General features: G+C 71.6%; 33 protein-coding genes (1 of these 33 cut by a window edge). 15 read left to right on the top strand and 18 right to left on the bottom strand.

The genetic code is table 11. From position 1 onward, the window contains the following. Nucleotides 1-92 precede the first annotated feature (92 nt). The 5 genes from ABZU76_RS41915 to ABZU76_RS41895 all read right to left on the bottom strand — a co-directional run bounded on the left by ABZU76_RS41915 (nt 93) and on the right by ABZU76_RS41895 (nt 6313). Nucleotides 93-1097, bottom strand: a complete 1005-nt coding sequence (locus ABZU76_RS41915; protein ID WP_354880959.1) for an ABC transporter substrate-binding protein — start codon at nt 1095-1097, stop codon at nt 93-95. A 40-nt stretch (nt 1098-1137) separates the two neighbouring features. After that, the gene (locus ABZU76_RS41910; protein WP_354880956.1) at nt 1138-1563 is read right to left on the bottom strand and encodes a hypothetical protein; all 426 of its coding nucleotides are present in this window, start codon (nt 1561-1563) and stop codon (nt 1138-1140) included. A gap of 117 nt (nt 1564-1680) precedes the next feature. Further along, nucleotides 1681-3225: a GMC oxidoreductase gene (locus tag ABZU76_RS41905; RefSeq protein WP_354880953.1), complete on the bottom strand. Its 1545-nt coding sequence runs from the start codon at nt 3223-3225 to the stop codon at nt 1681-1683. After that, complete coding sequence (locus ABZU76_RS41900) at nt 3222-4775, bottom strand: amino acid permease (protein ID WP_354880950.1); 1554 nt, start codon at nt 4773-4775, stop codon at nt 3222-3224. Before ABZU76_RS41900 ends, ABZU76_RS41905 begins: the two co-directional genes overlap by 4 nt. 68 nt (nt 4776-4843) lie before the next feature. Next, entirely contained in the window at nt 4844-6313 is a 1470-nt protein-coding gene (locus ABZU76_RS41895) for an aldehyde dehydrogenase family protein (protein ID WP_354880947.1), read from the bottom strand. A 209-nt stretch (nt 6314-6522) separates the two neighbouring features. Between ABZU76_RS41895 and dxs the strand changes: the two genes are divergently transcribed. The 4 genes from dxs (at nt 6523) to ABZU76_RS41875 (ending at nt 11731) form a co-directional block, all read left to right on the top strand. Continuing rightward, complete coding sequence (dxs, locus tag ABZU76_RS41890; protein ID WP_354880944.1) at nt 6523-8442, top strand: 1-deoxy-D-xylulose-5-phosphate synthase; 1920 nt, start codon at nt 6523-6525, stop codon at nt 8440-8442. A 278-nt stretch (nt 8443-8720) separates the two neighbouring features. After that, on the top strand, nt 8721-9668 hold the full coding sequence (locus ABZU76_RS41885; protein WP_354880941.1) for an AAA family ATPase: 948 nt from the start codon (nt 8721-8723) through the stop codon (nt 9666-9668). Further along, nucleotides 9665-10336, top strand: coding sequence for a hypothetical protein (locus ABZU76_RS41880; RefSeq protein WP_354880938.1), 672 nt, complete (start codon nt 9665-9667; stop codon nt 10334-10336). Before ABZU76_RS41885 ends, ABZU76_RS41880 begins: the two co-directional genes overlap by 4 nt. Nucleotides 10337-10342: 6 nt before the next feature. Then, complete coding sequence (locus ABZU76_RS41875) at nt 10343-11731, top strand: CBS domain-containing protein (protein WP_354880936.1); 1389 nt, start codon at nt 10343-10345, stop codon at nt 11729-11731. A gap of 78 nt (nt 11732-11809) precedes the next feature. Here ABZU76_RS41875 and ABZU76_RS41870 read toward each other — a convergent pair whose 3' ends face one another. From ABZU76_RS41870 to ABZU76_RS41860, 3 genes are read right to left on the bottom strand one after another with little or no spacing between them, the layout of a single operon-like run. After that, nucleotides 11810-13447 carry a thiamine pyrophosphate-binding protein gene (locus ABZU76_RS41870; RefSeq protein ID WP_354880933.1) on the bottom strand — a complete coding sequence of 546 codons (1638 nt, stop codon included), beginning with the start codon at nt 13445-13447 and terminating at the stop codon, nt 11810-11812. Further along, nucleotides 13444-14397: an agmatinase gene (gene speB, locus ABZU76_RS41865; protein WP_354880930.1), complete on the bottom strand. Its 954-nt coding sequence runs from the start codon at nt 14395-14397 to the stop codon at nt 13444-13446. Before speB ends, ABZU76_RS41870 begins: the two co-directional genes overlap by 4 nt. Before the next feature lie 28 nt (nt 14398-14425). Beyond that, the gene (locus tag ABZU76_RS41860) at nt 14426-15877 is read right to left on the bottom strand and encodes a sodium:solute symporter (protein ID WP_354880927.1); all 1452 of its coding nucleotides are present in this window, start codon (nt 15875-15877) and stop codon (nt 14426-14428) included. A 107-nt stretch (nt 15878-15984) separates the two neighbouring features. Here ABZU76_RS41860 and ABZU76_RS41855 point away from each other — a divergent pair, with 107 nt between their 5' ends. From ABZU76_RS41855 to ABZU76_RS41830, 6 genes are all read left to right on the top strand, one after another. Next, the gene (locus ABZU76_RS41855) at nt 15985-17466 is read left to right on the top strand and encodes a PucR family transcriptional regulator ligand-binding domain-containing protein (RefSeq protein WP_354880924.1); all 1482 of its coding nucleotides are present in this window, start codon (nt 15985-15987) and stop codon (nt 17464-17466) included. A gap of 98 nt (nt 17467-17564) precedes the next feature. Beyond that, the gene (locus ABZU76_RS41850) at nt 17565-18239 is read left to right on the top strand and encodes a response regulator transcription factor (protein WP_220238356.1); all 675 of its coding nucleotides are present in this window, start codon (nt 17565-17567) and stop codon (nt 18237-18239) included. Next, nucleotides 18239-19384 carry a HAMP domain-containing sensor histidine kinase gene (locus ABZU76_RS41845; protein ID WP_354880921.1) on the top strand — a complete coding sequence of 382 codons (1146 nt, stop codon included), beginning with the start codon at nt 18239-18241 and terminating at the stop codon, nt 19382-19384. The genes ABZU76_RS41850 and ABZU76_RS41845 overlap by 1 nt, the downstream gene beginning before the upstream one ends. Nucleotides 19385-19414: 30 nt before the next feature. Further along, entirely contained in the window at nt 19415-19927 is a 513-nt protein-coding gene (locus ABZU76_RS41840; RefSeq protein WP_354880918.1) for a hypothetical protein, read from the top strand. A 44-nt stretch (nt 19928-19971) separates the two neighbouring features. Then, the gene (locus ABZU76_RS41835) at nt 19972-20496 is read left to right on the top strand and encodes a permease-like cell division protein FtsX (RefSeq protein WP_354880915.1); all 525 of its coding nucleotides are present in this window, start codon (nt 19972-19974) and stop codon (nt 20494-20496) included. 174 nt (nt 20497-20670) lie between these two features. Beyond that, nucleotides 20671-21012, top strand: coding sequence for a hypothetical protein (locus ABZU76_RS41830; RefSeq protein WP_354880912.1), 342 nt, complete (start codon nt 20671-20673; stop codon nt 21010-21012). A gap of 48 nt (nt 21013-21060) precedes the next feature. Here the strand turns inward: ABZU76_RS41830 and ABZU76_RS41825 are convergent, their stop codons facing one another. From ABZU76_RS41825 to ABZU76_RS41795, 7 genes are all read right to left on the bottom strand, one after another. Beyond that, a complete protein-coding gene (locus ABZU76_RS41825) occupies nt 21061-23172 on the bottom strand; it encodes a 3-hydroxyacyl-CoA dehydrogenase NAD-binding domain-containing protein (protein WP_354880909.1) in 2112 nt (703 codons plus the stop codon). After that, on the bottom strand, nt 23173-24408 hold the full coding sequence (locus tag ABZU76_RS41820) for a thiolase family protein (protein WP_354880906.1): 1236 nt from the start codon (nt 24406-24408) through the stop codon (nt 23173-23175). A 117-nt stretch (nt 24409-24525) separates the two neighbouring features. Then, nucleotides 24526-26115 carry an allophanate hydrolase gene (locus ABZU76_RS41815; protein WP_354880903.1) on the bottom strand — a complete coding sequence of 530 codons (1590 nt, stop codon included), beginning with the start codon at nt 26113-26115 and terminating at the stop codon, nt 24526-24528. Further along, on the bottom strand, nt 26112-29675 hold the full coding sequence (gene uca, locus ABZU76_RS41810) for an urea carboxylase (protein WP_354880900.1): 3564 nt from the start codon (nt 29673-29675) through the stop codon (nt 26112-26114). Before uca ends, ABZU76_RS41815 begins: the two co-directional genes overlap by 4 nt. Further along, nucleotides 29672-30292, bottom strand: coding sequence for an urea amidolyase associated protein UAAP2 (locus ABZU76_RS41805; protein WP_220238365.1), 621 nt, complete (start codon nt 30290-30292; stop codon nt 29672-29674). Before ABZU76_RS41805 ends, uca begins: the two co-directional genes overlap by 4 nt. After that, nucleotides 30289-31119 (bottom strand): urea amidolyase associated protein UAAP1, encoded by an 831-nt coding sequence (locus tag ABZU76_RS41800; protein ID WP_354880895.1) that lies wholly within the window; start codon nt 31117-31119, stop codon nt 30289-30291. The genes ABZU76_RS41805 and ABZU76_RS41800 overlap by 4 nt, the downstream gene beginning before the upstream one ends. Before the next feature lie 10 nt (nt 31120-31129). After that, nucleotides 31130-32629 carry an amino acid permease gene (locus ABZU76_RS41795; protein ID WP_220238367.1) on the bottom strand — a complete coding sequence of 500 codons (1500 nt, stop codon included), beginning with the start codon at nt 32627-32629 and terminating at the stop codon, nt 31130-31132. 159 nt (nt 32630-32788) lie between these two features. Here ABZU76_RS41795 and ABZU76_RS41790 point away from each other — a divergent pair, with 159 nt between their 5' ends. The 3 genes from ABZU76_RS41790 (at nt 32789) to ABZU76_RS41780 (ending at nt 35646) form a co-directional block, all read left to right on the top strand. Continuing rightward, the gene (locus ABZU76_RS41790; protein ID WP_354880892.1) at nt 32789-33454 is read left to right on the top strand and encodes a helix-turn-helix domain-containing protein; all 666 of its coding nucleotides are present in this window, start codon (nt 32789-32791) and stop codon (nt 33452-33454) included. Nucleotides 33455-33488: 34 nt separating this feature from the next. Beyond that, on the top strand, nt 33489-34430 hold the full coding sequence (locus tag ABZU76_RS41785) for a tetratricopeptide repeat protein (RefSeq protein WP_354880889.1): 942 nt from the start codon (nt 33489-33491) through the stop codon (nt 34428-34430). A gap of 166 nt (nt 34431-34596) precedes the next feature. Further along, nucleotides 34597-35646 (top strand): tetratricopeptide repeat protein, encoded by a 1050-nt coding sequence (locus ABZU76_RS41780; RefSeq protein ID WP_354880886.1) that lies wholly within the window; start codon nt 34597-34599, stop codon nt 35644-35646. A 209-nt stretch (nt 35647-35855) separates the two neighbouring features. Here ABZU76_RS41780 and ABZU76_RS41775 read toward each other — a convergent pair whose 3' ends face one another. The 3 genes from ABZU76_RS41775 to ABZU76_RS41765 all read right to left on the bottom strand — a co-directional run bounded on the left by ABZU76_RS41775 (nt 35856) and on the right by ABZU76_RS41765 (nt 39160). Next, a complete protein-coding gene (locus tag ABZU76_RS41775; protein ID WP_354880883.1) occupies nt 35856-37121 on the bottom strand; it encodes a ribonuclease D in 1266 nt (421 codons plus the stop codon). 71 nt (nt 37122-37192) lie between these two features. Then, a complete protein-coding gene (locus ABZU76_RS41770; protein WP_033261886.1) occupies nt 37193-37909 on the bottom strand; it encodes a response regulator transcription factor in 717 nt (238 codons plus the stop codon). A 687-nt stretch (nt 37910-38596) separates the two neighbouring features. Beyond that, entirely contained in the window at nt 38597-39160 is a 564-nt protein-coding gene (locus ABZU76_RS41765; protein WP_220238372.1) for a DUF3000 domain-containing protein, read from the bottom strand. A 363-nt stretch (nt 39161-39523) separates the two neighbouring features. On the opposite strand from ABZU76_RS41765, the gene hemE reads away from it, so the two are divergent. Together hemE and hemG are read left to right on the top strand one after the other, a co-directional pair. Then, entirely contained in the window at nt 39524-40621 is a 1098-nt protein-coding gene (hemE, locus tag ABZU76_RS41760) for a uroporphyrinogen decarboxylase (protein WP_354880879.1), read from the top strand. After that, nucleotides 40618-40756, top strand: the 5' end (the start) of a protein-coding gene (gene hemG / locus ABZU76_RS41755) for a protoporphyrinogen oxidase (protein WP_354880876.1). It continues 1271 nt past the right edge of the window; 139 of the gene's 1410 nt are visible here — the first part of the coding sequence; its start codon is at nt 40618-40620; the stop codon falls past the right edge of the window. The genes hemE and hemG overlap by 4 nt, the downstream gene beginning before the upstream one ends.

Here is a 40756-nt window from a genome sequence, read left to right as displayed (position 1 = left end):
GGCGGTGCGATCGGCCCCCGGCCGATCCGACCGCCCGATTCAGAAGCCGGCTCAAAGGCGATCTCGCACGCCCCGCCGGAGGCGGGGCCAAATCACAGCGCACCGGCGATCTTGGGCACGACCTCCTTCAGCCCGTACGGCACCGATAGCGCCGAGGGGAACGCCAGCGCGATCGCCGTAGTCAGGTCGAGTGCGACGTACGAGCCGCGGCGCACGGCGGGGAGCTGCTGGAACAGCGGCAGTGCCTCGGTCTGCGCGCGGCTGCCTGGCGTGGTGTAGGTGAGCACGAGGACGTCGGCGTCGATGAGGTCCAGGCGTTCCGGGCTGATCTGCGAGCGGCCCGGGATCGAGGTCTGGGGCAGCGACGTCACCTTCGGCGAGAGCACCAGGCCCAGCTGCGCGAAGAACAGGGCGGACGCGTCCTGGGCGCTGCTGATCGTGGTGATCGTGCCGTCGCCGGTGACCGGGCCGATGGTGAACGTGCGCCCGGCGAAGCTCGGGTTGGCGTCCTTCGCGGCCTTGATCTGGGCCTCGACGTCGGTCACGAGATTGTCGGCCGCGTCGACCCGGCCCAGCGCCGTGGCGACGCGGCGCGTGGTGACCTGCCAGGTGTCCTTGTTGTACCCCGAGGCGGACGACAGCGTCGGGGCGATCGCGCTGAGCGTCTTGTAGTCCTGGGCCAGTGTGGACCGGTCGGTGCCGAGGACCAGGTCGGGCTTGAGCGCGGCGATGCGCTCGAAGGGCAGCTGAGTGTCGACGAACAGCTCCGGCGGGTGGGCGCCCGCCTTCGCCTTGAGCCACGGAGACATGCCGCCCGGCAGGAACTTGCCCAGGTCAGGGGTGATGAGCGGCACGACGCCGAGCGCGACGGCCGCGTCGGAATCGCGGTACTGGCCGACCGATACCACGCGCTGCGGCGGCCTCGGGATCGTGGTGGTGCCCTCGACGCCCTTCACGTCGACCGGGAAACCCGGCGCGGACGGGCCGCTCGGCGAAGCCGCCTCTCCGGTGCTCGAACAGGCCGCCAGTGCCAGTCCCGCCGACACCCCCGCTGCGGCTTTGAGCACCCGACGCCGCCCCACCAGGCCAGAAGTCATGCGGGGATATTAGGTAAGCATTGCCTACTCTGGCAATGCGTCAGCGGCGCTTCGCGGCGAATCCGGCTGCGAGCCCCATCACGGTCAGCAGCACGCCCACGCCGAGCAGCAGCCACGCGCCCAGCGCCGGCCGGATTTCGGCGGAGGGGAACACCTCGGCTGCCGCCGGCAGCGTCCGCACGAGGTAGCGCACGGCGATGCCGCACACGATGAGCCCCGGCAGCGCCGCGAACGCCAGCGGCTCGTCGCTGTGCCGCCGCAGCGTGACCCACGCCAGCGCGAACGCCGCGGCCATCGCCACCGCGCACACGAGCCGCAGCGCCAGGCCGAGCTCCGGGCCGGGGGCGATGTCGGTCAGCCGGTCGGACAGGGCGTGGGCTGTCGGCATCACGAGGGCCACCACGCCCGCCACCGCGGTGGCGGCCACGACGACCGCCCGCGTCCTGCGCAGCGACCCACCGCTCACGACACCTCCACCAGGCCCGGGGACCCGAGTCTACGGGCGTCGGCACCGGTTCCACTGCCTCCGGACGGACGCTTGTGGACGGTGCCGCTCACCGGAAACCCGGCCCGTCCGGTCAGGTCAGCGGCCGGCCTTCACGAGGTCCGCGCACTTCTCGCCGATGGCCATCGTGGTGATGCACGGGTTCACGGTCACCAGGAACGGCATCACCGACGCGTCTGCCACGCGCAGGCCCTCGACGCCGCGCACGCGCAGTTGGGCGTCGAGCACCGCGTCCGGGTCGCCGTCCGGGCCCATCCGGGCGGTGCACGCGGGGTGGTAGACGGTGTTGTGGGTCTTGCGCAGGTAGTCGGCGATCTCGTCGTCGCGCACGCAGTCGCGGCCCGGTGAGAGCTCGACGCCGGCCCACTCGTCCAGCGCCGGCTGCGCGGCGATCTCACGGGCCAGCTTCACGCCGTGGGTCATCACGCGCATGTCGTGCTCGTCGGTGAAGTAGCGCGGGTCCACGCGGGGCTTGTCGCGGAAGTCGCGCGTGCGCAGGCGGACGGTGCCGCGCGAACGGCTGCGCGTGACGTTCGGCGTCAGGCAGAAGCCGTTCTCCGTGGTCGGGTAGCCGTGGCGCAGAGTGTTCATGTCGAAGGGCACCGAGCCGTAGTGGAACATCAGGTCCGGCCGGTCCAAACCTTCCTCGGTGCACGTGAAGATGCCGATCTCCCACCACTGCGTGGATTCGGTGACCATCGGCTGCAGCGCGTCCCACTGGACCAGGCCCTCGGGGTGGTCCTCCAGGTTCGAGCCGACGCCGGGGGCGTCCACGAGCACGTCCACGCCCACCTCGCGCAGGTGCCCGGCGGGCCCGATGCCCGAGAGCATCAGCAGCTTCGGCGTGTCGATCGCGCCGGAGCTCACGATCACCTCGCGCCGCGCCGTCACGGTCGTGTGGTGGATCAGGTCGGGGTGCTGCAGCTCGACGCCGGTGCAGCGGCGGCCGTCGAACAGCAGCCGCTTGGCCCGCGCGCCGGTGCGCACCTCGAGGTTCTCGCGGGTGCCCAGGATCGGGTGCAGGTATGACACCGAAGCCGAAGATCGCACGCCGTCCTCGCGCGCGTTGATCTGGAACCAGTTCGCGCCGTGGGTCACCGTCTTGCCGGAGTTGAACTCCGTGGTCGGGATGCCCGCCTGCGCGCACGCCGCGAGCATCGCGACACCCGCCGGGTCGTGCGGCGGCACGGACCGGATCGTCACGGGTCCGGAGCGGCCGTGGTGCTCGCCGGGGCCGTCGTTGGTCTCGAGTCGTTGGTACAGCGGGAAGATGTCGGCGGCCGACCAGCCCGGCAGGCCCAGCGCGGCCCACTCGTCGAGGTCCTCGGCCGGCGCCCAGAACGCGATGCACGAGTTGTGCGAAGAGCACCCGCCGAGCACTCGGGCGCGGGCCTGGCGGAGGTAGGAGTTGCCGGCTTCCTGCGGCTCCACCAGGTAGTCCCAGTCGTAGCCGGATTCCAGCAGCGCCATCCAGTTCGTCAGCTCGAGCACGGCGGCGTCGTCCACATCGGACGGTCCGGCTTCCAGCAGGCAGACGGTGACGTCCGGGTCCTCCGAAAGTCTCGCCGCCACCACCGAACCCGCCGTGCCACCGCCGACCACCACGTAGTCGAACTCGTTCACCGGGACTCCTCCTTCTGAGACGACGGCACCGAGGCGTGGCCGGCCAGCACCCCGATGCGGTGGCGCTGCACGAACCAGTAGTAGGCGAACCCGCCGGCCGCGAACACGCCGACGAACAGCACCGAGCTCCAGCGCAGGTACCAGTGGAACGGCGGGGCCGCGTTGTAGATCTCCGTGCGCGGCCACGCGAGGTTCACGGTCATCCCGATGCCCCACAGCACCGCGAGCACGTTCACCGGCAGGCCCCAGCGCCCGAGCGAGAACCGGCCCGCCGCGCTGTCCTTGCGCGGCCAGCCGCCGCGCAGGCGCTTGATCAGCATCGGGACCGTCACCAGCAGGTAGGCCAGGTAGATCAGGATGATCGCGAGGCTCGTGACCGCCGAGAAGATCTGCGACGAGTTGATGTTCACCAGCAGCAGCGCGATCGCGATCACGCCGATCACGATCGCGGGCAGCACCGGCGTGCCGGTCTTCTTGCTCACGCGCGCGAGGCGCGAGCCGCCTGGCAGCGCGTTGTCGCGCGCCATCGCGAACGCGATGCGGATCGCTGCCGTGTGCACGGCCAGCACGCACACGGTGATCGCGATGAACACCACGAACAGGAAGATCCGCCCGATCGCCGGACCGAGCGCGTCGGTGAGCACGAACTGCAGGCCGACCGTGCCGAGCTCCGGCGCGTGGATGTTGCCGACGGCCATGAGCGCGAACAGGATGATCAGCCCGCCGAGCAGGAACGACGCCACGAGCGCCCGCATGATCGCCTTCGGCGCGTTGCGGTGCGGGTCCACCGACTCCTCGCCGAGCGAGGCCGCCGTGTCGAACCCGTACATCACGTAGGACGACGCGATGGCCGCGATGAGGAACGCGCCGAGGTAGCCGCCTGCGTGCCCGGCGCCGGTGCCGTTCGTCTCCGTGACCACGCCGGGACCGCGCACGAAGTGGAACGCCAGGAACACCACCAGCAGCACCGCGAACAGCAGCTCGATGAACACGCCCGCGCTGTTGATCCGCGCCATCAGCTTCACGCCGAACGCGTTGACCAGCGTGGTGAACACGATCAGGAAGGTGGCCAGCAGCACGCCGTTGGCCGCGTCGCTGGAGCCCGACCCGTCGCCGATGAACTGGAAGAACGAGGTGATCTGCGGCAGCGTGCGCTGGTACGCCAGCGCCGTCGCGGAGATGGACACGATCGAGGCCAGCAGCATCATCCAGCCCGCCAGCCACGCCACGTGCCCGTTGCCGAGCTTCTTCGCCCAGTTGTAGACCGACCCGGCCACCGGGTACTGCGCGGCCAGCTCCGCGAAGCTCAGCGCCACCATGAGCTGGCCGGCGAACACCATCGGCCACGACCACCAGTACGCTGGGCCGCCTTGCGAGAGCCCCAGGTAGGAGAGCTGGAAGACGCCCGTGAGCACCGAGATGTAGCTGATGCCGGCGGCGAAGGTGTGGAAGCTGCCCAGCGTTCTCTTGAGCTGGTTGGTGTAGCCGAACTCGCCGAGTTCCTGATCGCTGGTGTCCGTGTTGCCACGGCCGCCGGTGTCGGTGCTCACGGGCGCTGGTCCTTTCGGTGGTTCTCGATCGGACTAGGGCTTCAGGGCGCTTCTTCAGCGCGCGGGTGTCAGCCGGCGAACCACTTCTGCGGGCCGGGACGCAGGTTCTGGTAGATGTGCTTGGCCTCCGTGTACTCGGCCAGGCCCGTCGGGCCGAGCTCGCGGCCGAAGCCGGACTGCTTGTAGCCGCCCCACTCCGCCTGCGGCAGGTACGGGTGGTAGTCGTTGATCCAGACCGTGCCGTGGCGCAAGCGGTTCGCCACGCGCTGTGCCTTGGCCGCGTCGTTGGTGAACACGCCGCCGGCCAGCCCGTAGTGGGTGTCGTTGGCGATGCGCACGGCGTCGTCCTCGTCGGTGAAGGTCTCGACAGTGAGCACCGGTCCGAACGACTCCTCGACCACGGCGTGGCTGCCCTGTGCGACGTTGTCGAGGATCGTCGGCAGGTAGTAGAAACCGTTCTGCAGCTCGGGGTCGTCGGGCCGCTTGCCGCCGGTCCGCAGCACCGCGCCCTCAGCCAGGGCCGTGGCGACGTAGCGCTCGACCTTTTCACGGTGGGCGGCCGAGATCAGCGGTCCGGTCTCGGCGTGCTCGTCGAACGGCCCGCCGAGGCGGATCCGCTCGGCGCGGCGCACCAGCTCGTCGACGAACTCGTCGTGCCACTCGCGCTGCACGATCAGGCGCGCGCCCGCGGAGCAGACCTGGCCGGAGTGCAGGAACACGGCGGTGAGGGCGTAGTCCACGGCGGTCTCGAAGTCGGCGTCGGCGAACACCACGTTGGGGTTCTTGCCGCCGAGCTCCAGGGCCACCTTTTTCACCGTCGCGGCGGCGTTGGCGGCGATCACGCGGCCGGTGGCCAGGCCACCGGTGAACGAGACCAGGTCCACGTCCGGGTGCTCCGAAAGCGGCGCGCCGGCTTCCGGGCCCGCGCCGAGCACCAGGTTGGCGACGCCGCCGGGCAGGCCGGCCTCGGTGAGCAGCTTCATGAGCAGGATCGACGTGTGCGGCGTCAGTTCGCTCGGCTTGAGCACGAACGTATTGCCCGCGGCCAGCGCGGGCGCGACCTTCCAGATGGTCTGGAGCAGCGGATAGTTCCACGGCGTGATGAGCCCGCACACACCCACCGGTTCGTGCACGATCCGGCTGAACGCGTCGGCGCTGCCGGTGTCGACCACGCGGCCCGCGTCGTTGGCCGCGAGCTTGCCGAAGTACCGCAGGCAGGCGGCGATGTCGGCCATGTCGTAGCGGCTCTCCACCAGGCGCTTGCCGGTGTCGAGCGATTCGGCGCGGGCGAAGGTCTCGGCGTCGCGGTCGAGCAGGTCGGCCGTGCGCAGCAGCAGGTCACCGCGCTGAGCGGCGGGCGTTGAGGGCCACGGGCCGGTGTCGAACGCGCGCCGGGCAGCGGCGATCGCGGCCTCGGTGTCCTCGCGCGTGGCCTCGGCCACCTCGGCGACCGGCGACCCGTCGGCCGGGCACCGGATTTCGCGCCGGCCACCCGCCTTCGCGTCCACCCATTCGCCGCCGATGTACAAGTCCGCCATGAGGTCCTCTCGATCTTGGTCCGGTTCGGATTATCGGGGCCACTCGCGGTAGCCGCGACTTGGCCGAAGACTCCATGTTCACACCCGACCGTGGAGTTGCGCGGGGCCTCGGCGTGTGATCCGGAACGCGGGCGGCGCGGCGGTGGTGGCGCGGATCCGTAGACTGGCCCGAACTGGCGGGAGCGAAGGGAACCAGGCGAGGTGGAGCTGTGACGATGCTGGACTCCGTACACGGACCGGCGGACCTGAAGCGCATGAGCGTCGAGGACCTCGACGAGCTGGCCGCCGAGATCAGGGATTTCCTCGTCGAGAAGGTGCGGCGGTCCGGGGGTCACCTGGGCCCGAACCTGGGTGTCGTGGAGCTCACGCTCGCGCTGCACCGGGTGTTCGACTCGCCACGCGACGCGATCGTGTGGGACGTCGGTCACCAGGCGTACGTGCACAAGATCGTGACGGGCCGGCACACCGAGTTCGACAAGCTGCGCCAGCTCGGCGGGCCGACCGGGTACCCGTCGCGCGCCGAGAGCGAGCACGACCTGGTGGAGAACAGCCACGCGTCCACCGCGCTGTCCTATGTGGACGGCCTGGCGAAGGCGTTCGAGCTGTCCGGCGGTGCCCCGCGCCACGCCGTGGCGGTCGTCGGCGACGGCGCCCTGACTGGCGGCATGTGCTGGGAGGCGCTGAACAACATCGCGGCGAACCGGGACCGCCCGGTCGTGATCGTGATCAACGACAACGGCCGCTCCTACTCGCCGACCATCGGCGGGCTCGCCGACCACCTCGCGGCGCTGCGGCTGCAGCCCGGTTACGAGCGCCTGCTCGACGGCGGGCGCGAGATCCTGCGCAACACCCCCGTGGTGGGCAAGCCGATCTACGCCGCGCTGCACGCCGCGAAGGCCGGCATCAAGGACGCGCTGAGCCCGCAGGTGATGTTCTCCGACCTGGGCCTGAAGTACCTCGGCCCGGTCGACGGCCACGACCTGGTGGCGCTGGAGAAGGCGTTGCAGAGCGCCCGCGCGTACGGCGGCGCCGTGATCGTGCACGTGGTCACCGAGAAGGGCCACGGCTACGCGCCCGCGGTGAACCACCAGGCCGACCAGATGCACCAGACCGACCCGATCGACCCGGAGACCGGCCTGCCGCCGGTGAAGGGCCCCAGCTGGACCGGCGTGTTCGGCGACGAACTGGCGAAGATCGGCGCCGAGCGCGAGGACGTGGTGGCGATCACCGCCGCGATGCTGCGCTCCACCGGCCTGGAGAAGTTCTCCGAGAAGTTCCCGGACCGCTGGTTCGACGTCGGCATCGCCGAGCAGCACGCCGTGACGTCGGCGGCGGGCCTCGCGATGGGCGGCTACCACCCGGTGGTGGCGGTCTACTCCACGTTCCTCAACCGCGCGTTCGACCAGGTCCTGATGGACGTGGCGCTGCACCGCCAGCCGGTGACGTTCGTGCTCGACCGCGCCGGCATCACCGGTCCCGACGGCCCCAGCCACCACGGCATGTGGGACCTCTCGCTGCTCGGCATGGTGCCCGGCATGCGCGTGGCCGCGCCGCGCGACCCGGGCACGCTGCGCGAGGAGCTACGCGAGGCCGTCGCCGTACAGGACGGCCCGACCGCGCTGCGCTTCTCCAAGGGCACCGTCGGCGCCGACCTGCCCGCCGTGGAACGCCTCGGCACGGTCGACGTGCTCCGCCGCCCTCGCGAGTCCTGCACCCCTGATGTGCTGCTCGTCGCCGTCGGCTCGTTCGGCAAGCTGGGCCTCGCGGCCGCCGACCGCCTGGCCGACCAGGGCATCGGCGTCACGGTGGTCGACCCGCGCTGGGTCGTCCCGGTACCGGCCGAGCTGGTCGCCCTCGCGGAACAGCACAAGCTCGTGGTGACGGTCGAGGACAGCGGCCGCCACGGCGGCTTCGGCTCCGCCCTGGCCGCCGTCCTGCGCGACGCCGACTGCGACGTCCCGCTGCGCGACCTGGCCGTGCCGCAGAGCTTCCACGACCACGGTTCGCGGGACGAGGTGCTGGACCGGGTCGGACTGACCGCCCAGGACGTGGCGCGCCGGATCACGGAGTGGGCGTCGGGTCGGTTGGGCGTGGTGCAGGATGTACCGGCGGAGAATCCGCGGGGCTGAGTTTTCTCTTTTGTGCGAACGGCGGGTCCCTTCGTGAAGGGGCCCGCCGTCGTTTTTTGTTGTCGCAGCGACAAAGGGGGTGCGGCCGGGCGCTGCTTGTCAATCGGGTGCGAGAGTGATTGTGCCGCCACCGGTTTGGCGTACCAGTGCGGCAATCGGCTCATTACACGGGCTCGTTCGGGTCCATTTCACGGTCCGCCCGTTGCTTTCCCCAAAATGCTTCTGCCAGGGTCTTCTGGCTGGGTCGGCGAGGACGCGGAAGCACCGGGGAGATGCGAATGCGGGTCGTTGCGGTCATGAACTACAAGGGCGGCGTGGGAAAAACGACGCTGACGGCGAACCTCGGCGCGGTGGCCGCCGCCCGGGGCTTGCGGGTGCTGCTTGTCGACCTGGATCCGCAGACCAACCTGACGTTCTCGTTCTACTCCGTCGCCGACTGGCAGGAGCGGCTCAAGGACGGCCGCACGATCAAGCAGTGGTACGACGGCGAGATGCCCGGCCGGGACGTCTCGCTGGCCGACCTCGTCGTCACGCCGGAGCGGGTGAACAAGGCCCTCGCCGGCACCGGCGGGCAGCTCGACCTCATCTCCTCGCACCTCGGCCTCATCGACATCGATCTCGAACTCGCCGCCCGTCTCGGCGGCGCCACGACGCTCGACGGGTCGAAGCGCAAGTTCCTCGACCTGCACGGCTGCCTGCGCAACGCCTTGCAGGACAGCCAGTTCCAGGAGTACGACCTCGTGCTTATCGACTGCGCGCCGAACTTCGGCCTCGTCACCAAGACCGCGATCGTGGCCAGCGAGCAGATTCTCGTGCCGGCCAAGGCGGACTACCTGTCGACGCTGGGCCTGGACTACCTCTATGGCAACTGCGACTCCCTGGTGAAGCAGTTCAACGACTTCGCCAACCACAACCGCAGCACCCAGGACCAATGGCCGATCGACCCGCAGTTCCTGGGCGTAGTCTTCACCATGGTCCAGATCTACTCGCAGCAGGTCACGCTCGCGCAGCACGGCTACATCGAGCAAGTGCGCCTGAACTCGCAGGTTCCCCTGCTGGAGAACAAGGTCCGCAACAGCCCGCGCCACTTCGGCGACGCCGGCGAGAGCGGCGTTCCGGCGATGGTGCGCACGTCCGCGGCGAAGGACGAGGTCGTGCGGGAGTTCGATCTGCTCGCCGATGAGATCCTGGGCGCGCTCGAGCTGACGCAGGCTGGTGCTCGGTGACCGAACTCAAGCCGCTCGTTGCCCTGCAGGCTCAGCTGTTCGCCTTCCTGGTGCAGCAGGACGAAGCGACCTTGCAGGCACTCGCCTCCGGAGAAGCGCGGTTGGCCGTCGTCGACGCTTCCGGTGTGCCGAGCGCGGCACCGCCGGCCAATTCGCTCGCCGAGCCACTCAGCGAATCCGAGCGGCTTCTGCGCGAACTCTCGGCGCTGACCACCGAAGACGAACGCCGGAGTCACTTGGTCGCGCGCGACCCGTCGAAGCGGACGATGCAGGACGTGGCGAAAGCGCTTCGGATAAGGCGGTACAGCCACCTCACCATCGCGAAACTCGTGGATCTTCTGGCTCGCCACGGCGTTGCGCAAGCCGAAACACCCGTCGGTGAAACCGAACCTCGACGAGTTCGGCAGGATCCCGCTCCACCGGCCGAACCGCGGAGGTCGCCGGCCGAAGTCGCCGCGATCGTCGTGCGCTTGCGGGAAGCCGAGAACGACGAAGAGGGCGCCGAGTACCTCCGCACGCAGCAGCTCGACCGGGCGAGCCTGCTCGCAGTCGCCGCGGCCTTGCAACTCACCCGCGTGGAGCGCTTGAGCCGCACCGAACTCGAGAAGAAGGTGCTCAACCAGGCGATCGGCGCCCGGCGCAAGTTCGCCGGGCTGCGGAGCTGGTGAGCACCGGTGGTCGAGGTAGCTGACGACACGACCGGCGGCCGCTCGATGTATCTGCTCGGTGGTCGCCGTGTCATGGTTTCGGACCTGCTGAGCGCCGGATTGATCGAGCCCGGCACCAAGCTGCAGTTCAAGCGCGCGCGCATCGGCGCGACGTTCGACGCGACGGTGACCGAGGAGGGCCGCATCAGGCTGGAGCCGAGCGGCAAAGAGTTCCGCTCGCCGTCCCGGGCGGCCATGGTGGCCGCCGGTATGCGTGCCGTCGACGGCTGGCGGGCGTGGGTGGTAGTCGGCCAGGAAAAGCTGCTGGACGCCGTCCGCCAGGAGCTGCTCGACCAGGCGATCAACGCCGAGGCGGCCAAGGCTCACCAGGAGTCCGAAGATCAGCGACGCCAGGCCGTCCACGAGCGGCTCCGGCAGGCCCGCGTCCGCGCAGACGAGAACAAACCCGAGAAGATCTCCGTCCGGGAGCTCCTGGGTTTCTGGGGTGCGAAGGACCGTGGCGACCAGGTCAGCCAGATCGAAGCGGACCTGGCCAACCACGGTCTGGTGACCTCGCCCGGTTTCCGGGCGGTCACCCTCGACACGTTCGTGGAGTTGAGGACGCCTCCCGAGGACACCACTGCGGAGGCCGCACCCGAGGAAGACATCCCAGCCGGCGAGGACGACGAGGGCGACAGCGACCTGGACGTCCGCCTCACACTCGGCAACCTGACCGAGCTGGACGGCGTCGAGTCGGTCAGCCCGAACAGCACGCTCGAAGAAGCGATCACCAAGATGATCCTCAGCGACGTTTCCCAGCTCGCTGTGCTCAACGGTCCCCGTAACCTCCGCGGCGCGATCACTTGGCGATCGATCGCGGAAGCGAGACACCGCAAGCCCGACGCTGCTCTCGCCGACGCCGTCGACTCCAGCGCACAAGCCCTGCCGTACGACCGTGACCTGTTCGAAGTCCTCCCGGTGTTGCAGGAACACAAGTTTGTGTTCGTGCTGGACCAGAAGCAGGCGATCTCGGGCGTGGTCACCACGACCGACGTGGCCCGGTACTACGGCGAACTGTCCACACCGTTCGTCCAGCTCGGTGAGCTCGACCTGACGTTGCGGTGGATCCTGGACCGCGTTTTCGACCTCCCCACGATCCAGCCGTTCTGCACACGGAAGATCGACAGCTTCGACCAGCTCACGTTCGGCGACTACCAGAAGATCCTGGGCAGCAAGGAACTCTGGCCGAAAATCGGCTGGCCGTTGGACCGCGCGGTCTTCGTCGGGCATCTGGACGAGATCCGGCTCATCCGCAACAAGGTCATGCACTTCCACCCCGACCCCGCGTCCCCGGAGGCCGTCGACAAGCTCCGCCGGTTCAACAAGATGCTGCACCGGTATCGCGAGCTGCTCTAGCCGGTCGTCTCTCGGTCGCACCACCACGACAGCCGTGTCCGTTGCGACAGGGCCCCTCGACGAAGGTCGGGACCTGGGTCACCCCTTCTCCAGGTGGGTCGGGGCGAACATCTTCAGCACGGCGGGCAGCACGACCAGCGACGGTCCCGGCGTCCGCAACGCCTTGGCCACGTCGGCGCCCACGGAATCGAGAGTGGACAGCACAGCCGGAACCCCGAACGACTTCGCCAGCGCCACGAAGTCGGGCCGCGCCAGCTCGGTCGCGGTCGTCTCGCCGAACGCGCCGGTGAGGTACTCGCGCAGGATGCCGTAACCGCCGTCGTCGATCACGAGCCACGTGACGTCGAGGCCGTGCTGCTTCGCGGTGGCGAGCTCGGCCAGGCCGTACATCGCGCCGCCGTCGCCGGAGACGGCCAGTGTGGGGATGCCCGTGGCGGCCGCACCGAGCGCGCCGGGCAGGCCGTAGCCGAGGCCGCCCGCACCCTGCGCGGTGTGGATCGGCGCGCCGTCCGGCTGCCACGCCGACCACGCCCAGTAGGCGGCGATCGTCATGTCCCAGAACGTCTGCGTGCCGTCCGGCACCGCCGCGCGGAGGTCGTCGACGAGCTTGCGTTCCGCCGCCAGGTCCTGACTGTCCAATCGCGACTCGACGCGGGCCAGCAGGTCCTCGACGGTGGCTTCGGCGCGTCCGTCCGCTGCTCTCGGGGGAACTTCCAGCGCCCGCAGGAACAGCCGCACGTCGGCGTGGATGCCCAGCGCGGGGTAGTTCGACTCCAGCTTCCCGAGGTCGGCCTCCACCTGGATCACCCGCCCGCGCGGCGCGAACTCGCGGTAGTTGCTCGACAGCTCGCCGAGCCCGGAGCCGAGCACCAGCAGCACGTCCGCGCCGGCCAGGAACTCCGTGGTGTGCCAGTCCTCCAGCCACGAGCGCGCCGAAAGCTCGTGGTTCCACGGGAACACGCCCTTGCCGCCGAACGTCGACACCACCGGCGCCCGCAGCGCCTCGGCGAGTGCCTGCAATTCCGTGCGCGCACCGGATCGCAGGGCGCCACCGCCGGCGAGAATCACCGGATTCTCCGCCGCGGCCAGCAGCCGGGACGCTTCCGCCACCAGCTCCGGCAACGGTTCCAGCGGCACCGGCGTCGCCGTCACGTCGTGCAGCGTCGGCAAAGAAGCCGGCGCCAGCAGCACGTCCTGCGGGATCTCCACCCACACCGGCCCGTACGGCGCGGTTGCCGCCGCCGTCCACGCTTCGCGCAGCGCCGTCGGGATCTGGCTGACGGTCCGGACCACGTGCACCGACTTCACGACGTCGCGAAAGCTCGCCTGCTGGTCCGGCAGCTCGTGCAGGTAACCGTGCCGCCCGCCGCCGAGCCCGGCGAGGGGGATCTGGCTGGAGATCCCCAGCACCGGCACCGACGCGGCGCGCGACTCCTGCAAGGAGGCCAGCGTCAGCAGCGCACCCGGGCCGGTCGACACGATCATCGGCGTCACCGGCACCGGGCCGCGGGGGTCCGCGGCCAGCCGCGCGCGGGCGAACCCGTCGGCGGCGAACGCGAGGTTGTTCTCCACCCGCGAGCTCACCACGCGCACGTCGTCCGCGCGCCGCAGCGCCTCGAACAGCCCCAGCGCGTGCTGGCCCGGCAGCCCGAACACCGTGTCCGCACCGAGCGCCCGCAGCGTCTCGACGACGACGTCGCCCCCGATGCGCGTCATTCGCTCTTCTCCAGCGCCAGCAGGCTCACGAGGTCGTAGGCCACATGCGAGGCCGCGATGGCGGTGATCTCGGCGTGGTCGTAGGCCGGGGCCAGCTCGACGACGTCGGCGCCCACCAGGCGTAGGTCGCGCAGCCCGCGCAGGATCTCCAGCAGCTCGCGGCTCGTCATCCCGCCTGCCTCGGGCGTGCCGGTGCCGGGTGCGTGCGCGGGGTCGAGCACGTCGATGTCCACCGAGATGTACAGCGGGCGGTCGCCGATGCGCTGCCGCAGCGCGTCGACGGTCTCGTCGATGCCGCGGCGCAGCACGTCGCCGGAGGTGACGATGCCGAAGCCGAGCCGGCGGTCCTCCTCGAGGTCGCGCTTGCCGTACAGCGGGCCGCGCGTGCCGACGTGCGAAAGCGCTGCCGTGTCGAGGATTCCTTCCTCGACGGCGCGGCGGAACGGCGTGCCGTGCGTGTAGGGCTCGCCGAAGTAGGTGTCCCACGTGTCGAGGTGCGCGTCGAAGTGCAGCAGCGCGACGGGACCGTGTTTCTTCGCCGTCGCCCGCAGCAGCGGCAACGCGATGGTGTGGTCGCCGCCGACCGTCACGAGCCGCGTGCCGCCGGCCATGAGCGCCTCGGCGTCCTGCTGCACCTTCTCGATCGCTTCGCCGATGTGGAACGGGTTCGCCGCGATGTCCCCCGCGTCCACGACCTGCCGCTCGGCGAACGGCGACACGTCCAGCGCCGGGTGGTACGGCCGCAGCAGCCGGCTCGCCTCGCGCACGGCGGCGGGACCGAAGCGCGCGCCCGGCCGGTACGACACGCCGGAGTCGAACGGGACGCCGACCACGGCGACGTCGGCGCGCTCCACCTCGTCGATCCGCGGCAGCCGCGCGAAGGTCGCGAAGCCGGCGAAGCGCGGGACACGCGACGAGTCGAGCGGGCCGATCGGGGGCAGGTCACTCACTGCGGTGTGCTCCTCGTGGTTGGGGTGTTCAGGCCTTCGCGGCGGCCGGGGTCTCCGCTGCCGCTTTCTCTTCGTCTGCCGCGGAACCGTTCAAGCGCCGCGTCCAGACCGACAGGATGGCTTCGGAGGTGCGCGGCGTCGCGAGGCTCACCGCGACGTACACGATCAGGCTCGCGCCGAGGCCCCAGTAGATCGGGCTGTTGGCCGCGACCCCGTCGATGATCATGAACGCGACCACGAACCCGGTGCCGGCCACCATCGACGCGTACGCGCCCTGGCGCGTGCCGCGCTTCCAGAACAGCGCGCCGAGGATCGTGACCAGCAGGCCGCCGACGAGGATGTCGTAGGCGATGGTCAGCGCGTTGACGACGTCGTCCACGACCATCGCGATGCCGATGGCGACGATGCCCAGGACCAACGTGGTGACGCGGTTGCGCAGCACCTCGCCGCCCTTGAGTCCGATCTTGCGCAGCAGGTCCGACGTCGTCGTGGTGGCGCACGCGATCAGCGCGCCGCTGGAGGTCGACATGAGCGCCGACAGCGCGGCGGCCAGCACCAGCCCGCGCACGCCGGTCGGCAGCAGGCGTTCGGCGATGGTGGCGAACGCGTCCTGCGCGCTGCCGAGGTCGGGGTAGAGCACCTTCGCGGCGGTGCCGATGAGCGCGCCGGCCACGCCGTAGACGAGGCAGTAGACGCCGGAGATGATGCCGCCGCCGGTCGCGATGCGCGGGGTGCGGGCGGTGAACACGCGCTGCCAGATGTCCTGCCCGATGAGCAGGCCGAAGGTGTAGATCAGGAAGTACGTGAGGATGGTTTCGCCGCCGATCGAGGTGAACTCGAAGTAGGTGGCGTCGAGCTTCTCGGCCATCCCGCCGAAGCCGCCGGCGGAGACGAGGGCGATCGGCAGCAGCACGAACAGGATGCCGATCGTCTTGATCACGAACTGCGCGATGTCGGTGAGCGTGATCGACCACATGCCGCCCAGCACCGAGTAGAGCACCACGATCGAGCCGCCGATCGCGATGCCGGCCCAGCTCGGGATGGCGAACAGGACCTTGAAGATCGACGCGAACGCCAGCGTCGAGGTCACGGTGAGCATGAGCGTGTAGCCCCACATGACGACCCCGGACACGGCGCTGGTGCGGCCGCCGTAGCGCAGGTCGAGCATCTCGCCGACGGTGTACACGCGCAGCTTCACCAGCCGCCGCGCGAACACCGCGTGGAGCACGAGGATGCCGACGCCGATCGTGACCACGAGCCACGCGCCCGAGACGCCGTAGGTGTAACCGAGCTTCACGCCGCCGACCGTGGACGCGCCGCCGAGCACGACGGCCGACATCGTGCCGGAGTACATGAACCAGCCCAGCCGCCGGCCCGCCACGAGGTAGTCGGACTTCGTCTTCGCCAGGCGCAGGCCGATCCAGCCCACTCCGATCATGCCCGCGATGTACAGCGCGATCACCGCGTAGTCGCCGCCCACGGGGTCCTCCTCGGTTCTCTGCGGGGTTGTTCGGGCCACCGTAGGTTCGTGCACCACCGCTCCGGCATGGGACGATCCGGCCAAGAACCGTCGGAAGCGGGGATGAAATGACCCAGAAGCTCGAGCACGAGTCCGTGGAAGTGAATGTTCCGTTACGGACGGTTGTCGGCAACCCGGAGCTCGCGCTCGACGTCGTGAGGGAGACTTTGCGGCCGGGTGCGCTCGACGCGCCCGTGCGCTGGGCCCACGTGAGCGAGCTCGACGATCCCGCGCCCTACCTGCTCGGCGCCGAGCTGGTGCTCACCGCCGGGGTGAACCTGCCGCGCGAGCCCGGGCACTACGTCCGCCGCCTGCGCGACGCCGGCGTGACCGCGCTGGGCTTCGGCCTCACGCCGACGGTGTCGGAGACCCTGCCGGAGCCGCTGCGCGACGCGTGCGTGCGCCACGGCCTGCCGCTGGTCGTCGTGCCGCCGCGCACGCCGTTCCTCGCGATCAGCCGAGCCGTGGCCGTCGAGCTCGCCGAGGCGGGGCAACGCGAACAGCGCCGGACGGCCGTCGCGCGTGAGGCCCTCACGCGCGCTGCGGGCGACGGCATGGGGGCGCTCGTGACGGCGCTGGCCGAGCGGCTGCGGGGCTGGGTGGCGCTCGTCGGGCCCGCGGACGCGCTCGTGGCGGGCCACGATGCGCCGCAGCCGTTGCCGCGCGAAGTCACGGACCTGCTCACGACGTTGCGCGCGGGCACCGGCATCCGCAGTGCGACCACCGAGCTGCCCGACAGCACGTACGTGGTGGCGCAGCCGGTGTACCCGCAGGCGACGGCGGCGCACCTGCTCGTGCTCGGGCGTCGCCGCCGGTTCGACGGTGGTGACCGCGCGATCCTCGCTGTCGGCGCGGCTTTGCTCGGGCTCGTCGGCCGCGCCGGGTCCGACACCGCGCAACTCGGCGCGGCGGCCACCGGGCTGTTGCTCGGGCAGGGCGGCGTGGACGTGCTGACGACATTGCTGGGCACGGGGGAGTGCCGGCTCGTGGCCGGGGTCGCGCACCGCCGGGGCCCGGACGAGGTCGCCGTGCGCCACGACTGGCTGCGCGCGCGGCTCGACACCCCGCTCGTGCAGGTGCTGCCCGGGCCGCGGTTCCTGGCGGTGGTGGGTGCGTCGCCGGAACTCGACGGCTTGCGCGAGCACGGCTGGCTCGCGGTGGCCGGGTCGCCCGTGACCGCGGACGGGCTGCCGGGCGCGCTCGCGGAGGCGGAGCTGCTGCTGGCCCGGGCGCAGGCCCTCGGGCGCCCGGTGGCGGCCGCGGATCCGCTGGGTTTCGACGCGCTCGTCGCGCCCGGTGCCGCGGCGGGGTTCGCCGAGCGGGTGCTGGCGCCGTTGCGGGAGGTGGACCGCGCGCAGGACCGGGAGCTGGTGCCGACGCTGCGCACCTGGCTCGCGAACCACGGCGGCTGGGACCGCACGGCCGCCGAGCTCGGGGTGCACCGCAACAGCGTCCGGCACCGGATCGGGCAGGCCGAACGGGCGCTCGGCGTGGATCTTTCGGACCCGGAGACGAGGATGCGGCTGTGGTTCGCGTTGCGCTGGTCGTGACGCCGGCTCGACGTTCGCCGTGAGCTGCGCGTGAGGTGGCCCGGAGTGTCCATTCAGGTCTCTCAGGTGCTCTCAGGAAACTGTGGGATTGTGGTCTCGTGCGTGTTCTGGTAGTCGAAGACGAAGAGCCCTTGGCCGACGCGATCGCCCGCGGCTTGCGCCGTGAGGGCATGGCGGTGGACGTCGCGTTGACCGGTGACGACGGGCATGAGAAGTCGTCCGTCACCCGATACGACGTGGTGCTGCTCGACCGCGACCTGCCCGGGATGTCGGGCGACGAGCTGTGCCGCGAGATCGTCGCGTCGGGCGAACTCACGCGGGTGCTCATGCTCACCGCGAGCAGTTCCGTCTCCGACCGGGTCGACGGGCTGTCCCTCGGTGCGGACGACTACCTCGCGAAGCCCTTCGCGTTCCCCGAGCTGGTCGCCCGCGTGCGCGCGCTCGGCCGCCGCGCGACGCCGGCCGCGCCACCGCTGCTCACGGCGGGCGACGTGGAGCTGGACCCGGCGAAGCGCATCGTGCGCCGCGCGAGCGGGCCGATCGACCTGACGCGCAAGGAGTTCGGCGTGCTCGAGGTCTTGCTGTCGGCCTCGGGTTCGGTGGTCAGCAGCGAGGAGCTGCTGGAGCGGGTGTGGGACGAGAACGCCGACCCGTTCACCACGACGGTGCGGGTGACCGTGATGACCTTGCGCAAGAAGCTGGGTGAGCCGGGGATCATCGAGACCGTGGTGGGCTCGGGCTACCGCGTGCCGGTCGCGGAGGCCGGCGCGTAGTGAACCTGCCCGGCACACGCAGCCTGCGGGCCCGGGTCACGATCCTCGCGACCGTGCTGGTGGCCGCGGCCGGGCTGCTCCTGCTGTGGCTGGCGTGGTCGCTCGTGGGCGACGCGGTGGACGCCGTGCCGCACATGCCGCCCGGCACGATCGTGCGCGTGGACGGGGTCGACGTCGACGCGTCCACGCTCGCGCAGCACCTGCGTACGCACGCCGTGAATCGGGTGCTGATCTTCGGCTCGCTGGCGTTCTGCTTCGTCGTGGCCGCGGCGGCGATCCTCGCGTGGACCTTCACTTCGCGCGTGCTGCTGCCGCTGCGCGAGATCACCGGCACCGCGCGGCGGCTGTCGGTGGAGTCGATGGGCGAGCGCATCGGCGACATCCGCTCGCGCGATGAGCTGGCGGAGCTGGCCCAGACCTTCGACGACATGCTCGACCGCCTGCAGGCCGCGTTCGACGCGCAGCGCCACTTCGTCGCCAACGCGAGCCACGAGCTGCGCACGCCGCTTTCGGTCATCCGCACCGAGCTCGACGTCACGCTGTCCGACGAGGAAGCCGACGAGGCAGAACTCCGTCGGATGGGCGGCGTGGTCCGCGACGCCACGGACCGCGCGGGCCAGCTCGTGAACTCCCTGCTGCTCCTGGCCCGCACCGACGGCGCCGGCCTGGTGCTGCGGGAGCCGGTGGACTTGGCGGTGCTCGTCGGACGCGCGTGGGCGGCTGTGCGCGCGGAGGCATCGGCGCGTGGCCTGCGCGCCGAGTTCGCCACGGCGGCCGCCCCCGCCTTCGGCGACCCCGCGCTGCTCGAACGCATCGCCGGCAACCTCGTCGAGAACGCCGTGCGCCACAACGTCGACAACGGCTGGCTCGAGGTCACCACGACACCTGGCCTCCAGTGGTCCACGCTGCGCGTGCGCTCGTCGGGCGGCCTGCTGGACCCGGCGGCTGTGCCGGAGCTGTTCGAACCCTTCCGCCGCGCCGGCGTCGCCCGCACCGCCCGCTCCGGCGCGGGCCTTGGCCTCTCGATCGTCCGCGCCGCCGTCCAGGCCCACGGCGGCGCGATCTCCGCGGAACCCGTGGTGGGCGGCGGGTTGACGGTGACGGTGCACCTGCCGTCGGGTCCGCAAGGAGTTCCCGCCCGGTAACGTTCCCGCGCGCCGCGCTGATGATCGTGCGTGGGGATTCGCTTGTGGCGCTGGTTGGCGCCTGTTTTCGTGGCCGCGCTCGGCGCGGGCGTCGGCTTGGCCTTCGTGGTCGGCATGGCCGTGCGGCCGGATCCGCTGCCGATCGACCGCACGCCGGTGCCGCTCGCCGCGCACCAGCCGTGCCGGGATGTGCAGGCGTACTTCGACACCGACGAGCAGATGCGGCGCGCGGCCGCCTCGTTCCACGACGATCCCGACGCGCGGCTGGTCTTCGTCGAGACCAAACGCGAGTCCTTCCTCTCTCTGCGCGACGGCTTCAAGGACCATCCGGAGATCCTGAACGGCCTGGGCGGCGAGGAGAGCTCGCCCGCGGTGGTCACCGTCGTGCCGCCGCCCGCCACCGACCTCGTCGCCTACACCGCCCGCCTGAAGACCCGCTTCCCGGACGCGCAGGAGGTCTACTCCCTCGACGTCAACGCCTTCAACGAGAAGTTCGGCAAACCTCGCGACGCCCCGACCTGCCCGCGTGCGGGCGAGTACTGACGGGGACCGGTCCCGGCCGCGTGGGTGATGATCGGATGATGGGGATGCGTATCTGGCGCTGGCTCGCCCCGGTGCTGGTGCTCGCACTGGGCGCGGGCGTCGGGCTGGCGTTAGTAGTCGGGGCGGCCGTGCGGCCGGCTCCGCTGCCGGTGGATCGCACACCGGTGCCGCTGGCAGGGCATCGGCCGTGCGCGGCCGTTCAGGTGTTCTTCGACGCCGGTGTGCCCGGGCGGGATCTCGACCAGGAGATGCTCAGGGCCGCCGCCGCGCTCGCCGACGACCCGAAGGCGCGGCACGTGTACACCGAGACCCAGGCCGAGGCGTGGGTGCGCTTCCAGCAGCTGTTCAAGGACGACCCCGATCTGCTGGCCCAGGCAGGCCCGGAGAACATACCGGCCTCGGTGACCGTGATCCCCGTGCCAGGCACCGACCTCACCGCCTACGCGACAGAGCTCGGCAAGCGGTTCCCGACCGCGAAGAACGCCCAGCCCTTCGACGTCAATGCCGTCCGCCAGAAAGTGGAGCCGGACAAAAGGGGCCCGGCCTGCCCGCGCGCGGGAGAGTTCTGACGGGTCAGGAAGAATCGGCGCATGGGGATTCGTTTGTGGCGCTGGCTCGCGCCGGTTCTGGTGGTCGCGCTCGGCTTGGGCGCAGGTGCCGCGTTTTTGGTCGCCGGAGCCGTGCGGCCCATGGTGTTGGCGGCGAACCGGACATCGCCGCCGACAACCGGACATCAGTCTTGCATGGCCGTGCAGGTCTACTTCCGCGACGACGACGCGATGCGGAGCGCCGCCGCCGTGCTCCGGAACGACCCGAAGGCCCGCCGGGTCTACCTCGACACCCAGGCCCTGACCTGGATGGAGTTCAAGAAGATCTACCAGCAGGATCCGGCGAAAATCGCCGCGACGAGTGAGAGCGCCATGCCGGCGACGGTGGCCGTGCTTCCGGTGCCGGGCACCGACCTCAACGCTTACGCCGCGGAGTTGAAGCAGCGGTTCCCGGACGCGCAGAAGACAAAGACGTTCGACCTCGAGGCCGCGCAGGAAAAGTACGCCCCGGAGGCACAGGGCGACGTCTGCGCGTAAGCGCCGAACCGGGGCGGCCGTCCACACAGGACAGCCGCCCCGAGAACATCAAGCCACCGGCACCGAAGCCACACCCGGAGCCAGGAACGGCTTCCCGTTCACCCGCTCCGAAACCCCCGCGCGGTCCAGGTACGGCGTGATGCCGCCGTTCCAGAACGGCCAGCCCGCGCCCAGCAGCAGGCACAGGTCGATGTCCTGCGCTTCCGCGACCACGCCCTCGTCGAGCATGATGCGGATCTCCTCGGCGATGGCGTTCAGCGCGCGGTCACGCACCTGCTCGGCCGTGGAGGGCGACCCGCCGCGCGTCCAGAGGGCGTCGACCTCCGGGTCGACGGACGCGGTGCCCGAGGAGTCCCAGGTCCACACGCCCTTCTTGCCCGCCTGCACGAACTTGGCGAGGTTCTCGCTCACCGTGAAGCGGTCGGGGAACGAGCCGTGCAGCGTCTCGCCCACGTGCAGCGCGATGGCGGGGCCCACGAGCTGCATCAGGTTCAGCGGCGACATCGGCAGGCCCAGCGGCTCCAGCGCCGAGTCCGCGACCTCGAACGGCGTGCCCTCGTCCACGGACACCAGCACCTCGCCGAGGAAGCGCAGCAGGAGCCGGTTGACGACGAACGCCGTGGCGTCCTTCACCAGCACGCTCGACTTCTTCAGCTGCTTGCCGACCGAGAACGCCGTGGCGAGCGTGGCGTCGTCGGTCTGCTCGCCACGCACGATCTCCAGCAGCGGCAGCACGGCGACCGGGTTGAAGAAGTGGAAACCCACCACGCGCTCGGGATGCTGCAGCTTCGAGGCCATCGCCGTGATCGACAGTGACGACGTGTTGGTCGCCAGGATCGCCTCGGGCGACACGTGCTGCTCCAGTTCCGCGAACACCGCCTGCTTCACTCCCAGCTCTTCGAACACGGCCTCGATCACGAAGTCGGCGTCGGCGAACGCGGCCTTGTCGAGCGACCCGGTCACCAGCGCCTTGAGGCGGTTGGCGGCGTCCGGCGACACGCGCTTGCGGGCGAGCAGCTTGTCGATCTCGTCGTGGACGTAACCGACGCCCTTGTCGACGCGTGCCTGGTCGACGTCCGTGAGCACCACCGGCACCTTGAGGCGGCGCACGAACAGCAGCGCGAGCTGGCTCGCCATCAGGCCCGCGCCCACGATGCCGACCTTGTTCACCTTGCGCGCCAACGACTTGTCCGGCGCACCGGCCGGCCGCTTCGCGCGCTTGTTCACGAGGTTGAACGAGTACAGCCCGGCGCGCAGCACGTCGGACATCAGCAGCTCGGCCAGGCCGTCCGTCTCGGCGGCATACCCGCGGTCGAGATCGTTCTCCCGCGCCAGCTCCAGAAGCTCCACGGCCTTCGTCGCACCCGGCGACGCGCCGTGCGTGCGACCGTCCACGATGGACTTCGCCCGCGCGACCGCGGCGTCCCAGCCGGCGCCGCGGTCGATCTCGCGTCGCGCCGGGGTGACTTCGCCGTTCACGACCTTGGCGAGCCACAGCAGCGACTGCTCGAGGTAGTCGGCCGAGCCGAACACCTCGTCGACGATGCCGAGCTCCGCCGCCTGCTTCACGTTGAGCATCTTGTTCTGCGCCAGCGCGTTCTCGATGATCACGGTCACGGCGGCGTCGGCCCCGATGAGGTTCGGCAGCAGCTGCGTGCCGCCCCAGCCCGGGAACAGGCCGAGGAACACCTCGGGGAACGCGATCGCGGCGGTGTTCTCCGAGAGCGTGCGGTAGTGGCACGACAGCGCGAGCTCGAGCCCGCCGCCCATCACCGCGCCGTTGACGAAGCCGAACGTCGGGATCGTCGACTCGGTGAGCCGGCGGAACACGTCGTGGCCGGTCTGCGCGATCTTCCGGGCCAGCGCCGGGTCCGACACGGCCTCCACACCGGACAGATCCGCGCCGACGGCGAAGATGAACGGCTTGCCGGTGACCGCGATCGCCGCGGGCTCGGCCTCGAATGCCGCGTCCAGCGCGGCGTTGAGCGACACGAGGCCCTGCGGGCCGAACGTGCTCGGCCGGGTGTGGTCGTGGCCGTTGTCGAGCGTGATCAGCGCGACCGGCTTGGCGAGCCCGGGCACCTTCACCAGGCGCGTGACGGCGGTGGTCACGACCTCGTCGGGGAACGTGGCCTTGGCCTCTTCAGCGGTGAAAGTCATTTACTTCGCCCCCTCGAACGCCGGGTTCTCCCAGATCACGGTGCCGCCCATACCGATGCCGATGCACATGGTGGTCATGCCGTAGCGCACGTCGGGGCGCTCGGCGAACTGGCGCGCCAGCTGCGTCATCAGCCGCACGCCGGACGAGGCCAGCGGGTGGCCGCACGCGATCGCGCCGCCCCATTGGTTCACGCGCGGGTCGTCCTGGTCGATGCCGAAGTGGTCGAGGAAGGCGAGCACCTGCACGGCGAACGCCTCGTTGATCTCGAACAGGCCGATGTCGTCGATCGACAACCCGGTGCGCTTGAACAGCTTCTCCGTCGCCGGGATCGGGCCGATGCCCATGACCTCGGGCTCGACGCCGGCGAACGAGTAGCCGACCAGCCGCATCGCGACGGGCAGGCCCAGCTCGCGCGCGGTTTCCTCGTCGGCGAGGAGCGACGCGGTCGCGCCGTCGTTGAGGCCCGCGGCGTTGCCCGCGGTGATGCGGCCGTGCGGCCGGAACGGCGTCTTGAGCTTCGCCAGCTGCTCCACGGTCGTGCCCGGGCGCGGCGGCTCGTCCTCAGTGGCCAGTCCCCAGCCGAGTTCCTTCGACCGGGTGGCGACCGGTACGAGCTCCGGGCCGATCTTGCCGGTCTTCACGGCCTCGGCATAGCGCTCCTGGCTGCGCGCGGCGTAGGCGTCGGTGCGCTCCTTGGTGATCTCGGGGAACCGGTCGTGCAGGTTCTCCGCGGTCTGGCCCATGACGAGCGCGGTCGGGTCCACGAGCTTGTCGGCGATGATGCGCGGGTTGGGGTCCACGCCTTCGCCCATCGGGTGGCGGCCCATGTGCTCGACGCCGCCGGCGATGGCGATGTCGTAAGCGCCGAAGCCGATGCCGCTCGCGACCGTGGTCACGGCCGTCATCGCGCCGGCGCACATGCGGTCGATCGCGAAGCCCGGCACGGACTTCGGCAGGCCGGCCAGCAGGGCGGCCGTGCGCCCGATGGTCAGGCCCTGGTCGCCGATCTGGGTCGTCGCGGCGATGGCGACGTCGTCCACGCGCTCGGGCGGCAGCTCGGGGTGCCGCCGCAGCAGCTCACGGATGGCGTTGACGACCAGGTCGTCCGCGCGGGTCCCGGCGTAGATGCCCTTGTCACCCGCCTTGCCGAAGGGGGTGCGTACCCCTTCGACGAACACGACGTTGCGTACCCCACGCGCGGTCGGCGCAAGAGGCGGCGTTGCTGGTGCGGCCACGAATGCTCCTGAAGTAGACAGAAATCCTGTCCGCACGATAGCCCTTGTTACCCACGGGTAACCAGGGGAGTGGCCCGGACGAGTGGGCGACGGCACACTCCCGGGCGGCCCCGGCCCTCAGGAACGCAGGTGGGCGAGCCAGCCACCCTTCGCCGAGATGTCCTCCGCGGCGGCGAGCGCCGCGGGCTCGCACAGGAACCCCGAGACCTCCGAACCGTCGTGCAGGCGCACCCGTCCGATCGCCAGCGGTGCCGGGACCGCCGCCACGAACGCGCCGAAGCCGGCCACCGGGAGATCCCACACCTCGGCCGCGATCGCGACGCCGTCTTCGGCCACGCGCACGAGCCCCGGTTTCGGCGGGGTCGTGGCCAGCGCGTGCAGCCGGTACTCGGGCGCGGTCTCGGTTGCGGTGACGAAGCGGCCGCCGCGAGACGTCAGCTCGTGGTTGAGCGGCTGCCCCCGCAGGTGCGCCCCGACAACCGCGAGGCGCACGCGGTCCTCGACGCCGCGGGCCAGCGCCGCCAGCTTCGCGTCCGCGTCGGCCGGGCCGACGAGCATCACCCCGAACGGCCGCCCACCGACCGTCCCCGCGGGCACGGCGAGCGCGGACAAGCCGAGCAGGTTGGCGAAGTTTGTGAAGCGACCGAGGGCGGCGTTCGTGCCGACCGGGTCCGCGGCCACCTCGGCGAGCGTCGGGTGCCCGGTGGTGGTCGGCAGCAACAGGGCGTCCACAGTGGAGAGCATGGCATCGGCCTCGCGCTTGAGCCCGGCGAGCGTGGCCTGGTCGGCGAACACCCGGTGCGCGGGGAGGTCGCGGGCCGCGGTGATGATGCCCGCGACGGTCGGGTCGACGTCGTCGCGGTGCTTCTCGACGAACTCGCCGACGGCGGTGTAGCGCTCGGCGACGAACGAACCCTCGTACAGCAGCCGCGCCGCGGCGAGAAAAGGCGACAAGTCCACAGTGGTCACCACCGCACCGGCCGCGGCGTAGTCCGCGACCGCCGCGGCATACGCCTCGGCCCAGCCGTCCTCCAGCGGGCCCAGGGAAGCCGGGACGCCGATCCGGACCGCGCTCTCTTCCGACAGGCACCGCAGCGCGAGCTCCGCTTCGCCCACCGTGCGCGCGAAGATCGACACGCAGTCGATGCTCGCGCACGCCGGCACGACGCCGTCCGTCGGCAGCAGCCCCGGCGTCGGCTTCAGCCCGACGATCCCGTTGAACGCCGCCGGGACGCGGCCCGAGCCCGCCGTGTCCGTCCCGAGTGCGAGATCCGCGATCCCCAGCGCGACGGCGACCGCGGACCCCGAGCTCGACCCGCCCGACACGTACGCCGGATCGACCGCGTTGCGCACTGGGCCGTACGGGCTGCGCGTGCCGACCAGCCCGGTGGCGAACTGGTCGAGGTTCGTCGTGCCGAGCACCAGCGCACCCGCCGCCTTCAGCCGGGCGACGACGGGTGCGTCCGCTTCGGGCTCGTAGGCATACGCCGGGCACCCGGCGGTGGTCGGCAACCCGGCGACGTCGATGTTGCCCTTGACCGCGGCGAGCCGCCCGTAGAGCGGGAGCGGATCCCCGGCGGTGTACCGATCCTCGAGTGCTTCGGCTTCGGCCAGGAGCTCGGCCTCCGGGCGCAGGCCGACCCAGATCTCGGGTCGGTCGACCTGCTCGATCCGCCGGTACGCGGCGTGCACGCGTTCGCGGATCATCCGAGCACCACCAGCGGGGTGCCGGGCGCGACCTGGTCACCGGGGGACACGAGCACCTCGAGCACCTTTCCATCGGCGGGCGCGGGGATGCGCGCCTCGGTTTTCATGGCTTCCAGCGTGACCAGCGACTGCCTGTGGTCCACCCGCGTGCCGGGCTCGACGTCCACCCGCCAGACCGTGGCGGCGAACGGGGCCTCGACGACGTGGCCGCCCGGCGGCGCCTGCACGCGGGCCGGCGGCCTCGTGACGGGTTCCGGCTTCGGGTCGAACTCGCCCGCGGCGGCCCACGCGCGGCGTTCCGCCTCGAACGCCGCCGACTGCGTGGTGCGGAACCCGGCGATGCTCTCGGCGTTGTCGGCCAGGAACCGCTGGTAGTCGGCGAGGCGGAACTCCCCGTCGGTGATGTCGAGCTCCAGCTGCCCGGCGGAGCCGCGCGCCCGCAGGTCCAGCAGCTCGTCGGCCGACACCGGGTACCACGAGATCCGGTCGAAGAACCGCAGCAGCCACGGCGACCCCGGCTTGAACGCGCCGCGCTGGTGCCAGCCGCTCCACACCTGCACGGTGCGGCCGACGAACTGGTACCCTCCCGGCCCTTCCATTCCGTAGATGCACAGGTAGGCGCCGCCGATGCCGACGGAGTTCTCGGCCGTCCACGTCCGGGCCGGGTTGTACTTCGTGGTCACCAGCCGATGCCGCGGGTCCAGCGGGGTGGCGACGGGGGCGCCGAGGTAGACGTCGCCGAGGCCGAGCACGAGGTACTCGGCGTCGAACACCGTGCGGTAGACCTCGTCCACAGTAGACAGACCGTTGACGCGGCGGATGAACTCGATGTTCCACGGGCACCACGGGGCGTCGTCGCGCACGCCCGTCATGTACCGCTCGATCGCCTCGCGCGTCGCCGGGTCGTCCCACGACAGCGGCAGCCGCACCCCGCGGCTCGGCACCACCAGGTCCGCGGTGCCCGGCAGGTCGCCTTCCAGCTCGCGCACCAGGCCGAGGGCCTTGCCGACCGGCAGCGCGTCCGGGTCGACGTGCACCTGCAGCGACCGGATGCCCGGCGTGAGGTCGACGATCCCCGGCACGCCTTCGGCGGCGAGGCGCTCCGCCAGCGCGTGGACGCGCATCCGCAGCGCGAGGTCGAGGGTCATGTCGCCGTATTCGACGAGCAGGTTGTCATCGCCGCTGCGCCGGTAGGTCACCGACGGCTCGCCGTCCTGTGCGATCCGCCGGGCGAGCACGCCGCCGTCGTCGAGGGCGTCTCGGCTGGCGAGCAGCGGCACCGCCGGTAGGCGGCGCAGGGCCGCGGCGTGGTCGGTGTCGATCGGGACGAAGCGCACGGTGTCACCCGGACGCAGCTGGCCGAGTTTCCAGCGCTCGCCGGTGGCGACCGTCGCCGGGCACACGAACCCGCCGAGGCTCGGGCCGTCCGGGCCGAGCAGGATCGGCAGGTCGCCGGTGTAGTCGACGGCGCCGATCGCGTAGGGCGTGTCGTGGATGTTGGACGGGTGCAGCCCGGCTTCACCACCGTCCTCCCGCGCCCACTGCGGGCGCGGCCCGACGAGCCGGACGCCGGTGCGCGCGGAGTTGAAGTGCACCTGCCAGTCGGTGCGGTAGAAGGTCTCGATGTCGGCCGGCGTGAAGAACTCCGGCGCCGCGTGCGGTCCTTCCAGCGCGCCGATCGTCCACTGTGTACCCAGCCGCGGCCGGTCGCCGGCGGGGACGGCGCCGGCGACCGGGTCCGCGGGCTCGGCGCCGGGCGTGAGCACATCGCCCGCCGCGAGCGCCCGGCCGCCGTGGCCGCCGAACCGGCCGAGCGTGAACGTCGCCGCGCTGCCGAGGAACTCGGGCACGACGAGTCCGCCCCGCACGAGCACGTAGCTGCGCAGCCCGGCCGTGCCCGCGCCGACATCGAGCGTGCCGCCGGCCGGGACCACGATCGGCGTCCACCCGGGAGCCGGGGCACCGTCGAGCAGCACGGGTGCCGTGGCACCGGTGACGCAGACAGTGGTGTCGGCGGAGAACCGCAGCGTGACACCGTCCACAGTGCACTCCAGGCCGGCCGCGCCCTCGGGGTTGCCGAGCGCCAGGTTGCCCAGCCGCAGCGACAGGTCGTCCATCGGGCCGGACGGCGGCACCCCGACGTGCCAGAACCCGGTGCGGCCCGGCCACTCCTGCACGGTGGTCATCGTGCCGCCGCGCACGACGTCGATCCGCGGCTCGTCGTCGGTGACGCCGTCGAGCGTGGCGGTGTCGTGAGTGGCGCTGGTGAACGCCGGATCGACGGCCGCGGCGCGGAGCTGACCGAGGTTGGTGCGCAGCCCGCCGACACCGGTGACCGCGAGGGCCGCACGCAGGTTCGCCAGCGCGTCCGCGCGATCGGTTCCGGTGCAGATCACCTTGGCCAGCAGGGGATCGTAGTGCGTGGTGACGGTGGTGCCGGCCTCGATCCACGTGTCCACGCGGACGCCCGGCGGCAGCGAGACGCCGGTGACCAGTCCGGCGCTCGGCCGGTGGTTCGCGCTCGGGTCCTCGGCGTAGACGCGGGCCTCGAACGCGTGCCCGTGCGGCTCGGGTGAGGTGGTTCCGGGTGCGGTGGTGAACATCCCGCGGTCGCCCTGGGCGAGCCGCAGCATCCAGCCGACCAGGTCGATGCCGTACACCGCCTCGGTCACCGGGTGCTCGACCTGCAGCCGTGTGTTGACCTCGAGGAACGCGGCCTCCTCGCGCACGGGGTCGTAGACGAATTCGACCGTGCCGGCCGAGCGGTAGCGCACCGACGAGCACAGCGCCACGGCCGCGTCGGCGAGCTGCCGCCGCACCGCGTCCGGCAGATCCGGCGCAGGGCACTCCTCCACGACCTTCTGGTTGCGCCGCTGCAGCGAACAGTCGCGCGTGCCCAGCGCGAGGATCTCGCCGGCGCCGTCGCCGAAGACCTGCACCTCGATGTGCCGGGCGCTCGTCACCAGCCGCTCCAGGAACACGCCGGAGCTGGCGAAGCTCTTGGCCGCGACGCTGCGAACGGTGTCCCACGCGGCGGACAGCTCCTCGGCCGACGCGCACGCGCGCATCCCGATCCCGCCGCCGCCCCCGGTCGCCTTGAGCATCACCGGATAGCCGATCCCGGCCGCTTCCGCCAGGGCTTCGTCGAGGTCGCCGAGCAGCCCGGTGCCGGGCAGCAACGGCACTCCGGCCGCGATCGCGGCCTCGCGCGCGGTGTGCTTGCTGCCGAACACCTCCAGGTGCTCCGGCGCCGGGCCGACGAACGCGATCCCTGCGCTCTCGCAGGCACGGGCGAACGCGGTGTCCTCGCTGAGGAAGCCGTACCCCGGGTGGATCGCGTCCGCCCCGGTGTCGAGCGCGGCCCGGATGATCGCGTCGGCCCGCAGGTAGCTTTCGGCCGCGGGTGCTGGGCCGAGCCGCACGGCCTCGTCGGCCAGGCGGACGTGGGGCGCGGTGCGGTCGGCGTCGGAGTACACGGCGACGGTGGGGATGCCCAGCTCGCGGGCTCCGCGCAGCAGGCGCACGGCGATCTCGCCGCGGTTGGCGACCAGCAGCTTCACGCCGCACGCTCCGGTTCGGTCACGACCATCCGCACCGGCGTCGGGTCGAACCCGTTGCAGGGGTTGTTGATCTGCGGGCAGTTGGACACGAGCACGAGCACGTCGGTCTCGGCGCGCAGCCGGACTTCCAGGCCCGGCGCGGAGAGGCCGTCGACGATGCCGAGCGTGCCGTCGGCCTCGACGGGCACGTTCATGTACCAGTTGACGTTGCTCACGAGGTCGCGTTTGCCGAGGCCCCACTTGCTGCCCTCGATGAGGAAGTTGTCGGCGCAGGCGTGCTGGAACCGCGTGTGCTGGCCGTAGCGAAGGCTGTTGGACTCCTTGCTGCACGCGCCGCCGAGCGTGTCGTGGCGGCCGCAGGTGTCGGCGACGACGGTGACCAGCGGCGCGCCCTCGCCGGTGCGCAGCACGCTGCCCGTGGTGAGGAAGATGTTGCGCTGCGCGGCGATCGTCACCGCGGCGCTGTAGCGGCGGGAGGTGTCGTTCGCGTCGTAGCAGAGGAAGTCGACGGCCTGGTTGCCGCCGAGGTCGATGATCGTGAGCTCCTGGCCGCGGCGCAGCACGGTGGAGAACGGCGCCCGCGCGGGCACTTCGACGTCGAGCACGGTCGTGGTCATGCGAGCCCCCGGGCGGTGAGGTAGTCGGCGGTGTTCTCGAACGCCCGCCGAGCTTCCGGCGTGTGGGTCCACTCCGGACTGTCCGGAGTCGTGGGCCGGTCCCGCCAGGCGAGGACGCGCAGCGGCGTCACGGTGTAGTCCTCGCGCGGGTCGAGCGGATGCGCGGTGTTGGCCAGGAGCACGACCACCGGCAGTTCGACGCGCAGGTCGACCGAGGCCCCGGCGCCCGCGGAGCCGGTGAACTCGAGCCCGCCGTCCGTGTCGACCCGCGCACCCTGGAAGAACGACAGGCTGGGCGGCAGATCCCGTGGCTCCAGGCCGTTTTTCGCCGCCGCCAGCGTGAACAGCGGTACCCCGGCCGGCGAGGGACCTTCAGGTGCGCCGTCGCCGTAGCGCTCGGTGTTGCCGTCCACAGTGGACGTACCGCACAACGCGTCGTGCCGGCCGCCGGTGTCGGCCACGACGGTCGCGAGCACCCGGGCCTGGTCCGAGAGCAGTGCGACGGATTCCCCGAGGTAGGCGTTCCACTGCACCTTCACGGTGTCGGCGACGTTGAGCCGTTCCCACGGCCCGTCGGCGTTGAACAGCAGCAGGTGCGCGCAGGCGTCGCCCTCGAGGTCGGTGAGCCGCAGCCGGGTGCCGCGCGCGAGGACCTTGTGCGTGTAGCCGCCGCCCGCCACGGTCTCGGCCCAGGTCAGCGCGGCGGGCTCGACTCCGGGCGGCGCGGGCCACCCGGTCGCCGGGATCGTCGGCATCGTGTCGACGACCGTGCCGGCTTGGGCGCGGGCGTGGTCGCGCGCGCCGTACGTGGTTGCTGTGGTGCTCATGGACGTCCTCTCAGACCGCGGGTTCGAGGGCGGGGGCGGTGGTCCGGCGCAGCCGCAGCCAGCAGAACCAGCCGATCAGCAGGGCGGCGCCGACGAACTCGACGGGGAACAGCAGCAGCCAGGGCGAACCCGAGCCGGCGAGGTCGTAGATCTCCGCGCGGGGCCAGGCGATGTTCACGATCATCACCACGCCGTAGGCGACCGCGGCGACGTTCACCGGGACCGCCCAGCGTCCCAGCGAGAACAGACCGGGCTCGGCGGGAAAGCGCCCGCGCAGCCGGCGCACCAGCAGCGGGCCGGTGACCAGCAGGTACGCGAGGTAGACCACGACCACCGAGGTGCCGGTGATCGTGCTGAACAGCGTCGGATTGCCGACGTTCACGCCGAGCAGCGCGATCGCCAGCGCACCGGAGATGACGGCGGGCCACAGCGGCGTGCCGGTGCGCGGGTTGACGCCGGAGAGGCGTGCGGAGAACGGCAACGCGTTGTCGCGGGCCATCGCGTAGATCAGCCGGATGGTGCCGGTCTGGATGGTGAGCGTGCAGACGATCACGGCGATCGCGACGTCGGCGAGGAAGACCCGGCCGAAGGTGTCGCCGAAGACGGCCGTGATCACGTACGGCAGGCCGTGCCCGGCGAGCTCGCCGTCGGTGAGGCTCGGTGCGGCCATGAGCGCGGTGAGCACCACGGCGAGGCCGCCGAGGCCGGACACGAGCACTGCGCGCAGCACGGCTCGCGGGGCCGCCCGGCGGGCGTCGCGCGTCTCCTCTGCGACCGAGGCCGCGGTGTCGAACCCGTACAGCACGTACGCGGCCATCAGCGCCGAAGCGAGCACGCCGCCGATCCCGGCCGCGGAGGCGCCATCGCTCACCGGGACGCTGTGCACCACGACTTGCGGCCCGCGCACGGCGAACAGTGCCAGGCCGCCGATGAGCACGACGACGCCGATCAGCTCCGCGGCGACCCCGACGTCGTTGATGCGGGCCATCACGCGGACTCCGGCGGCGTTGACCACCGTGGTGAAGACGATCAGCAGCGTGCCGAGCAGCACGGCGTTCGTGGCACCGGTCGGCGACGTCACCGACGGGTCGCCGCCGACGAGCTGGAACCCGCTCCACACCGAGGGGAGCACGATCTGCAGCGCGATCGCCGCGGCGGCGAGTGCGACAACGCAGCCGAGCAGCATCATCCAGCCGGCGAGCCAGCCGGCGAAACCGCGCGCGAGCTGCTTGGCCCACTGGTAGACGGATCCGGCGAGCGGGTAGCGGGCGGCCAGCTCCGCGAAGACGAGCGCGACGAGGATCTGCCCGGCGAGCACGAACGGCCACGACCAGAAGAACAGCGGGCCGCCGAAGGTGTAGCCGAACCCGAAGAGCTGGAAGACGGTGGTGAGGATCGAGACGAAGGAGAAGCCGGCCGCGAAGGCGGAAAAGCCGCCCAAGCTGCGGCGGAGCTCCTGGCGATAGCCGAACTGCGTGAGGTCGTCGGAGGGGACCGAGGGCGCGGGCATGCGAGGCTCCCGTCTGCTGGCGGGTATTTCGATCGGTTGACCGAAATTAAGCCGCCGGTGGGTCGCTGCCGTCTCGCCCGCGTAAGGCGAGTGTTAACGGGTGTTTCCGGAAGGGGCTGTCGCGCGTAACACGACGGGGCGCCTGGCAGGATCGGTCGGGTGGACGGGAAGGCGACGGGAGTGGGGCGGCCGCGCGCGAGCGGCGCGGCGGCGAGCCGCCAGGACGCGCGCGAGGCGGTGCTCGACGCGGCGGGGGAGTTGTTCACCGGCGCCGGGTACGCGGCGACCACCACCCGCGCGATCGCCGAGCGCGCGGGCCTGCGGCAGGCGTCGCTGTACTACCACTTCCCGGCCAAGGAGGACATCCTGGCCGAACTGCTGGCGGCCACGGTCCGGCCTTCCCTGGCGGTCGCGGTCGGGCTGGTCTCCTCGCCCTCGGCTGAGCCGGCGAGCGTGCGGCTGTGGGCGCTGGCCTACGCGGACGTGCGGCTGCTCGGCGGGGCCCGGCACAACATCGGCGCGCTGTACCTGCTGCCCGAGGTGTCGTCGCCGAACCTCGCGGGGTTCCGCGCGGATCGGGCCGAGCTCAAGGCCGCGTACGGCACGCTCGTGCGGATCGCCGGTGCGCCCGCGATCCGCACGGACCTGGTGTTCGGCCTGGTGGAGAGCACCGCTATCACGCGCCGCGACGACCCGGCGCTCGACGTCGAGGCCCACGCTCGCGAAGCGGCCGACGCCGTCGTCCGGCTGGCCGGCCTCGGCGAACCGGACGACACGCTGCGAGCGGCGGCCCGCGCGCTGCTCACTGTGGACGGTCGGACATAATGCGCATTGTGGACACATCGCTTCGGTGGTGCCTGTGAAGTTCTTCCGTTCGCGACCGTTCGACGAGGCAGCCGCGCTGCGTGGCTCGGCGGCGTGGTCGCGCGGCCGCGAAGGCGCGCGTGACCTGCTGGAGCGCTTCGGGGTCGCCGTCCGGCTGGGCGAACTGGGCGAATGGCGCGACGCGGAGCCGGTCTTCCGCGAGCTCGTCCCGCCCATGACCCGCGAATTCGGCCCGCGCAGCAAGGAGACGCTGCGCCTCTGGGTGCAGCTCGCGATGTCGTGGTCCGGGCAGGGCCGCCCCGACGAGGCCGTGCCCCTGCTGGCCGAGACGGAGGACGTCTACGAGCAGACCTGGGGCCCCGAAGCCGCCACGATCTGGTGCCGCCGCATGCTCGTCGAGGCCCTGGGTGTGGCCAACCGCATCGACGAGCGTGTCGCCGCGTCGGCGTCGGTGGTCCGCTACTGCGCCTCCGAACTCGGCGACGCCGACCCGCTGACCCGCGAAGTCCGCTTCGGCGACTTGATCGCACTGTGCGATGCCGACCGCCAGGACGAGGCCCTGCGCGAACTGGCGGACAAGATCGTGCCGCATCTGAAGAAGCCTTTCGACCTCGACTGGGCGGAGGCTGCGCGCCTCGAGATCACCGCCGAACAGGGCAACGCGGCGGCTTCGCTGCCACCCCTGCGTGATCTTGCTGCTCGGCATCCTCGGCACGGCTTCTTCCGGCAGTGCCTCGCGGACACCCTCGTGGCCAACGAGGACCACGCCGAAGCCGCCGCCCTGCTGACGGACCTGGTCGCCCAGTTCTGGGGCGGGTGGCGGCCGGTGCTGCGCAACCGCGGCACGCTGGCGCAGATCCACCCGGACCCGGAGGTGGCGGCGTTCCACGCCCGCGCGGTGCTGGCGGCGGTGGCGTGGCCGGTGGGACATCCGGAAGTGCTTGCGGCGCAGGAGGTTCTGGACCGCTTCGGCTGAGTACTTGCGCCCGGAGCCCTCCCTGTACCGGTGCCGGGTGGGTCGGCCACTAGGCCTGGGCACAAGCGGTCCTCGACCGCGTTGGCCGGGTCCGGCAGACTGCTCCGGTGCTCAGACCGCGTGGCCGCCGGCAATGAAACTCTTCCGTTCCCGCACCGCACCCTCGGTGGCCGACGAGGTGGCCAGGCTGCGGGCAGTGCTGGCGAAGGCTCGTGATCCCGAAAGCCTGGCTGCCTTGGAGCGCCGGTTCGATCTGGGCTGCCTGCTCATGAAGACGGGGGATTGGCCCGCCGCCGAAGTCTTGTTCGCGGAGCTTGCGCCCGCCGAGGCGCGGGTGGTCGGCGCGCGACACCCCAACACGCTGGCCGCCTGGACGAACCTCGCCCTCAGCCAGGTCGAGCAGGGCCGCCCGGACGAGGCCATCCCGGTTCTGGCGCAGACCGCCGAGGCCTACGAACGAACGTGGGGCGCGAAGCAGCCCGGCACGTTCCACGCCCGCCTCCTCGTCGCGCAAGCGCTCGTGGTTGCGGCGCGCTACGCGGAGGCGCTTGACGTGCTCGACACCCACCTGCGCACCTGCGCGGCAGAACTCGGCCCGGCCCACGCGGTGACGCTGACGATCGGCTACGGCAAGGTCTCCGTGCTGCGGGCGCTCGACCGGTTCGACGAGGCCGAGCGTTTGCTCGCCGAGCTCGCGTCCCACGCCACCACCGACCGCCGGCGCGATACGGCTGCCGCGATCGGCTTGGTGATCCGCGCCGGTCGGGGCGATCCGCGAGCTGCCATCGCGCCCCTGCGCGAGCTCCTCGCCCGCCACGGCACCGACGCGTTTCGCGAGGCTCTAGCCACGGCCCTGCGCCGCGCTGGCGAAGCCGAGGAAGCCGCCGCCTTGCTGGGCTCGATCCTCGCCGGCCGCCCGGAACACTCCCGCGAGTCTCTGCTGATTCGCTCCTCGCTCGCCCGGGCCTACCTGGAGACCGGCAACCTCGACGCCGCCGAACACGAAGCGGGCGCCGCGCTGACCGCCGGCGCCTGGCCGCTCGGCCACCCCGCCCTTCTCGCAGCGCACGCGACACTCGCGCGCGTTGCGGCGTGTCGTGGCCACCGCGAGGAGGCCCTCCGCGGCCTGGAAACCGTGGTTGCCGGCCTCACTGCGGTCCTCGGCCCTGCCCATTCGCGGACGCTCGAGGCTGCAGCTTGGCTCAGCGAGGTGTGACCCGCTTCAGGACCAAGGCGCGATGCTGCCATCGACGGCAGGCGCAGCAGCGGCTCAGGCCGGCCGCGCCACGCCGGCACCGGCGGTTCTCCACGGCAAGCCGCGGGCGGATCGGTTGCCGTGGCCGCCGGCGGCTCATGTGGGTGGTTCGATCCGGTGCGAAACCTGGCCTGCCGCCAGGCTGGGTCCTGCCGACAAGCCCGCGAATTTCAGGCAGAAGCCGTCGTGTGCAACGCCTTGCTCAGCGCCCCCACGGTCAGCTCCACCTGCCACGGCCGGGCCCCGCCCGCTTGCAGCACCGCGGCCACCCCGTCTTCCGACAGGTCCGTCGGCGGGCGCCAGCACGTGCGGCGCACCAGGTCCGGCAGCATGAGGTTTTCCACCGGCAGCCGGCGGTCCTCGGCGATGGCGGCCAGCGCCGCGCGCGCCGCGGAGAGGCGGGCGGCGGCGTCGGGGTCCTTGTCGGCCCAGCGGTTGACCGGGGGTGGGCCGTCGGACGGCTGGGTGGGGCTGGGGAGCTCGCTCGCGGGCAGCGTCTTGGCCGCCTGCAGGTGCCGCAGCCAGCTGGCTGTGTACTTGCGCTGCACGCGGCCGCTGAACACCGGCAGGGCCTGCAGCTCCTCGACGGTCTTCGGGTCGGAAGTCACGGCGTTGACGATGGCGCTGTCGGGCAGGATGCGGCTGGGGGCGCGGTCGCGTTTGCGGGCCAGCTCGTCGCGGGCCTGCCACAGCTCGCGCACGGCGGCGAGGCCGCGCGGGTTGCGGATCTTGTGCACGCCCGACGTGCGGCGCCAGGGTTCGGCGCGCGGGGCGGGCGGCGGCGCGGTGCGCACGGCCTCGAACTCCTGCCGCGCCCACTCGAGCTTGCCCTGGGACTCCAGTTCGACCTCGAGACGTTCGCGCAGCTCGTTGAGGAGCTCGACGTCGAGGGCGGCGTAGTTGAGCCAGTCGACGGGCAGCGGCCGCTTCGACCAGTCGGCGGCGCTGTGGCCCTTCTCGAGCGTGTAGCCGAGCAGCAGTTCGACGAGAGTGCCCAGCGCCACGCGCTCGTAGCCCGCCAGCCGGCCGGCCAGCTCGGTGTCGAAGAGGCTCTTGGGGCGCAGGTCCAGCTCGGCCAGGCACGGCAGGTCCTGGGACGCGGCGTGGAGCACCCACTCGGTGTCGTTGAGGACTTCGCGCAGGGGCGCGAGGTCGTCGGCCAGCGCGATCGGGTCGAGCAGCACCGTGCCGGAGCCTTCGCGGCGCAGCTGCACGAGGTAGGCCTTGGGGAAGTAGCGGTAGCCGGACGCCCGTTCGGTGTCCACGGCCACGGCACCGGTTCCGGCGGCGAGCCGCGCGCACGCCTCGGCGAGCGCCGCCGGATCGGTCACCACGGGGGGTGTGCCTTCGGCGGGCTCGCGTAGCAGCACGGGCGATCCGGCGTCCTCGGTGGTGGTCTCTCCGGTCCGGGCGCCGTCCGCCTGTGCACTTCCCATAGCTGACGACCCTACGGGACGGGCGTACCGCGCCTGGTCCGCCCGCCCCGCAGGGCCTTTGTCTGCCTTCGTCAGCGGATCACACCGGCGCGCATTGCCAATGCGACCATCTGTGCCCGGTCACCCGTGCCGAGCTTGCGCCCGATGCGGGAGAGGTGCGACTTCACGGTGAGCGCGGAGAGGGAAAGTTCCTCCCCGATCTCCTTGTTCGACTGCCCGTCGGCGACGAGCTGGAGCACCTCGACCTCACGGGCGGAGAGCTCACGCGGGGTGTTGTCGGTACCCGCGACCCGTGTGCCGGTCGCCAAAACCGGGGCCACGCTCGGGTCGGCGTACACGCCGCCTTCCAGGACCCTGCGCACGCCGTCGGTGACAACCACCGGCGACGCGGACTTCAGCAGGTACGCCTGGGCGCCGGCCTGGAACGCCGACCGAACCGCGTACGGGTCGTCGGACGATGCGAGCACCACCACGCGCGGCCATCCGTGGCTACGGAGTTCCGTAACCAGCTCGATGCCGCTGCCGTCCGGCAGTCCGAGATCGAGGATCGCCAGGTCGCACGGGCCGGTGGCCTGTGCTCGCGCCCTCGCCTCGGCCACCGTGGCGGCTTCGTGGACCGTGCCCGCACCCATCTGTGCGAGTCGTGCTGCGATTGCCTCCCTCAAAAGCGGGTGGTCATCGACCACCAACACGGAAAAAAGCTCTTCCCGCGGGTGCGGAACCATGCTCGCCGGCAATGCACCGGCTGGCGTGGATCGAACGGCCTGAGAAATGCCGACGGTAGCCACGTCACTACCTCCCTGGAGTCGGTCGTGCCCCCCGACCGGCACCGGGACCTTCGGCCGTTCAGCCGCGCCAGCTTTAGACCGAAAGTGGTGTCGTCGAAGGCACTGTAGCCGCCCCGGGGCCGTTACGGGGGGATCGAATGGGTATCTATCTGAAACGACTCGTCACTCAGGGCGTTCACCGTCACACGATCGGGCTAGTGCTGAGCCCGTTGCTAACGGAACGGCTTCCGGAGGCGATGCAACAGAGTTACCGAACCCGAAACGCCCGTGCAGGTGGGCCGTGCACCTGCGGGTGCTTCCACCCGGACGTCTCGTGCGCAGTCCACCAGACACCGGAAATCGCCCTCCTCCGGGGCAAGATCAACTTTCTTCACGTTTGCACAGAGTGTTTTCGAGAGGCTCCGGGCGGGGCTGTATCGCGGGCTCCGGGGGTCTCGGGTGGCTTTGGGGGCGTGACCAGGGCATGACAGCCCGTGATCATGGGGTCTTCACGAACGTGGGCGTCCGCGCGTGCTAGCGCGTGCGGTCCCAGGTGGACGGACGTGAACGGCTCTCAGAATCGCGTTCGGTCCGCCGCCGGTGTCGTCGGTTGTCCAGACCACGTCGAGCGCTCCTGGGCGCTCCTGGACGTTCTGAGGGCGCGCGAAGGCCCCGGACAGGCGGCCCGTCCGGGTGAACTTCGGTGGATCAGGAGCTCTGGCGCTGTTCGAACAGCGTTACGCCGACCGGCGGCAGCCCCACGACGCTCGCCATCACCTGGCAGAACGCGTAGCCGTGGGCGCGCAGCGCGGCGTCGGTGGGCGTCCAGGACGCCCGCAGCTCGAGGTCGTCGGTGCGCGAGGGCCCGGAGATTTCGCCGAACCGCGCCGACGAGGTTTCCGTGACCGTGCCGCCCAGTGCCGTCCACGAGGCGCCCGACGATTCCAGCGCATCGGTCAGCCACGACCAGCCGACGGCGGGCAGGAACGGATCGGTGGCCAGCTCGCGGTCGAGCTCCGCCCGCACGTACATGACCAGCCGCAGGACGCCGTCCCAGCCTTCTTGGCCGTCGGGGTCGTGCAGCAGCACCAGCCGCCCCGACGCCAGCACGTCCGCCGGCCCCTCCACTTCACAGCTCACGGCGAACGACCACGGCGCCAGCCGCTGCGGCGCCCGCATGGTCTCCAGCCGCACCTCGGGACGCGGCCGCACGGACTTCAGCGCCGCGACGGCTTCGCGGAAGAGTTCGGGCACTGGCGTCATCGCGGTCACGCAACGACTGTAGGGCGGCGACGCCCCGTTGCGGACGCAGGCGCGCCGAGGGACGACCCGACCGGCCCAGTGGTCCACCGGTGCGTCGCCGGGGCGGACGAATCAGGCGCGGAGGCTTGATCAGGACGGCTTCGGTGGCAGTGCTGGTCGCGGCTTCGGCGGTCGGGCCGAGGGGGTCGGGGAACAGTGGGAGCCGACCCGGCGAGGGCGGCACGCAGCTCGGCGATCGGATCCGAAGGGCTCGGCGCGCAGGCCGCCGAGCGGCCCGCCGGCTGCTCGCCGCCCGCGAGCAACGGAGGACGAACGCGGCCGAACCCGGCACCGGGGCTGCCCCGCCCAGGCGGGAGCACAAGGCGTGGGACGATGGGCTTCGTGCCTGAGCTTTCGTCTGTGTCTGAGTCCTTCGCGTCCGAAACGGCCCCGGCTGTCGCCGCGCGGCGTGTGCTGGCGGAGTCACCGTTCCTGGCCGCAGCGCGCGGGGAGAAGCCCGTGCGCACGCCCGTGTGGTTCATGCGCCAGGCCGGGCGGTCGCTGCCGGAGTACCGGAAGCTGCGCGAGGGCGTCGCGATGCTCGACGCGTGCTTCGACCCCGAGATGCTCGCCGAGATCACGCTGCAGCCGGTGCGCCGGCACGGCGTCGACGCGGCGGTCCTGTTCAGCGACATCGTGGTGCCGCTGAAGGCCGCGGGCCTGGACATCGACATCGTGCCCGGCACGGGGCCCGTGGTGGCCGAGCCGGTGCGCGACCGCAAGGCCGTGCGGGCGATTCCGCTGCTGGAGACCGAGCAGGTCGAGCGCGTGGCCGAGGGCGTGGGCCTGCTGATGGAACGCCTGGGCGACACGCCGTTGATCGGCTTCGCCGGCGCGCCGTTCACGCTGGCCAGCTACCTCATCGAGGGCGGCCCGAGCCGCAACCACGAGCACACCAAGGCGCTCATGCACGCCGAACCCGAGCTCTGGCACGAGCTCGCCGGCCGCCTCGCCGACATCGCGCTCACGTTCCTTCGTGCGCAGCTCGACGCGGGCGCCGACGCCATCCAGCTGTTCGACTCGTGGGCCGGCGCGCTGTCCGAGCGCGACTACCGCGAGTTCGTCCAGCCGCACTCCGCGAAGGTGCTCGCCGGCGTCGCGGGCTACGGCGTGCCGCGGATCCACTTCGGCGTCGGCACGGGCGAGCTGCTCGTGGCGATGCGCGACGCGGGCGCCGACGTCGTCGGGGTCGACTGGCGCGTGCCGCTCGACGAGGCCGTGCGCCGGCTCGGCGGCACGGCCGTGGTGCAGGGCAACCTCGACCCGGCGCTGCTCTACGCGGGCTGGCCGGTGATCGAGGCCGAGGTCCGCCGGATCGTCGACGAGGGCCGCGCGGCCGACGGGCACATCTTCAACCTCGGCCACGGCGTGCTGCCGAGCGTCGAGCCCGAGGTCCTCACCCGCGTTGCCGAGCTGGTGCACTCGCTGTGAAGCACGTCGCCGTCGTCGGCGGCGGCATCTCCGGCCTTACCGCGGCCTACCGTTTGCGGACGCTGCTCGGCGACGCCGTCGCGATCACCGTCTTCGAAGCCGCCCCCGCAGTCGGCGGCAAGCTCCGCACGGCCG

This window comes from Amycolatopsis sp. NPDC005232, from assembly GCF_040607795.1.
GTDB lineage: Bacteria > Actinomycetota > Actinomycetes > Mycobacteriales > Pseudonocardiaceae > Amycolatopsis.
The sequence above is the reverse complement of the archived record's forward strand: the minus strand, read 5'-3'. Positions and strand labels throughout refer to the sequence as shown.

What these genes read in the sequence shown, in the direction of transcription:
- ABZU76_RS41915 (WP_354880959.1), bottom strand. Translation starts at nt 1,097, where the DNA reads ATGACTTCTGGCCTGGTGGGGCGGCGTCGGGTGCTCAAAGCCGCAGCG.
- ABZU76_RS41895 (WP_354880947.1), bottom strand. Translation starts at nt 6,313, where the DNA reads ATGGCGGACTTGTACATCGGCGGCGAATGGGTGGACGCGAAGGCGGGT.
- ABZU76_RS41885 (WP_354880941.1), top strand. Translation starts at nt 8,721, where the DNA reads ATGCGGGTCGTTGCGGTCATGAACTACAAGGGCGGCGTGGGAAAAACG.
- ABZU76_RS41870 (WP_354880933.1), bottom strand. Translation starts at nt 13,447, where the DNA reads ATGACGCGCATCGGGGGCGACGTCGTCGTCGAGACGCTGCGGGCGCTC.
- ABZU76_RS41855 (WP_354880924.1), top strand. Translation starts at nt 15,985, where the DNA reads ATGACCCAGAAGCTCGAGCACGAGTCCGTGGAAGTGAATGTTCCGTTA.
- ABZU76_RS41835 (WP_354880915.1), top strand. Translation starts at nt 19,972, where the DNA reads ATGCGTATCTGGCGCTGGCTCGCCCCGGTGCTGGTGCTCGCACTGGGC.
- ABZU76_RS41830 (WP_354880912.1), top strand. Translation starts at nt 20,671, where the DNA reads ATGGCCGTGCAGGTCTACTTCCGCGACGACGACGCGATGCGGAGCGCC.
- ABZU76_RS41825 (WP_354880909.1), bottom strand. Translation starts at nt 23,172, where the DNA reads ATGACTTTCACCGCTGAAGAGGCCAAGGCCACGTTCCCCGACGAGGTC.
- ABZU76_RS41815 (WP_354880903.1), bottom strand. Translation starts at nt 26,115, where the DNA reads ATGATCCGCGAACGCGTGCACGCCGCGTACCGGCGGATCGAGCAGGTC.
- ABZU76_RS41805 (WP_220238365.1), bottom strand. Translation starts at nt 30,292, where the DNA reads ATGACCACGACCGTGCTCGACGTCGAAGTGCCCGCGCGGGCGCCGTTC.
- ABZU76_RS41800 (WP_354880895.1), bottom strand. Translation starts at nt 31,119, where the DNA reads ATGAGCACCACAGCAACCACGTACGGCGCGCGCGACCACGCCCGCGCC.
- ABZU76_RS41795 (WP_220238367.1), bottom strand. Translation starts at nt 32,629, where the DNA reads ATGCCCGCGCCCTCGGTCCCCTCCGACGACCTCACGCAGTTCGGCTAT.
- ABZU76_RS41775 (WP_354880883.1), bottom strand. Translation starts at nt 37,121, where the DNA reads ATGGGAAGTGCACAGGCGGACGGCGCCCGGACCGGAGAGACCACCACC.
- hemE (WP_354880879.1), top strand. Translation starts at nt 39,524, where the DNA reads ATGGGCTTCGTGCCTGAGCTTTCGTCTGTGTCTGAGTCCTTCGCGTCC.